Source organism: Chryseobacterium salviniae (assembly GCF_035819015.1).
In the GTDB taxonomy this organism is placed as follows: Bacteria; Bacteroidota; Bacteroidia; order Flavobacteriales; family Weeksellaceae; genus Chryseobacterium; species Chryseobacterium salviniae.
The window spans coordinates 1-57,671 of record NZ_JAYLAA010000068.1 but is presented as its reverse complement, the minus strand read 5'-3'; the positions used below and the strand labels follow the sequence as shown (position 1 = coordinate 57,671).

General features: G+C 36.1%; 53 protein-coding genes and 1 tRNA gene (1 of these 54 running past the window's edge). 38 read left to right on the top strand and 16 right to left on the bottom strand.

Annotated elements, in window-relative coordinates:
- The 9 genes from SOP96_RS19195 to SOP96_RS19155 all read left to right on the top strand — a co-directional run.
- Positions 1-476, top strand: the 3' end of a protein-coding gene (locus SOP96_RS19195; protein ID WP_326322488.1) for a 3-hydroxyacyl-CoA dehydrogenase NAD-binding domain-containing protein. The gene continues 658 nt to the left of window position 1, outside the view; only the last 476 of its 1,134 coding nucleotides appear in the window; its start codon lies off the left edge, out of view; the stop codon is at positions 474-476.
- 2 nt (positions 477-478) lie between these two features.
- Complete coding sequence (locus SOP96_RS19190) at positions 479-895, top strand: hypothetical protein (protein WP_326322487.1); 417 nt, start codon at positions 479-481, stop codon at positions 893-895.
- A 9-nt stretch (positions 896-904) separates the two neighbouring features.
- A complete protein-coding gene (locus SOP96_RS19185; protein WP_326322486.1) occupies positions 905-1,201 on the top strand; it encodes a hypothetical protein in 297 nt (98 codons plus the stop codon).
- Between the two features lie 2 nt (positions 1,202-1,203).
- Positions 1,204-1,617 (top strand): PaaI family thioesterase, encoded by a 414-nt coding sequence (locus SOP96_RS19180; protein ID WP_326322485.1) that lies wholly within the window; start codon positions 1,204-1,206, stop codon positions 1,615-1,617.
- Between the two features lie 95 nt (positions 1,618-1,712).
- Positions 1,713-2,918 (top strand): 3-oxoadipyl-CoA thiolase, encoded by a 1,206-nt coding sequence (pcaF, locus tag SOP96_RS19175; protein WP_326322484.1) that lies wholly within the window; start codon positions 1,713-1,715, stop codon positions 2,916-2,918.
- A 199-nt stretch (positions 2,919-3,117) separates the two neighbouring features.
- Positions 3,118-3,711, top strand: coding sequence for an acyltransferase (locus SOP96_RS19170; RefSeq protein ID WP_326322483.1), 594 nt, complete (start codon positions 3,118-3,120; stop codon positions 3,709-3,711).
- An 88-nt stretch (positions 3,712-3,799) separates the two neighbouring features.
- Positions 3,800-4,378 carry a transposase gene (locus tag SOP96_RS19165; protein WP_326322482.1) on the top strand — a complete coding sequence of 193 codons (579 nt, stop codon included), beginning with the start codon at positions 3,800-3,802 and terminating at the stop codon, positions 4,376-4,378.
- A gap of 69 nt (positions 4,379-4,447) precedes the next feature.
- The gene (paaZ, locus tag SOP96_RS19160; protein ID WP_326322481.1) at positions 4,448-6,943 is read left to right on the top strand and encodes a phenylacetic acid degradation bifunctional protein PaaZ; all 2,496 of its coding nucleotides are present in this window, start codon (positions 4,448-4,450) and stop codon (positions 6,941-6,943) included.
- 70 nt (positions 6,944-7,013) lie between these two features.
- Entirely contained in the window at positions 7,014-7,694 is a 681-nt protein-coding gene (locus SOP96_RS19155; protein WP_326322480.1) for an SMUG2 DNA glycosylase family protein, read from the top strand.
- 110 nt (positions 7,695-7,804) lie between these two features.
- On the opposite strand, the gene SOP96_RS19150 is transcribed toward SOP96_RS19155, so the two are convergent.
- Positions 7,805-8,632 (bottom strand): T9SS type A sorting domain-containing protein, encoded by an 828-nt coding sequence (locus SOP96_RS19150; protein WP_326322479.1) that lies wholly within the window; start codon positions 8,630-8,632, stop codon positions 7,805-7,807.
- Between the two features lie 539 nt (positions 8,633-9,171).
- Here SOP96_RS19150 and SOP96_RS19145 point away from each other — a divergent pair.
- The 11 genes from SOP96_RS19145 (at position 9,172) to SOP96_RS19095 (ending at position 16,178) form a co-directional block, all read left to right on the top strand.
- A complete protein-coding gene (locus SOP96_RS19145; RefSeq protein WP_326322478.1) occupies positions 9,172-9,936 on the top strand; it encodes an enoyl-CoA hydratase/isomerase family protein in 765 nt (254 codons plus the stop codon).
- A gap of 134 nt (positions 9,937-10,070) precedes the next feature.
- Positions 10,071-10,688: a hypothetical protein gene (locus SOP96_RS19140; protein WP_326322477.1), complete on the top strand. Its 618-nt coding sequence runs from the start codon at positions 10,071-10,073 to the stop codon at positions 10,686-10,688.
- Between the two features lie 81 nt (positions 10,689-10,769).
- Positions 10,770-11,060 carry a winged helix-turn-helix domain-containing protein gene (locus SOP96_RS19135; protein ID WP_326322476.1) on the top strand — a complete coding sequence of 97 codons (291 nt, stop codon included), beginning with the start codon at positions 10,770-10,772 and terminating at the stop codon, positions 11,058-11,060.
- A gap of 65 nt (positions 11,061-11,125) precedes the next feature.
- Complete coding sequence (locus SOP96_RS19130; protein WP_326322475.1) at positions 11,126-11,416, top strand: hypothetical protein; 291 nt, start codon at positions 11,126-11,128, stop codon at positions 11,414-11,416.
- A 21-nt stretch (positions 11,417-11,437) separates the two neighbouring features.
- Positions 11,438-12,277 (top strand): metallophosphoesterase, encoded by an 840-nt coding sequence (locus SOP96_RS19125; RefSeq protein WP_326322474.1) that lies wholly within the window; start codon positions 11,438-11,440, stop codon positions 12,275-12,277.
- Positions 12,278-12,652: a hypothetical protein gene (locus SOP96_RS19120; RefSeq protein WP_326322473.1), complete on the top strand. Its 375-nt coding sequence runs from the start codon at positions 12,278-12,280 to the stop codon at positions 12,650-12,652.
- 12 nt (positions 12,653-12,664) lie between these two features.
- Positions 12,665-12,976, top strand: a complete 312-nt coding sequence (locus SOP96_RS19115; RefSeq protein ID WP_326322472.1) for a hypothetical protein — start codon at positions 12,665-12,667, stop codon at positions 12,974-12,976.
- 3 nt (positions 12,977-12,979) lie between these two features.
- Positions 12,980-13,465 (top strand): Coq4 family protein, encoded by a 486-nt coding sequence (locus SOP96_RS19110; protein WP_326322471.1) that lies wholly within the window; start codon positions 12,980-12,982, stop codon positions 13,463-13,465.
- Positions 13,466-13,474: 9 nt separating this feature from the next.
- Positions 13,475-14,851, top strand: coding sequence for a DUF4153 domain-containing protein (locus SOP96_RS19105; RefSeq protein ID WP_326322470.1), 1,377 nt, complete (start codon positions 13,475-13,477; stop codon positions 14,849-14,851).
- A 221-nt stretch (positions 14,852-15,072) separates the two neighbouring features.
- Positions 15,073-15,615, top strand: coding sequence for a hypothetical protein (locus tag SOP96_RS19100; protein WP_326322469.1), 543 nt, complete (start codon positions 15,073-15,075; stop codon positions 15,613-15,615).
- Positions 15,616-15,665: 50 nt separating this feature from the next.
- Positions 15,666-16,178, top strand: a complete 513-nt coding sequence (locus SOP96_RS19095) for a hypothetical protein (RefSeq protein ID WP_326322468.1) — start codon at positions 15,666-15,668, stop codon at positions 16,176-16,178.
- A 34-nt stretch (positions 16,179-16,212) separates the two neighbouring features.
- Here SOP96_RS19095 and SOP96_RS19090 read toward each other — a convergent pair whose 3' ends face one another.
- From SOP96_RS19090 to SOP96_RS19080, 3 genes are read right to left on the bottom strand one after another with little or no spacing between them, the layout of a single operon-like run.
- Complete coding sequence (locus SOP96_RS19090) at positions 16,213-16,935, bottom strand: FKBP-type peptidyl-prolyl cis-trans isomerase (protein WP_326322467.1); 723 nt, start codon at positions 16,933-16,935, stop codon at positions 16,213-16,215.
- A 25-nt stretch (positions 16,936-16,960) separates the two neighbouring features.
- Entirely contained in the window at positions 16,961-17,410 is a 450-nt protein-coding gene (gene dtd / locus SOP96_RS19085) for a D-aminoacyl-tRNA deacylase (RefSeq protein ID WP_326322466.1), read from the bottom strand.
- Entirely contained in the window at positions 17,410-17,862 is a 453-nt protein-coding gene (locus SOP96_RS19080; RefSeq protein ID WP_326322465.1) for a hypothetical protein, read from the bottom strand. Before SOP96_RS19080 ends, dtd begins: the two co-directional genes overlap by 1 nt.
- Positions 17,863-17,971: 109 nt before the next feature.
- On the opposite strand from SOP96_RS19080, the gene greA reads away from it, so the two are divergent.
- The 7 genes from greA (at position 17,972) to SOP96_RS19045 (ending at position 23,825) form a co-directional block, all read left to right on the top strand.
- Positions 17,972-18,442 (top strand): transcription elongation factor GreA, encoded by a 471-nt coding sequence (greA, locus tag SOP96_RS19075; RefSeq protein ID WP_326322464.1) that lies wholly within the window; start codon positions 17,972-17,974, stop codon positions 18,440-18,442.
- 35 nt (positions 18,443-18,477) lie between these two features.
- A complete protein-coding gene (locus SOP96_RS19070) occupies positions 18,478-18,867 on the top strand; it encodes an HIT family protein (RefSeq protein ID WP_326322463.1) in 390 nt (129 codons plus the stop codon).
- A gap of 62 nt (positions 18,868-18,929) precedes the next feature.
- Positions 18,930-20,117, top strand: a complete 1,188-nt coding sequence (clpX, locus tag SOP96_RS19065) for an ATP-dependent Clp protease ATP-binding subunit ClpX (protein WP_326322462.1) — start codon at positions 18,930-18,932, stop codon at positions 20,115-20,117.
- 69 nt (positions 20,118-20,186) lie between these two features.
- Positions 20,187-22,145, top strand: a complete 1,959-nt coding sequence (locus tag SOP96_RS19060; RefSeq protein WP_326322461.1) for a T9SS type A sorting domain-containing protein — start codon at positions 20,187-20,189, stop codon at positions 22,143-22,145.
- A gap of 5 nt (positions 22,146-22,150) precedes the next feature.
- Positions 22,151-22,360 (top strand): Asp23/Gls24 family envelope stress response protein, encoded by a 210-nt coding sequence (locus SOP96_RS19055; protein WP_326322460.1) that lies wholly within the window; start codon positions 22,151-22,153, stop codon positions 22,358-22,360.
- Positions 22,361-22,420: 60 nt separating this feature from the next.
- On the top strand, positions 22,421-23,707 hold the full coding sequence (locus SOP96_RS19050) for a TlpA family protein disulfide reductase (protein ID WP_326322459.1): 1,287 nt from the start codon (positions 22,421-22,423) through the stop codon (positions 23,705-23,707).
- A 44-nt stretch (positions 23,708-23,751) separates the two neighbouring features.
- Positions 23,752-23,825 (top strand) — tRNA-Met (locus SOP96_RS19045).
- Positions 23,826-24,262: 437 nt separating this feature from the next.
- Here SOP96_RS19045 and SOP96_RS19040 read toward each other — a convergent pair.
- From SOP96_RS19040 to SOP96_RS19005, 8 genes are all read right to left on the bottom strand, one after another.
- Entirely contained in the window at positions 24,263-25,567 is a 1,305-nt protein-coding gene (locus SOP96_RS19040; RefSeq protein WP_326322458.1) for an HlyD family secretion protein, read from the bottom strand.
- Positions 25,568-25,620: 53 nt separating this feature from the next.
- The gene (locus tag SOP96_RS19035; protein WP_326322457.1) at positions 25,621-27,813 is read right to left on the bottom strand and encodes a peptidase domain-containing ABC transporter; all 2,193 of its coding nucleotides are present in this window, start codon (positions 27,811-27,813) and stop codon (positions 25,621-25,623) included.
- Between the two features lie 83 nt (positions 27,814-27,896).
- The gene (locus SOP96_RS19030) at positions 27,897-29,405 is read right to left on the bottom strand and encodes a thioredoxin domain-containing protein (protein WP_326322456.1); all 1,509 of its coding nucleotides are present in this window, start codon (positions 29,403-29,405) and stop codon (positions 27,897-27,899) included.
- Positions 29,406-29,564: 159 nt separating this feature from the next.
- Complete coding sequence (gene gwsS / locus SOP96_RS19025; protein ID WP_326322455.1) at positions 29,565-30,650, bottom strand: grasp-with-spasm system SPASM domain peptide maturase; 1,086 nt, start codon at positions 30,648-30,650, stop codon at positions 29,565-29,567.
- Between the two features lie 222 nt (positions 30,651-30,872).
- Positions 30,873-31,775 (bottom strand): grasp-with-spasm system ATP-grasp peptide maturase, encoded by a 903-nt coding sequence (gene gwsG / locus SOP96_RS19020; RefSeq protein WP_326322454.1) that lies wholly within the window; start codon positions 31,773-31,775, stop codon positions 30,873-30,875.
- A complete protein-coding gene (locus tag SOP96_RS19015) occupies positions 31,772-32,680 on the bottom strand; it encodes a hypothetical protein (protein ID WP_326322453.1) in 909 nt (302 codons plus the stop codon). Before SOP96_RS19015 ends, gwsG begins: the two co-directional genes overlap by 4 nt.
- Before the next feature lie 52 nt (positions 32,681-32,732).
- Complete coding sequence (locus SOP96_RS19010; RefSeq protein WP_326322452.1) at positions 32,733-32,924, bottom strand: TIGR04139 family peptide modification target; 192 nt, start codon at positions 32,922-32,924, stop codon at positions 32,733-32,735.
- A gap of 222 nt (positions 32,925-33,146) precedes the next feature.
- Positions 33,147-34,916, bottom strand: coding sequence for a helix-turn-helix domain-containing protein (locus tag SOP96_RS19005; RefSeq protein ID WP_326322451.1), 1,770 nt, complete (start codon positions 34,914-34,916; stop codon positions 33,147-33,149).
- Positions 34,917-35,135: 219 nt separating this feature from the next.
- Here SOP96_RS19005 and SOP96_RS19000 point away from each other — a divergent pair, with 219 nt between their 5' ends.
- The 4 genes from SOP96_RS19000 to SOP96_RS18985 all read left to right on the top strand — a co-directional run bounded on the left by SOP96_RS19000 (position 35,136) and on the right by SOP96_RS18985 (position 40,671).
- Positions 35,136-35,321 (top strand): hypothetical protein, encoded by a 186-nt coding sequence (locus tag SOP96_RS19000; protein WP_326322450.1) that lies wholly within the window; start codon positions 35,136-35,138, stop codon positions 35,319-35,321.
- Between the two features lie 70 nt (positions 35,322-35,391).
- On the top strand, positions 35,392-37,590 hold the full coding sequence (locus SOP96_RS18995; protein ID WP_326322449.1) for a prolyl oligopeptidase family serine peptidase: 2,199 nt from the start codon (positions 35,392-35,394) through the stop codon (positions 37,588-37,590).
- Between the two features lie 3 nt (positions 37,591-37,593).
- On the top strand, positions 37,594-39,792 hold the full coding sequence (locus SOP96_RS18990; RefSeq protein WP_326322448.1) for a lantibiotic dehydratase family protein: 2,199 nt from the start codon (positions 37,594-37,596) through the stop codon (positions 39,790-39,792).
- An 18-nt stretch (positions 39,793-39,810) separates the two neighbouring features.
- The gene (locus tag SOP96_RS18985) at positions 39,811-40,671 is read left to right on the top strand and encodes a thiopeptide-type bacteriocin biosynthesis protein (RefSeq protein ID WP_326322447.1); all 861 of its coding nucleotides are present in this window, start codon (positions 39,811-39,813) and stop codon (positions 40,669-40,671) included.
- 419 nt (positions 40,672-41,090) lie between these two features.
- Here the strand turns inward: SOP96_RS18985 and SOP96_RS18980 are convergent, their stop codons facing one another.
- Genes SOP96_RS18980 through SOP96_RS18965 form a run of 4 tightly spaced genes read right to left on the bottom strand, consistent with a single transcriptional unit; the run spans position 41,091 to position 44,821 of the window.
- Positions 41,091-42,152, bottom strand: a complete 1,062-nt coding sequence (locus SOP96_RS18980; RefSeq protein ID WP_326322446.1) for a DUF3810 domain-containing protein — start codon at positions 42,150-42,152, stop codon at positions 41,091-41,093.
- Positions 42,142-43,587 carry an MFS transporter gene (locus SOP96_RS18975; RefSeq protein ID WP_326322445.1) on the bottom strand — a complete coding sequence of 482 codons (1,446 nt, stop codon included), beginning with the start codon at positions 43,585-43,587 and terminating at the stop codon, positions 42,142-42,144. Before SOP96_RS18975 ends, SOP96_RS18980 begins: the two co-directional genes overlap by 11 nt.
- A 41-nt stretch (positions 43,588-43,628) precedes the next feature.
- Complete coding sequence (locus SOP96_RS18970; protein ID WP_326322444.1) at positions 43,629-44,360, bottom strand: lysophospholipid acyltransferase family protein; 732 nt, start codon at positions 44,358-44,360, stop codon at positions 43,629-43,631.
- Between the two features lie 2 nt (positions 44,361-44,362).
- Entirely contained in the window at positions 44,363-44,821 is a 459-nt protein-coding gene (locus tag SOP96_RS18965) for a GtrA family protein (protein ID WP_326322443.1), read from the bottom strand.
- 231 nt (positions 44,822-45,052) lie between these two features.
- Between SOP96_RS18965 and SOP96_RS18960 the strand changes: the two genes are divergently transcribed.
- From SOP96_RS18960 to SOP96_RS18930, 7 genes are all read left to right on the top strand, one after another.
- Positions 45,053-45,313, top strand: a complete 261-nt coding sequence (locus tag SOP96_RS18960; RefSeq protein ID WP_283423849.1) for a hypothetical protein — start codon at positions 45,053-45,055, stop codon at positions 45,311-45,313.
- Between the two features lie 180 nt (positions 45,314-45,493).
- Positions 45,494-46,345: a BadF/BadG/BcrA/BcrD ATPase family protein gene (locus SOP96_RS18955; protein WP_326322442.1), complete on the top strand. Its 852-nt coding sequence runs from the start codon at positions 45,494-45,496 to the stop codon at positions 46,343-46,345.
- A gap of 20 nt (positions 46,346-46,365) precedes the next feature.
- On the top strand, positions 46,366-48,660 hold the full coding sequence (locus tag SOP96_RS18950) for an NADP-dependent malic enzyme (protein ID WP_326322441.1): 2,295 nt from the start codon (positions 46,366-46,368) through the stop codon (positions 48,658-48,660).
- 292 nt (positions 48,661-48,952) lie between these two features.
- On the top strand, positions 48,953-49,537 hold the full coding sequence (ruvA, locus tag SOP96_RS18945) for a Holliday junction branch migration protein RuvA (protein WP_326322440.1): 585 nt from the start codon (positions 48,953-48,955) through the stop codon (positions 49,535-49,537).
- A gap of 6 nt (positions 49,538-49,543) precedes the next feature.
- Positions 49,544-56,671 carry a T9SS outer membrane translocon Sov/SprA gene (sov, locus tag SOP96_RS18940; protein WP_459349266.1) on the top strand — a complete coding sequence of 2,376 codons (7,128 nt, stop codon included), beginning with the start codon at positions 49,544-49,546 and terminating at the stop codon, positions 56,669-56,671.
- A gap of 111 nt (positions 56,672-56,782) precedes the next feature.
- On the top strand, positions 56,783-57,160 hold the full coding sequence (gene gcvH / locus SOP96_RS18935; RefSeq protein WP_066433736.1) for a glycine cleavage system protein GcvH: 378 nt from the start codon (positions 56,783-56,785) through the stop codon (positions 57,158-57,160).
- A 55-nt stretch (positions 57,161-57,215) separates the two neighbouring features.
- The gene (locus SOP96_RS18930) at positions 57,216-57,512 is read left to right on the top strand and encodes a VanZ family protein (RefSeq protein ID WP_411911996.1); all 297 of its coding nucleotides are present in this window, start codon (positions 57,216-57,218) and stop codon (positions 57,510-57,512) included.
- Positions 57,513-57,671: the final 159 nt, after the last annotated feature.

The following is a 57,671-nucleotide window of genomic DNA, read 5'->3' as shown; positions in this document are numbered from 1 at the left end:
ACTTTAAAATGGGACCTTTTGAATTAATGGATCTGATAGGAGTTGACGTGAATTTCTCGGTAACCAAAACCGTGTACAACGAATATTTCTACGATCCGAAATACAAACCGTCTCTTCTTCAGCAAAGAATGTCGGAGGCAAAGCTTCACGGCAGAAAAACAGGAAAAGGGTTTTACGATTATTCGGAAGGAGCTGTTAAAGCAGAGCCTGTGAAGGATGATGCGCTTTATCAGAAAATATTCATGAGAATTATTTCTATGCTGATTAACGAAGCCGTAGAAGCAAAAAGATTAGGCGTGGCGAATGACGAAGATATCGAACTGGCAATGCAAAAAGGAGTAAATTATCCCAAAGGTTTATTAGCATTGGGAAAAGAAATAGGATATGCTAAAATCTCCGAAACGTTGCAGGATCTTTACGAAGAATATCAGGAAGAAAGATATAGACAAAGCCCGTTGTTGAGAAAGTTCATTTAAATATGAAACATAAAACTCTTAGAATAGATTTATTATCTGATTGGCAAAAGCATTTTGCTTTTGGATTAGGAGAGGTCATACTAAGCGAAAAAGATAGTGATGAAAATATTATTACTGAATTAGTTTTAGCTACAAATGCTTTTGATTTAATAATGAACTTAGATAATGACTTTTTGCATCATTCTTCGGAAAGTACGGTTTATAGATACAACTATTCAAGAGTGTATGATATGATTGGCTGGGCTTCTGAAAAAGAAGAACAAATTATCGATATCATAGAATTTTATGATTATCTCATTAATAATGAGAACCAAGTTGATATTAAATTGTTTGGAAAAGAATATTATGAGATAATAAATATTTGCAAATCAGTAATGGAAAATGAAAATAAACTTTACCTTACTGCTGACAATTATTAAATAAATTTTATGAATATTGATGACTTCAGAGCTGAACTGGAAACAAGGCTTATCATTGAAAAGGAATACATCAGTCAGGAACTTTCCTCGATTGATAATTATCAGGAAAGACTTGAATTATTAGGGAAATTCAATGAAAAATATAAAGAGCTGATTAGAAGAATTGCCAATGAAGAAGGAGTAGATTTAAATGCTTCTTATCCGGCGGAAAATCTTTCATACAATCAGATTATTCTTGGCAAAACCATGAGTATTTATGACCGCCTGGCTGATGAATTATATGAAAAAATAACAACCCTACATTAAAAATGAATCCGAGACAGGTTGCAGAATATATGTTCGATCAGGATTATTTTTCCCAATGGATGAATATCAAACTGATTGAAGTTAAAGAAAATTATTGTTTAATCGAAATGCCCATTAAAAAAGAAATGATTAACGGGCTGAAAACGGTTCATGGAGGAATTACGTTTGCTTTTGCAGATTCGGCGCTGGCGTTTTCGTCGAACAACTCCGGAGATGCTGCCGTTGCATTGAACTGTATCATCAATTTTACCAAAGCAGGAAAAGAAGGCGATGTTTTCAGGGCAGAAAGCATTTTGGTAAATGACACAAGAAAAACGGCTGTTTACGATATAAAAATTACCAATCAAAATGATGATTTGATTGCAAAATTTGTCGGAACAGTTTATAAAATAGGAAAAAAAGTAACAGAATTATAAATTTGGAAATTTGAGAATGAAGCAATTTGAAAATTATTTTTTACTGCTTTTTTTCATTTTCAAATTTTCAAATTAACACATTTTCAAATTAAATCATGAACAACGTATACATCATAGATTACATAAGAACCCCAATTTCGAAATTGAGCGGAGGTCTTTCAGAAGTAAGAGCCGACGATTTGGCTGCCATCGTCATTAAAGAAATCGTGTCAAGAAACCCTGGAATTCCTGTTGAGGAAATTGAGGACGTTATTTTCGGATGCGCCAATCAGGCGGGTGAAGACAACAGAAACGTAGCCAGAATGGGACTTTTACTAGCTGGACTTCCCTATAAAATCGGAGGAGAAACGGTGAATAGATTGTGTGCTTCCGGAATGTCGGCGGTGGCCAATGCTTTCCGTTCCATTGCCTCAGGAGAAGGAGAAATTTACATTGCCGGTGGAGTAGAGCATATGACACGTTCGCCTTATGTAATGTCGAAGCCAAGCACAGCTTTCGGGAGAGACAGCCAAATGTTTGATACCACTTTCGGGTGGAGATTTATCAATCCTAAAATGAAAGAAATGTATGGTGTTGACGGAATGGGTGAAACTGCTGAAAATTTAGCGGATATGCATAACATCAGCCGTGAAGATCAGGACAGATTTGCGCTTTGGTCACAGCAGAAAGCCACCAAAGCTCAGGAAAGCGGAAGACTGGCGGAAGAAATCGTAAAAGTTGAAATTCCTCAGAAAAAAGGCGAACCGAAAATTTTTGATACAGACGAATTCATTAAGCCGACTTCCTCCATGGAAGGATTGGGAAAACTTCGTCCGGCTTTCAGAAAAGAAGGAACGGTAACCGCAGGAAATGCTTCCGGAATGAATGACGGTGCAGCAGCATTAATTTTAGCAAGCGAAGAAGCGGTACAAAAATACGGGCTTCAGCCGATCGCTAAAATATTAGGTTCTGCAGTAGCTGGCGTGGAACCGAGAATCATGGGAATCGGACCTGTAGAAGCAAGTCAGAAAGTATTAAAAAGACTCAATCTTTCATTAGATGATATGGATATTATCGAATTGAATGAGGCGTTCGCTGCCCAGGCTTTAGCTGTAACAAGAACCTTAGGTTTAAAAGATGACGATTCAAGAGTAAATCCAAACGGAGGAGCTATTGCCATCGGTCATCCACTCGGAGTTTCCGGAGCCAGAATCGTGGGTTCTGCGGCAATGGAACTTCAAAAACAAAATAAAAAGTACGCCTTGTGTACGCTTTGTATCGGTGTCGGACAAGGGTATGCGATGGTGATTGAAAAAGTATAATCAATTTGAAAATGCGTTAATTTGAGAATTTGAAAATGTTTAAAGACTTCAATTTTTAAAATTAGCTTGTTAAATTAGCATTTAGCTTTTGCTGAGTAAAACGTCTTTGCGAACAAAAAAATCTGCATAAAAATTTTGTGGATTTTGCGTTAAAAATAACTTTCAGATTAACTCATTCTCAAATTCTCAAATTAAAATTATGAATATCTACTCATATCACGGGATTCGTCCTATTATCAAACCTTCCGCATACATTCACCCACAAGCGGTGATCATAGGCAATGTAGAAATAGGCGAAGAAGTGTATGTTGGTCCCAATGCGGTGATTCGTGGCGACTGGGGTAAAATCATCGTCAAAGACGGGGCAAATGTTCAGGAAAATTGTACCCTGCATGTATTCCCGGGAATTGAAACTGTTTTGGAAGAATCTGCACACATCGGTCATGGCGCAATTATTCATTCCGGACATATAGGAAAAAACTGTCTGGTCGGAATGAATGCTGTTGTTATGGATAAAGCTGTTATCGGTGATGAATGTATCATCGGAGCATTAGCTTTTGTTCCGGCAAACTTCAGATGTGATGCAAGAAAATTAATTGTCGGAAGTCCCGCAAAAATCATTCGTGATGTTTCCGATGAAATGATCAAATGGAAAACAGAAGGAACAAAACTGTATCAGGAATTGGCAAGAGAAGGTAAAGACGCAATTTTACCTTGTGAACCTTTCACCGAATATGTTCAGCAGACTCCTACGAAAGTGGTGGATTACGGCATTTGGGATGATATAAAATAACTTATTGAAAAAGATCTATAAAGCCAAACCTAACGGGTTTTCAAAACCCGTTAGGTTTCCATAGAGATTAACTTTTAACATAGGTAAAATGATTAATACAGAAAATTTTGAATTTGATTCTGTCTATCATATTTTTTCTCATGTAAACGGGAAAGAATTAATTTTCCGTGAAGAAACAAACTATCATTTTTTTCTGAAGCAATTAGACAAATATATTCTCCCGGTTGCAGACATTTATTCATACTCCCTATTGCCTAATCATTTTCACTTGTTATTAAGATTTAAAAATATTGATGATGTAGATATAGAATCCGAACACCAATATTTGATGAAGAACTTTGGTAATTTTCTAAATTCTTACGCCAAAGCATTTAATAAAAAATATAATCGAAAAGGCGCACTATTTTTTAATGCTATCAAAAGAAAGAAAATAACAGATGAAAAATATTTGTTGAAAATTTTGCATTACATTCATAATAATGCCGTGAATCATGGATTTGTAAATGAAATTAATGAATGGAAGCATTCTTCATATAAATCATATTTAAATCCTGAAAAAGAAAGTAAATTGAATAGAACAGAAATCATGCAGTATTTTGATTCATTGGAAATTTTTAAAAATTATCATTACTCTAATATTGAATATGACTTTTTAAACCTCAAGTAATTTGTAAATCAAACCTAACGGGTTTTCAAAACCCGTTAGGTTTTGCTATAAATAAAAAATTAAAACTATATGGAAAAACTAAAAAATTATATCTACGGCGAATGGATCGAAGGAAACGGAAACGGAATTCCTTTATATAACGCTGTTAATGGAGAGCAGGTTGCTGTTTCCGACACAGAAGGCCTGGATTTTGAGCAGGCGCTGGATTACGGAAGAACAGTAGGCTACAAGAACCTTTCATCCATGACGTTCTACGATCGTGGTGAAATGTTGAAAAAAGTAGCGCTTTACCTTTTGGAAAGAAAGAAAAAATATTACGAATTATCATATAAGACAGGAGCAACCCATGTAGATTCCTGGGTAGATATTGAAGGAGGTTTCGGTACATTCTTCACCTATTCCGGATTGGCGAAGAGGATGCTTCCGAATACACCGTTTTGGGTAGATGGCGATACGCAGAAAATTTCGGCCAACGGAACTTTTTTAGGAACTCACATTTTAACGCCAAGTGAAGGTGTTTCTATTCAGATTAATGCCTACAACTTTCCGGTTTGGGGAATGTTGGAGAAATTATCCACCTCTTTATTGGCAGGTGTTTCGTCAATCGTGAAACCGTCTCCGTTTGGTTCATATTTAACGAATGCCGTTTTTCAGGATATGATTGAAAGCGGTTTGCTTCCTGAAGGAGCGGTCCAGTTAGTTTGTGGCGAGCCGGGAAATATTCTGGATTACGTTCAGGATGGAGATTCTGTACTGTTCACTGGTTCTTCAACGACAGGAAGAAAATTAAAATCTTTACCTTCAATTGCAGGGAATGCCGTTCGTTTTAACATGGAAGCTGATTCTTTGAACTGCTCCATTCTTGGGTTGGATGCAAAGCCCGGAACACCAGAGTTCGATCTGTTCATCAAGGAAGTACGTAATGAAATGACTACGAAAGCCGGGCAAAAATGTACGGCAATCCGTAGAATCATCGTTCCAGAAAACTTAATTGGAGACGTTCAGAATGCTTTGTCTAAAGCTTTAGACCAGACAAAAATTGGAAATCCGTTAAGCAGGGAAACAAGAATGGGTTCTCTGGTAGGAAAGCAGCAGTATGAAGAAGTTGTAAGAAAAATCAACTTATTAAAAGCAGAAACTGAGTTGATTTATGACGGAAAACACGAGCTGGTAGATGCCGATTATGAAAACGGAGCTTTTATGAGCCCGAAATTATTCTTAAATGATAAGCCTTTTGAAAAAAATATCTCTCACGATGTCGAAGCTTTCGGTCCGGTTTCTACCTTAATGCCTTACAAAGAAGCCGAAGAAGCGGCTGCGTTGGCAAAAAGAGGAAAAGGAAGTCTGGTGGGTTCCATTGTTTCTTACGATAATAATTTCGTAGCTGAAACTTCGTGGAAAATGGCTTCACAGCACGGAAGGATCTTTGTTTTGAACAGAGACAGCGCGAAAGAAAGCACAGGTCACGGTTCTCCGCTTCCTACTTTAATGCACGGAGGTCCCGGAAGAGCGGGAGGAGGAGAGGAGATGGGCGGACTGAACGGTCTTCATTTCTTCCTTCAGAAAACGGCAATTCAGGGTTCACCGGATATTTTAACGGCCATTACGAAAATTTATCAGCAGGGCGCTGAGAAAAAATATTCAGACAAGCATCCATTCCAGAAATATTTTGAAGAAGTTGAGGTGGGAGATGCTCTGGAAACAGCAGGAAGAACGGTTACCGATGCAGATATTGTGAATTTCTCCAATGTTTCGTGGGATCATTTCTACGCACACACCGATGCCACGAGCTTAACAGGAACTATATTTGATAAAACCGTTGCTCACGGATATTTTATTCTTTCTGCAGCGGCTGGATTATTCGTTTCCGGGAAAAAAGGACCGGTTATTGCGAATTACGGACTGGAAAATTGTTCATTTTTCAAGCCGGTTTACGCAGGAGATACCATTACAGTGTATTTAACGGCGAAAGAAAAAATCAATCGTGGCGTAAAAGGAAGAAACATTCCTTCCGGAGTGGTGAAATGGCTGGTTGAGGTCGTGAATCAAAGAGACGAAATTGTTTGTGTAGCAACAATTTTAACATTGGTAGCGAAACAGTCTCCTTTCATTGATTTAAATCTTAAAAATATTCATAAAGCTTTAAATAGTTTAATGGAATCTACTCAGCCAGGTTGGGGAAAAATGTCACCACAGCAAATGATCGAGCATCTGGAGCACGCTGTCTTGGTAAGTCTTGGCGAACCGGAAGCGGATAAATGCTTCACTCCGGAAGAACAATTGGAAAAATGGCAGGATTCTCTGTACAACCACAGAAAGATGCCGAAAGATTTCCCGGCACCGTTTTTAGCAGAAGATGAAAAGCTTTTAGAGTTAAGACATAAAAACCTGGAAGCAGCCAAACAGTCTTTTATGGATAATCTGAAAAGATTCATCATTTATTATAAAGAAAATCCACAGGCAGAACATATGAATTTCGTGTTCGGAAAGCTGAATAAGGAAATGTGGGAGCTGATGCACAGAAAGCATTTTACTCACCATTTTGAGCAGTTTAATTTAATTTAGCAATATATCAGTTTAGCAGTGTAGCAATTATTTGCTGCACTGTTATATTTTAAATTGTTATTGTTTTACTATGAATACCTTCGCCGAACAAGTTGTTAGCTTTAATCTGAATCTGAGATATGAAGGAAACCTTCCCGATGATTTCCAGGTGCTGAATCCCTATCTTGATAATCCTGAAACACTTTTGGTAATGCAGCAGTTTTATCGCAAATTTTATAATGATTCAAACCAAAGAAAATTTTTAATCGGAATCAATCCAAGTCGTCACGGAGCCGGAGTTACGGGCGTTCCTTTTACAGACACCAAACGTCTGGAAAGCGTTTGCGGCATAAAAATGATTTCTGCTTACACGCATGAAGTTTCGTCTGTATTTGTTTATGATATGATTTCAGAATATGGCGGAGCGGAAGAATTTTACAGGGATATTTACATTAATTCACCTTTTCCGCTGGCGATTGTAAGGAAATCAAAAGGAAGCTGGGTGAATGCCAATTATTATGATGATAAAGCTTTATTTAATGACGTGAAAGATTTTATGATTGATTCTCTAAGAAAACATATCAGCCTTAATCTTGATACTTCTGAAGTCTTTATCATGGGTAAGAAAAATGCCGATTTCATTTCTAAGCTCAATCAGGAAGCTCACCTTTTTGAAAGAATGACGGTGTTAGAGCATCCAAGGTACATCCAGCAGTACAAATCAAAAGAAAAGCAGCTGTATATTGATAAATATATTGTAGCCTTAAAATAACAAATCCCCCGAAAATTCAGAGGATTAATCACACTTATGCATTAGAACCGTCACACACAATGAGTTACTTATCAATAGTTGATTGGTTATTAGTTTTGATGATAAATATCTTATTGTTTGATAATTTTATAAGCTTCTGAAGAAGATTTTACCATATAAACGCCTCTTGGAAGTTCTGTAATGTCTGCCTGGTTTTCCCCTTTTTTAGCTTCAATTGTTTTTACGAGTTGTCCAGCCTCGCTATAGATATCAAATTTTGTATTCTCTGTAGCTTTAATAGTAAGTGGGCCGATTGTTGGGTTTGGGTAAACATTGTTTTCCTTTTTAGAAGTTTTCACATCGTTTGCCGCTAAAACAATTCCCGCATCTTTTACCCATGTAAAGGCATCAAATTTAAGATACTGGAAGTTTCCTCCGGCTGTAATCTGCAATTGGTCGATTACAAGATTGCTGTAATTTTGTCCGTTAAGGTTAGTCATGTCAATTAATGTATAACCGTTAGTAACAGCTGTTGTTCCGTTAAAACCTGTGGTTTTAGTCTGTGTAAACTTCGTTACTCCGGACAATTTTCCTGTAATGGTAATGGTACCTGCAACGCCCAATGTACCGTTTGCCGCAGCTGGAGATACCCAGAATCTGTTTACCTTGAACAGGTTAGAAGTTGTTTTAATACTGAATGATGTTCCTGCAGACTGGTTTCCCGTCCCGGAATTGTCAATGAACCTGTTGTCGATAGAAGTTCCGTTCCATCCTGCAGTAGGATTAGCTCCAGATACCTTATAGCTGTTTACAGCAGACAGGATGTTAAAAATCACTCCGTTATCTGTGAAGCTTGAGCTTCCGTTAGATTCTGTTTCAAAGTGTTCGCTGCTGGTTTGCCCGAATGTAAGCATTGAAACAAATAGACCGCAAAGGGTAGAAAGTAAAGTACTTTTCATAATTTTAAATTAAGGTTGATAATGTATTTTAATTGATAAATATTATTATGATATGATGAGCTGAAAATAAAAGTAAATTATTATATATCACGATGTTGGGAAATTGTAGACGTATAACTCCACTATTTTCATGAATTGTTTATTGATGATTATTAATTTTTATTAAATTTCCTACTCTGTTCAGGCTTTTCGGATTTCGCCATTATATTTAAATATTGTACTTATTCAGAGTTCAAAGTAACAACAATTGCATATTCTTATATAGAGTAAAAATACCAAATTATGTATTACGTAATTCTACGGATAATATGTATATGATAAATATTTGGCAAAAATAAATAAATTATTCATTAGTTTATGTAATGTGGTATCTGTATAACCTCATTTTTATGTTAACGGACAAATCAATAGAATTATAAGTTATTGATAATTAAGAATGATTATTTTCGGTATTAAGATTTTCGTAGATATTTACACAAGTTTTTTCCTTAAAACACTTTGTATTTAGTATTTTTGCTTGTATTCAATTTAAATTAAACATGAACGAATTTGTAGCATCTGAACTTAAAAACAATATTGCCGAAATCACTTTTGGAACCCCGAAAAGCAATTCTCTTCCCGGAGCAATCCTTGAAAAACTGGCACAAACCATTCTTGAAGAAGGTGCAAAAGATGAGGTAAAAGCCATCCTTATTAAAAGTGAAGGCAGCAAAGCATTTTGCGCAGGTGCAAGCTTCGATGAGTTGCTTGAAATTGAAGAACTTGAAAAATCGGAAAAATTTTTCGGAGGTTTTGCCAAGGTTCTGAATGCCATGAGAAACTGCGGTAAAATTATAGTTGTAAGGGTACAGGGGAAAACTACCGGCGGCGGAGTAGGTATTGCCTGCGGAGCAGACTATTGTTTTGCCGTAAAAGATGCTGCTTTGGCTTTAACGGAAATCAATTTGGGAATCGGGCCTTTCGTGATTGGTCCTTATGTGGAAAGAAAAATCGGGAAATCTCAGTTTTCGGCAATGGCTATCGATGCAGATTTCAGATCGGCAGAATGGGCAGAACAGCACAATATTTACCACTCCGTTTCAGAAACCATTGAAGAAATGGATGCGAAACTGGAGAAATTCCTTGAAACATTAGCGTCAAGAAGCAGCGATGCTTTAGCTTTGATCAAAAAAGTTTCCTGGGAAGGAACCGATCATTTTAATGAATTGATGCCGGCAAGAATTCACATGAGCGCCAGCCTGATCCTGGAAGATTCTGCAAAGAAAAATATTGAAGCTATTAAGGAAAGATTGAGAGCGAAATAATTGCCCTTCATATAATAATATTTGCCGCTGGATTCTTCAGCGGTTTTTATATCTAAATCTTTGTACAAAATAATTATAAAAAATATTTTGCAGATTAAAAATAAATAATAACTTTGTAATTCAAAGTTCTTTTTATGGAATCTAAAAACTATCACGAAGACTTATCACACATTCGCTCCATGATGGAGCGTTCTTCCCGGTTTATTTCTTTGAGCGGTTTGTCCGGGGTCGTTGCGGGTTTGGCTGCAATTGCCGGTGCTGTTTATGTATATTTTGTTTTTCAGAGGGAAGGAATTGATTATTTTGACGGAAAGCGAAATGTTTTCGGGCCATCTCTTGTGAAAGAGCTGGTAATGGTTGGCGTGATAATTTTGGTAGTTGCTCTTCTCAGCGGGTATATTTTTACCGCCAATAAAAGTAGAAGGAAAGGGTTAAAAATCTGGGATGCTACTACAAGAAGACTTTTGGTTACTTTTGCAGTTCCTTTGGTAACGGGAGGTTTCTTTTGTCTGGCACTTCTTTATCATCATCTTTTTGTGTTTATTGCTCCGGCAACATTGCTGTTCTACGGACTGGCTCTGGTAAGTGCAGAACGATACACATTAACGGATATAAAATATTTAGGATATTGCCAGATCGTTTTAGGATTGATTTCTTTGTTCTTTTTAGGATGGGGACTGCTGTTCTGGACGATTGGCTTCGGTGCTTTGCATATTGTGTACGGATTGATTATGCATAAGAAGTATAAATGATATACTGATTTTGTCTTTTCAGCTTTGATAACAGAAAAAGTAACATATTTTAAAAAAGCAGTATCATAATTATAAATTAAAATGATAAAAATAAATCAACTCAATAAAGAATTTGAAAGTCGGGTAAGATTAGGCATCATGTCTGTTCTTATGGTAAACGATTGGGTTGATTTCTCTGAAATGAAAAGTCTGCTTGAAATAACGGACGGTAACATGGCAAGCCACAGCAATGCCCTTGAAAAATCCGGCTACATTGAAGTGAAAAAAGAATTCGTCGGGAAGAAACCGAAGACTTCGTACCGTGTTACACAAAGCGGAAGAGAAGCTTTTACCGAGCATATTAATGCATTGGAAAAATTATTGGGGAAATAACAATAAATTTTTTTGAATTTAAGCTTTGAAAAACAAAGTACTTTTAATAATTAAAAATAAAAATCATGACTTTAGAAAAACAAAAAACAACAATTATTTTCGCTGTGCCTACTTTACTGATGGTCACCGCCTTTTTAGGAAATCTTTTTGTAGAAGGCTGGAACTGGTCGCCTTTCGATTTTGCAATTGCCGCAGTTTTACTGTTCGGGACCGCTTTCTTTATTAATCTTGTGATCAGATCAAAAAAGCCATTGCTTTCCAAATTAATCATCTGCTTCATCATTTTATTGCTGTTGGCATTGGTGTGGATCGAGCTGGCTGTAGGAATTTTCGGAACTCCGTTCGCGGGAAGTTAATTTGTTAAACCTGAATTACAGATGAACCGGAAAATCTTTTTGAAAAAACTTTTTCAGCTTTCTCTTGCCGGAGCCGTCCCTTTTCTTTATTCATGGCAGGTTGAACCATTTTGGCTGGAATTTGTAGAACGGAAACTTCCGATTAAAAATTTACCTAAAAATCTTGAAGGAAAAGTCCTGATGCAGATTTCCGATCTTCATGTTGGAACCCGCTTCGACTGGAATTTCATTATCGATTCTTTTCAGAAAGCTAAAAAATATAATCCGGATTTTGTGGTCTACACAGGAGATTTTGTAAACCATGGAGGAGCTGCAGAAACGGAAGACCTTAAAAAAGTAATGAAGCATGCTGTGCTGGGAAATCTCGCAACATTCGGGATACTGGGAAACCACGATTACGGAAAAGACTGGCAGGATCTTCAGTCGTCTGTCAACATCTGCAGTATTCTGGAAGGTTTCGGAATCATAATGCTAAATAATACGCAACAGGAAAGCAACGGCTTGAATTTCATCGGCTTTGAAGATCTGTGGTCGCCCAATTTTGCCCCTCAGAAAGTAATGAAAGATTATGATCCATCAAAGGCAAATATTATTCTCTGCCATAATCCCGATGCCTGTGATCAAAATATCTGGAATGGTTATCAGGGTTGGATTCTGAGCGGACATACACATGGCGGACAATGCAGGATTCCCGGAGTCATTACGCCTCTGCTTCCTGTGAAAAACAGAAAATATATTTCCGGAGAAATTGATCTTGAAGACGGAAGAATGCTTTACATCAACCGTGCTTTGGGACATTCTTTTCAGGTTCGCTTTATGGTGCGTCCGGAAATTACGGTTTTTACTTTAACACAAGGATAAATGATGAAACTGGGACTAAAAATTTTTGCATTGGGAATATTGGTGATCATAATTTTCACCATAGATTTTCCTTTAAGAGAGAAAACACTGTATGGTAAATATGTCAATACAAATTACGAAAATCCAATTTGCTGCGTTGAAGCTCCTCATGAACCGGATACTTTGATCTTATTCCGTGACGGACATTTTGAAAGTGAATTTTATGGGAAAGGACGTTTTGAGGTAAGTAACGGGCTTGCTTCCAGAATTATATTGCATTATATAAGTGATGGAGAACCAGCATTAGGTAATACTTATTTTTCGAATAAACTTTTTGAAAAACCAAAAATAATTCTGAACGCAGATATGAATCATGTCTATACTAAAATTGATTAATATTATAAAACAATGGATGAAAAAACGATAATAAAAATCGGAAAAACTCTGTTTTCGGCTTCATTTTTATCAGGAAATATTTGCTTATTTGGCTATATTTTTACCCAACACAAATTCTTTGTAAATGGTGGATTCCTGGTTCTTCAATGGGGATTTTTAATCAATCTTGCAGCAATATTTATTCTCATCACGTATGGCATTATTTATAACAGCAAACTTGATGCCTGTCTGAATTCTTCTGCAATTATGCTAATTAATGTTCCGATAGCCATTATCTATATTTTTATTGGAATTGAACTGGTTTCAACAAACTTTTTAAAATAAACTATGAAAAAAATACGCATACAATTTCTTCTGTTCGTTTACAACAAAACCCAGAAGCTCTACAGGAAATATTTTAAGAAAAAGAAAAGACAGTGGCAATTTACCGAAAAACAATTGCTGGAGTTTCAGGAAGATTCTTTGGGCAGAAAACTCGGTGAGTTTTATAAAAAGCACGGATTCACAATGATCCCTAAAATGGAAAACCACGATGTTCATCATCTCATTACAGGATGCGGAACCAATTTCGAGGATGAAATTGCCATGCAGTTCCTGTTGTTGGGAAACGGAAAACTGAATGCGCATCTCTTAGCAGCAATTGTTTTGGGAAGCATCATTTTACCGGAATATTATAAGATATATATCAAAGCCTACAAAAAAGGACAAAACATGCGGCCTTTTCACGAGTGGGATTTTGAAGAATTACTCTGGCAGAATTTTGAACACCTGAAGGATTTTATTCAGCAAAAAAACACAACTGTAATACACTAAAACTAACCTATGAAAACACATCACTATATATTTCTTACGACACTGCTTTTTGTCATTGTATTTTATGACCAGAATGTAGGCCTTAACCTCGGAATTATCGGAATTATTTATGCCGTGCTTACACTTTTCAGGACACCAAAAAGAAACAGGACTAAAACGTTTATTTTCCTTTTTATAGCAAGCATTCTTTCAGGCATTGCTTTCGCCTGGTACGGAGATTTTCCTTCGTTTTTAGCGGTGGCAGCTTCGCTTTTATTATTAGGGTACCGCTCAAGAAACCGAAGGATGAAGATGCTTTTGCTCATTCCTGTGTTTGTGACCAACTGCTTTACATCATTTTTCAGGATTTTAAATTTTGATGCATGGCTCCCGAAAAGAAATGTTTCCGGATTGTGGCAGAAAACGCTGGCTTTTGTAATAATTCCTTTAATCCTGATCTCTGTTTTCTTCGGAATTTACTCTGCCGGAAGCGATCATTTTGCCAGCCTGTTCACGAATATTGAGCTTGATCTAAATTTCTGGCAGCTTTTGGCAATGATTGTTTTAGGATTTTTCATCGCATTCAATTACTGGAATTTTGCGGTAGAACGGTTTATCTATAAAAGCAACCTATTACTGGATAACAATTTCGGAGAAAAAGATAAAATTCAGAAGGCGACCTATTCTTTCCTTGCTCTGGATGCCGAAAGGATGAGCGGTGTTATTTCCTTATTTGCATTGAATATTTTGCTGGTATTTTTTATCATTACCTACAATTATGAGCAGTTTTACGAATCGGTAAAAAGTCCGGTAAAGCTTTCCGAAGAAACACATGAACGGGTGAATGCCGTTATCATGTCGATTATTATGTCGATTGTGGTCATCATGTTTTACTTTAAATCAAGCTTCAATTTTGATCCGAAAGCCGCGCTTATGAAATTGTTGGCCAAAATCTGGATTTTCCTGAATGCTGTTCTCGTTATTTCTGCCATGATAAAAAATTCTGAATACATTATCAATTATGGGTTTACCTATAAAAGACTCGGCGTGTATGCATTTTTAATCTTAGCGCTGGTCGGATTAATTACTGCATTTATCAAAATTCAGAAACAAAAAAGAAATACTTTCCTTTTCAACACGATGGCCTGGTACATCTACGGCGTTATTCTCGTTTGCAGTTACATCAACTGGGGCGGAATCATTACTTCCGAAAATATGAAACGTAAAGATTTTGCTTTAAATTACCATAAAACTCAAATTAATTTCAGCGAAAAGCAATTGTTAAAATATGCGGAAGAAAAACATAATCATGCATTGAAATCTGAAATTTTAAATTTAGAAAGGGTGAAATTCCAGCAGAATGAAAAGGTTCTTTCTAAAGTTCTGTACTACCAGAATTTAAAATAGAGCCATCCCCGGTTAAACCTCACACGTTTCTAAAAACTGTGAGGTTTTTCATATTTTGAGATAATTTTAAAAATTAGATTTAGTTTAACATTAAATCAGCGTAATCTGTAAAATCAGCGGGAAAACTCATTATCAATAAAATTTACCAATGGAACAATTTTCGCATGAGATTACATTTTAAAAAGCCTAAAAGCTTATTATAATTCAAAAAAATAGTTATTATGAAAAAATTATTTTTGCTGATTCCTCTTGTTGTATTTTCATGTAAAAAAGAATCATCCGTTTCACAAACACAGAATACAGATTCATTGGCTGCCGTTCAGGAGTCTGTTGCAACTGAAAAAACAGATTCTGTAGCAGCATTAAGAATGAAAGATTCCATCATCAATAATGCCCCGAAAACAAAAGAAGTTCTGCGTACCGGTGTTATGAGAGATGTGAAGGACGGACAGATTATAAGAACTGTTGATGCGGTACAGTTTCCGCTTACGTTAGGAGAAGAATTCACCAAAGACGGACAGGGATTTATTCTTAAAATCATCAATTTCGATCAACCCAAAATCAACGCAAAAATTTCTACCAAAGAAAAAGATTTTAATATACGGTTCAACCAGATAAAGCTGCCGAATGGCGATTACGACGGGCCTTTCGGACGAGACCTTACGTACGACATCAAAGAAAAAGGTGAAGTCTGGCTCATCATCGGGAAAAGCAATATGGCTTCTGGAAACACAACAGGAAGCTTTACGGTGAGCTTGGAATGATTTAACAATTTGGTATAATTTCTGCTTCCAAAACCTTAAAATTTATCATTATGAAAAATATCATTTTGACAGCGGCAGCAGCTTCTATGGCTTTGGTAAGCTGCGGTACCGTGCAGTCGTTGGTTCAGAATACATTTCCTTATACAGCTAATGTTTTGGTTTCAACCGGCGTTCCTGCAGATAAAGAAGTTTCTTCCACCGCTACGGCCTCCAATGTGCAAACGTGGTTTGGCGGAAACAATAACGCTAAAATTAAAGACGTACGAATTTCAGATGCTAAAGTTTCTGTTGTTACGCCTTCCGGAGGAAATTTAAGCGCTTTTAAAACCATTAAAGTTTATATTTCGTCCAGCGGTACCGGGGAAAGACTGGTTGCTTCAAGAACAAATATTTCAACTGACGCTTCTAGCCTTACGCTGGATCTTGAAAATTCAGGCTTTTTGGATGAAGTCGTAAAAAGCACAGGAGTAACGGTAAGAACAGTATATGAGCTGAAAAATCAGACAAGTTCAGATATGAATCTCAGGATAGCCCTTAACTTCAGCAGTATTCCTGCGAATTAGTTTTTTTATAAAAGTTATTTGAAAAAAACGTCTTTCAGTGATGAAAGACGTTTTTATATTGATATGTATAAAGACTTTTTAAATCTACAAGCTCCACATCAAAAATAAGTGTTGCTCCCGGAGGAATTACACCACCAGCTCCGTTGTCTCCGTAAGCAAGATCAGAAGGAATATAAAATCTGTATTTTGCACCTTTCGACATTAGCTGGATACCTTCCGTCCATCCTTTAATTACTCCCGAAAGGTTCAGTTCGATAGGCTGTCCGCCGTTTTTATCCGTAGAATCGAATACGGTTCCGTCCATTAGTTTTCCGGTGTAGGCAACATTCGCTGTACTTGTAGCTGTTGGTTTCGTTTTTCCGTCGCCTTCTTTCAGAACTTCATACTGCAAGCCGCTTGCCGTGATTTTAATATTCTTGTTCAGCTTGTTTTTAGCTAAAAAATCGGCGCCTTTCTTTTTGTTTTCCTCTGCTTTTATTTTTGCTTCAGCCTGTTTTTTTTCATTCTGCTTCTGCATGAAACTTTGCATGAAAGTAGCCATTTCTTCTTTAGGAAATAAGCTCGCCTTGTCTCCGAAAGCATCTTTGAACCCCTGAGCCAATAACTCAGGATCTGCCGGAAATCCTTGTTTTTTCATGTTTTCGGCAATGTCTTGCCCGATGTAATAAGAAGCTTTTTGCTCATCGGTGTAAGATTTCTGGGCGAATGCAATTTGTGTTCCTGCTAAAAGAACTAACGTAAATAATGTTTTTTTCATTGATTGAATATATTTTTCTGCGAATTTAAGATTTTAAAATGGAATCCATCACAATTGTAACGGGTCCGTCGTTAATTAACGAAACTTTCATATCGGCACCGAAGATTCCGCTATCGGTTTTCAGTCCGGATTTTGAAATTTCCTGCTTAAAATAATCAAACAGCGGAATCGCTTTATCAGGCTTAGCCGCTTTAATGAAAGACGGGCGATTTCCCTTTTTATAATCGGCTATCAGGGTGAACTGACTGATACACAAAATTTCTCCTTTAATATCCTGAACTGAAAGATTGAGCTTTCCCTCCCCATCCCCGAAAATCCTTAAATTAAGAATCTTCTGAACGAGCCAGTCGGCATCGGCTTCCGTATCATTTTCATCAATGCCGACAAGAAGCATAAGTCCTTTCCCGATCTCTCCTACAATATTTCCGTCCACTTTTACATGGGATTCTGATACTCTTTGAATGACGATTTTCATTAATACGTAACATTTAAAATTTTCCCCGAAGGATCATAATTGTAAAGATAGGTTTTAGGCTGTACATTGGCGACGGCAGTAGGCTGGCCTGTTAATAAAATCCATTGCGCATTGTCTTTCGGACAAACGATTCTGATATTATCCTGAACTTCAAGGGTTGTATTGCTGTCAGGACAGATGTGCGGAGCATTACGGTCATATACTTTAAAGGTTGTATCAGAAGCTCTTACCACGATAAGCCCTCTTGTTCCGGATTGTTGTTCGTTGATATATACCCATCCGCCAACCTGGTTAAGCGGGTAATAGGCAGGAAGATTAAGATTAAGCGTAACGTTGATGGGATTATTAGGGAAGCAACTTACGGTATCTTCCGTGCTGCCGCATGATTTTATGGCTAAATTACTGAAAATCAATAATGTGATTAAAGATAATATTGAAAAAGTTTTTTTCATTTCAATTTAAATTTTTATATATTTGTACAAATTAAACGATTACAACTCGAAAACATTGTCCGGCAAATGTCGGATTATTTTTTTATACTAAAACTAAATTTTCAAAATTATGGCAAGCTATGTTACAAAGGAGGGATTAGACAAAATGAAAGCTGAGCTGGAACAGTTGGAAACTGTGGAAAGACCAAAAATCACCCAACAGATTGCAGAAGCAAGAGATAAGGGAGATTTATCTGAAAACGCAGAATATGATGCCGCAAAAGAAGCCCAGGGAATGCTTGAAATGAGAATTTCCAAGCTGAAAGATGCTATTGCTACTTCAAAGATCATAGACGAAAGTCAGCTGGATACTTCAAAAGTTTCTATTCTTACTACCATAAGATTAATGAATAATGCCACTAAAAAAGAACAGGTATTTACTTTAGTTCCTGACAATGAAAGTGATCTTAAAGCAGGGAAAATTTCTGTGAATACCCCGATTGCAAAAGGCCTTTTAGGGAAAGCTGTTGGCGAAACGGCAGATATTACACTTCCTAATGGAAATAAGCTTTCTTTTGAAGTATTAGAAATTACCCTTTAATTCGGTTAAGAAAAATCAATCTTAAACACTAAAAAATGAGTACAATATTCACAAGGATTATCAATGGCGAAATTCCCTCATACAAAATAGCTGAGGATGATAATTTTATTGCTTTTCTGGATGCAATGCCGTTGGTGAAGGGACATACTTTAGTGGTTCCCAAAAAAGAAACAGATCTGATTTTTGATCTGGAAAGTGAAGAATATAAAAACCTTTGGGGGTTTACTCAGGAAATTGCCAAAAAAATAAAAACGGCAATACCATGTGTGCGGGTTGGAGTAGCTGTGGTAGGGCTTGAAGTTCCCCATGCACATATCCATTTGATTCCCCTTAACAGCGTGGAAGATATGAATTTCAAAAATGAAAGGCTTAAATTGTCAGCGGAAGAGTATACTGAAATTCAGAACTCTATTATCAATTCCTAAAAAGCAATAAACTCGTAATTTTACGGGTTTATTTAATGTATACTTATATTTAATATATAATAATGAATTCAAACCAGTGTTCTTTCTGCGGAAGAAAGAGAAATGAAGTGCAGATGCTGATTTCCGGTCAAAATGGTTTTATTTGTGAAAACTGTATTGAGCAGGCACATGCTATTGTAAAGGACAGCTCGGCAAAAACAGGGTTTTCCCCTGCTGAAAATATAGAAGAATTAAAAAAACCGAAAGAAATCAAAGAATTTCTGGATCAGTATGTGATTGGGCAGGATCAGGCAAAGAAACAACTGTCGATTGCCGTTTACAATCATTATAAAAGATTGCTTCATGCTCAGGACGAAAACCGTGAAGTTGAGCTTGAAAAATCCAACATCATCATGATTGGTGAAACCGGAACCGGAAAAACGCTACTGGCTAAAACCATTGCGAGAGAACTGAATGTTCCTTTCTGCATCGTAGACGCTACCATCTTAACGGAAGCCGGATATGTGGGAGAAGATGTTGAAAGTATTCTTTCCAGATTACTTATGGTTGCAGATTATGATGTGGAGAAAGCAGAGCGGGGAATCGTTTTTATTGATGAAATTGATAAAATTGCAAGAAAGTCCGATAACCCGAGTATTACAAGAGATGTTTCGGGAGAAGGTGTTCAGCAGGGATTGCTTAAGCTTTTGGAAGGGAGCATTGTAAATGTTCCGCCACAGGGAGGAAGAAAACATCCTGACCAGAAATACATCCAGGTAAATACACAAAATATTTTATTTATCGCTGGGGGTGCTTTTGACGGTATAAAGGAAATTATTGAGCGCAGAATGAACAAGCAGGCTATTGGTTTCAGTGCGGAAAAGCTCAACAATACCAATGAAGACGAATATATTTTAACAAACATCAATGCTATTGATCTCAGATCTTTCGGATTAATTCCTGAGCTTCTCGGAAGATTCCCTATCATTACCTATCTTGATAAACTTACAAAGGAAACCATGATAAGGATTATGAAAGAACCTAAAAATTCAATCGTTAACCAGTTTATAGAACTTTTCAAAATGGACGGTACCAATCTTGTCTTCACAGACGGTGCTATTGAAAAGATTGTAGAAGAAACTATTGAGAAAGGTTTAGGGGCAAGAGGACTAAGAGGAACTACCGAAAAAGTCCTTGAAGACTATATGTTTTCCATTGGGGAAGAAAAAGAAATAATACTTACGGAAGATTACATTTTTGTTAAAAATTAAAATATTTTTGTTTTTTATTAAAAAAAACATAACTTTGCAGTTGTATTAACACACAAATAACTACATACAGTGAGAAAAAATTTATTTGCTATTGGTCTATTAGCAGCTATATATTCTGTTCAGGCGCAGAATATTCTAGTACACATAGATGATGCTGCTACTACATACGTGAGTGAAAATGCTCTGTTGTACTCCGGAGGAGGATTTCAGACTAGAGGCTCTGGTATAGCTGATGTTCATGGGAACGTAATGGTTGAAGCAGCATCTACGGATGCGTTCAGAACAATCACTACCGGAGGATCTCCTAAAACCGACGGCGGAAATTTCGTACTACGACTTAATGATCCTACTAATTTTGCAGCTTCCACATACGGGCAGTTGTATATCAACGGAATTTTATCATCAAACCTTACAGGTATCGTAAGTAAAGAATTCCGCACAGTTAGACATGGAAACAGTAACAGTTATTTTCAGCAAATTGCTATGCCGTTTTCCGGTAAGGCTTTAACGAGTTTGTCATCTGAAATGTTAAAAACATTTAACACCAGCAGATATGACAACCCGATTTTGAAACATGATAATACCAATGCTGTATCGGTACATTATACAAACTTGGCATCCACGACAAGCGACCCTACAGGATATTATATGCTGAAATCTAAAAATAATGACCTTGATACCAGCACACCACCTGTTTCGCTTCCCACTATTGCGCCCACTCTTACAGGATCTGTATTTACAATTCATGGACAACCTTATCCCGAACTTTCTGCTCCGCTAACATTGCAAAACGGGGGGAATGTAAGTTTCGGTACCAACGGAACGAATAAAAACATGTACAATGAAAAGTATAACAGTTATCTTGCTGATTCTTTTGAGGGTACTGCAACTCCGTGGTCCGGAACATTTGGGAAGAACTTTTATCAGTTTGGTAACCCATTTCTTACCAATATAGACTTATCCAGAATAGGATACGTTGAAAACGGGAGCATCACAGATGGAAATAACGTTTCTAATATCTGGGGAATTGAGTATGACCCAGGTACAATTGTAACGCTTTCCTCCGGTTCTACCTATTCTACGGGGTTTCTTGTGCAAACCTTTCATCCTACGGGAATTCCGGTAGGAGATATTGGGCTTATCATTAAGCCAATGCAGACTTTCAAAATGAAACTCAGGGATAATTCATTACAAACACTCAACTTTAATACATTAAGAAGATTTAGCGGAAGTGTAAGAGCTGCATCAACCGATTATAGTGTAGTGGCAGCAAAAACAAATTCCAGCGGAACTGTGAAGCAGCTTGGTATTATCGGTCTCGACGCTAATGGAAAAGAAATAGCACGAACATATTATGTAGTATCTTCGTCATCCATTACAGGACATCAATCATCAATAGCAACAACAGTTCAGGCTTCTGCCGGTAAAAATATGATCGGCACCTTTGAAGAAGCTATCAATGGTGGATACGATAATAATTACCTGAATTACTGGTTATACATTAATGAGGCAAATGAAAACAATTTCAAAGGCAAAAATGTAAAACTTGTTAATTATTACACGAATAATGTAAAATTTTATAAGTTTGAGATTAAGGAAAATGCTGAGCCGATAGCAAATGGTGCCCACGCACTGTCTTCGGGTATCGGTTTTTACTACAAGACACCAAACGGAAATGTTGAACAGGCAAAACAAGGCGATGTTATTCCGGTAACAGGTTCTGAATATGATCTGTATTATGGTGAACCTACTAATATTGTTTTAGCAGCAAATGAAACGGCAACATCTCCAAAAACACTGGTAATCTATGATCCTGCAATAGCAAATTATTTTGTAAGATTTGATCCCAACTGGAAAAAAGCGAATATCGAAGTTTATGATATGAGTGGAAAATTAGTTATCTCTAAAAAAGACGTAGACACATCACGTGATTTTGTTATCGAATTAGATGATAAGATAAAAAATTCATACATCGTGAAAGTGGTGTCTGAAAAAGGAGAGATTGTTAACACAAAAATATTAAAATAGAAAATATGAAAACTATAAATAAACTGGTCTTAGCTTTTTTACTTTTACCTGTATTCCTAGTGAATGCGCAACCCCCCAGTCCTGACTCGGGTAATGGATCCAACGGAACTGGTGCCCCTGCTTCACCGGTTGATATGTATCTGTTTTTGCTGGCTGTTATTGCAATTATATTGATATTATTTTTCAGCAAAAAATATACGCCTAAGGATGTATAATTTTTATTAAAATACTATTAAACTCTCTGATTAGTCGGAGAGTTTTTTTATTTTTACCCTATGAAAAAGATTTTTATATTATCGGCTTTTATAACTGCATTTTCATTGCAGGCTCAGTTTACGATAACCATTCAGGCTCCTGCCGATTTCAAAGATCAGGATGCTGTTTTGTATACATTAAACGGTTCTAAAGATATCATTGTTTCAAAAGAAAAAGGCAAAAATAATTTGTGGAACTTCAAATATCCCAAAAACTATATGGGAATGATGAAGGTGTATTTTCCGGATTCAAACAATACATTTAGTTTTATATCTGAAAATAAAAATGTAAATATAAAGCTTGAAACACAAACCAATAAAATTAAGGATGTCATTTATCTTGATGAGGCAAATAAACTTATGAGCAATCTGCAGGAAGGTTCTCAAAAAAAAGAACTGATACTTCCGGCGCTATCACAGATTAAAGAATATTACAAGGAGAATACGGATTTCGGAAAAGCACTTAAAGCTGAAATAAACAGACTTAGCGGTGGTTCCGAAGGTATAGATCCTGCTCAGCATCCATTTATTTATTACTATAATACCAATTACAGCAAATTTCTTTCTAATGATGCTTCTAAAAATGTAAGTCAGGATGATATTATTAATTTTATTGATAAATCGAATGATATGCTTGAAACATCGTCTTTATTGAGGCCGGTTTTAGTCTCATATCTTAACACGGGAGGAAATACCAATGTAAGTACATCCGTAGATAAGCTCCTTGACAGGTTAAAAGTAGAAACGCCCAGAGGACAGACTGTTCTTTCGGAATTAATTGACATTTTTGATGTATATGACATGCAGGATTTTAAAGACAAATATCTTGGGCTGGCTAAAAATCTTAAATGTACAATTACAGACCGATTGGCAACTACTTTAAAATCTAATGCGAATGTTGAAATAGGAGCTGTTTTTCCTAATTACACTTTTCATGCACCGGCTAACACAAATGCCAAAACGCTTCATGATATAAAAGCGGATAAGAAAATAGTGATATTCTGGTCATCGACATGTTCGCACTGTGAAAACGAGCTGCCGCAATTATTAGCGAAATACAATGATTTAAAAGCAGGAAATATTCAGATTGTTGGTTTGTCCCTGGATACTGATAAAGATTCTTACGCTAAAAAAATCGGTGCATTCCCATGGGTAAATGATTCAGAATTGAGAGGATGGAACAGCAGTTATTCAGACACCTATAATGTTCATGCTACGCCTACATATTTTATTTTAGATGCTAACAATAAGATAATCAATAAGCCAGATCATGTGGGTGATGTTTTGGAATATTTTAAGCTAAAATAATTTTGGTTAGTAGTAAATATTTTCTATATTTGCACCACCAAAACGGCGAGGTAGCTCAGTTGGTTAGAGCGCAGGATTCATAACCCTGAGGTCACGGGTTCAATTCCCGTCTTCGCTACGATAAAAGTCTGTAAGAATACTTGCAGACTTTTTTATTTTTATTATTATATTTTTAATAGGAATCAGTTAAAATTTGTGGATCAGGTTCAACGCTTTTTAAATCTTCTATAATTGATTCATTCTAATAATACACAAACCCATTGTGGATTAAATAATACGAACTTTTAGTTATTGATATTTCGATTGAAATATTCTTTGCTGATTGTACGACCGTTAAAGCTGTTATTTTAATTAATAACCTAGTTTTAACTCTTCTGTTAAATTTTACATTCTGCTTGTGTAATATTCATATCAATATTTTACCCAGTAATAAAAGTATTTAATAATTGAAATTCAGAAGATTTATATAGAAAGCTTTATAAATAAAACAAAGCAGTTTCTCATAAAATTATAAGGGTAACGTTCGGCTTTTATTATTCTGTACTTTTTCAAATTTTACGATTGATAGCCCAGCAATTTTCTCATTTGATAGAAGAATCTTTCAATCAAACGCAGATCCTGTGTAACAATTTCGGCATTCCCTTTCAGTTCTTTGTCGAATGTAAGCGTTTTATTGTAGGACGTTTTCAGGCCTTTTGGGAGAGCCACATCCACGTAGTAATTGCCATCTTTATCTGGTGATAGAGAGATGTTCTGCACTTTTCCCTCTACAATGCCGTATTCCTGGTATCGGTAATTATCGAGTTTAATGAGCACTTTTTCCCCGGCAACAATTTTGCCTGAATTGGCGGCTGGAACCGACATCCGTCCCACCAGTTTTTCTCTGTTGTCCGGGAGGATTGATAAAATGGCATCTCCTGCTTTTACAAACTGGTTTTCCCCGAAAAACTGCTGGAAGCTGGCCTCACCATCGGTATTAGATATAATCAGGTAATTTTGTTCCCATTGTTTGAGTGATTTCCTGAGCTGCTCGAAAAGCTGTAACGTTTGCGAGGAATAGGTAATTTTATCTTTTTCGGTATTAATTACCGTTCCGCTTTTTGTTTTATTAACATTGGAAATTCCTTCTTCGATCTGGGATAAAGAGATGTTGATATTTTCTAAATTCTGCTGTGCCTGAAGAAATTTTATCTTTTCATTTTCCAATTCTACGGCAGCAATTACCCCTTGGTTAAACAATTCCTGCGAACGCTGATAATTTTTCCTGGTGATTTCATATTTCGCCTGTTCAAGGCTTTTCTGTTGTTTCAGGGTCGCAATTCTTACCCTGTATTCCGAAAGACTCTGGTTAGCGGCAATATTTTCAGGAGCGTAGGGCTGAAGTCTTGTAAATAAAGCCTCATCCTGAAATGCCTTTGCAAAACTATTGTAATCTCCCTGCAGTTCCCCAAGCTTAAGATGCGAGGTTTCACTGATCGGAAATTGAGACAGCTGATCCGGAGTAATAGAATCTACCAGTTTTTTCAGCTGGAGTACATCTTTATAATTGGCTGTTGACTGCATCACCATCAATACTTCGTTTTTTTTAACATGCTGATGATCTTTAATGAAGATTTTTTCGATTTTTGAATTGCTGCGTGCTTCGAGTTTCTCGGGCGGATTTTGTGAGGTCACTACAATTGTAGCCGGAATAAATTCAGGATAACGTATAATGTAGCTCATGATGAGGATCATTACCAGGATTAAAAAAATAATGGTATTTCCCCAACGGATCATCCAATGAGGAGGTTGAGTAAGAATATCCTGAACGCTTTCTGAGCGTAACTCTATATTGTCTAAAATATCTTTATTCGTTTCCAAAATATATTGTATTGTAAAACTTTGTCAAAGATTCTGAACCTTGATAAAGTACATTAATTTCCCAATTCAAGCTGGTTTTTTACCAACCGGTAATATTCACCTTTTAACGCCACAAGTTCGGTGTGGGTTCCTTCTTCCACCACTTTTCCTTTGTCTAAAACAATAATTTTATCGGCATGCTTTACCGTAGACAGCCTGTGGGCAATTACCACGGCAGTTTTACCCTTAAAAAACTGTTCAAGATTTTCCATAATTACTTTTTCATTATTGGCGTCGAGAGCAGAAGTGGCTTCATCAAAGAAAATATATTCCGGAGATTTGTACACGGCTCTTGCAATAAATAATCTTTGTTTTTGTCCGCCGCTTACGCCCAGTCCTTCATTTCCGATCTTGGTATTGTAGCTTAAAGGCAGCTCTTCTATAAAGTCTTTGATATGAGCTATTTCTACTGCTTTTCGGAGTTTTTTCTTATCCGGGTAATCTTCGCCCACTGCAATATTATTGGCAATGGTATCGTTAAAAATATAGCCTTCCTGCATCACCACCCCGCAATGATCTCTCCAGAACCGGGGAGAAATGTTCTTAAGCTTGGTGTTGCCCAGCCTTATTTCGCCTTGATTCGGTTCATAAAACTTCATCAAAAGCTTCAGCAGGGTTGTTTTCCCGCTTCCGCTGGCTCCCACAATAGCGGTGGTTTTTTGGTAGGGAATGTTTAAATTTAAATTCTCAAAAACATGCGCCTCTGAACCGATATAGCGGAATGACAAATTCTCAATTTCGATGTCTTTTTGTGGAAGGTCGTGGGTGTATTGTTCGTCTGCGTTTTCCTCATCATCTTTATCATGAATTTCGCCCAGCCTTTCGAGAGAAATTTTGGCATCCTGAGATTGTTTGATAAAATCGATAAGCTGCAGCAACGGGCTGTTGAGCTGCCCGATGATATATTGTACGGAAAGCATCATCCCTAACGTTAAGTTTCCGCTTAACACTAATTTGGCAGATAGGAAGCTTACCAGAATATCTTTCATCTGGTTGATGAAATTCCCGCCCACGGACTGCCATTGCTCCAGGGATAATGATTTGATCCGGATTTTAAAAAGTTTTACCTGGAGAAATTCCCAGTCCCACCGTTTTTGTTTTTCGGCGTTATGCATTTTAATTTCCTGCATGCCGTTGATAAGTTCAATCACCTTGCTCTGTTCTTCCGAAACCTGGGAAAATCTTTTGTAATCGAGTTCTTTTCTTCTTTTCAGGAAAAAACTGATCCACCCGATATACGCTGCAGCTCCCACCAGATAAACAACAAACAGCCTGTAATCATAAAATAAAAGGACAATGCTGAATATAATAAGGTTGACGAGTGAAAATAAGGTATTTAAAGAAGAGCTTGTTAACAGCTGCTCAATCCTGTGATGGTCATTGATTCTTTGCATGATATCTCCCGTCATCCGTGTGTCAAAAAAGCTGATGGGGAGTTTCATGAGTTTAATAAAAAAATCGGAGATGATGGAAATGTTGATTCTTGCGGAAAGATGGAGCAAAATCCAGCTTCGGATCACCTCAATTCCCATTCTGCCAATAAAAAGCATGATCTGGGCTAAAAGTACGAGGTAAATGAAATTCAGATCCTGATTCTGAATGCCGACGTCTACGATGCTCTGGGTAAGGAAAGGGAAAATCAGGGACAATAAGCTTCCCGCCAGAAGGCCTATCGCCAGCTGGATAACAAGAGATTTGTATTTTAAAAGATATTTTGAAAGAAAAGAAAAGCTGGCTTTGCTTTCCTGATCATCAAATTCAGTTTGAAAAAATGCAGGGGTTGTTTCAAGGATTAAAACAATTCCTTCTTCGGTGCTTTCAGTAGCGTTTTCTCCGATCCAAAGCTTGATAAATTCTTCTTTGCTGTAGGTAATGAGCCCGTAGCTGGGATCTGATATGTAGACTTTATTTTTTTTGTCGATTTTATAAACAACCACAAAATGGTTTTTGTTCCAGTGTACAATGCATGGGAGAGGAACTTCTTCGACCAGGGTTTTGAAATCGATCTGCACACCCAGTGAGCGGAATCCCAGGTCTTCGGCAGCATCACTCAATCCCAGAAGGCTGCTTCCTTCGCGGGTGGTTTCCGAGAGGTTACGGATCTGCTGCAGGGAAATGGTTTTGCCATAATATTTGCTGACAATACGAAGGCACGTAGGACCGCAGTCTTTGGAATCGGGCTGGCGGTAGAATGGAAAGGATTTCAATGATTTATTTTTTGTGTTTAGGTTTCCCCGGTTCTGTTTTTATTTTTCCCAATTTAATAAATTTTATAATACTGAAATTATTTTTATACAATATCATCATCTTCCGTTAATTCATCTATAAAATAATAAATATCTTCACGGTCGTATTTATCAGGAAACTGGTAGCCGTTAATCAAAATGATCGGTGTAAAATTAAGCCCCGCATTTTTGTTTTCGGCGGACAAACTGATAAGAGGGGAAAGGTCTTCTTGGGTAGAAGTAATTCCGGCTTTCAATCTTGTTTTATCTTCGTCTTTTGTTTCAAACCAATATTCAACGAGGTTTAAAAAGTCTTCGGAAGTTTTATTTTTATAGGTGTACATGAAATCTGAAATAAGGTGGGTGAATTTTTCATTCTGCTTATCCGGGGTATAATTGAACCTTAGCTGAACTGAAATGTCATCCGGATATTTCCGAAGGAGATTTTCCATAATTTTGTGCGCATCTTTACAAAAACCGCAATAAGGATTTGAAATAATCGACAGATGGATTTTTGCGTTTTTATTCCCCACTAAAAATGTTTCATTGTCTGTAAATTGTACTTTTTCGTTTTCAAGAAGCTCTCTTTTAAATACATCATAGTTTCTTTTGAATCTTAAATTTTTTGCATTAGACTTCTGGAGATTTTCCTTTTCTTCAAGGGTGGTATTAAGATATATAACTGAAAAGATAAGAATAGCCCATAAAGTAATGCTCAATAAAGCGGTCTTCACATCAAAATACATATTTTCAAAAAGAAAAATGCTGATGATAAGCTGAACTGTTAAAACAGAGATAATCAAAAGGCAAACCCGACAAAATGTTTTTTCTATAAATCCCTGAATATATAATGAATAACCGATAGCCAGCAATGATGCGACGGTAAAACCTTTCAATACAAATGAAGTGGCAGGTAAGAATAATCCTAAAACGGCAATTCCTATGAAATAAATCAATGAAAAATCTGAGAACTTCAACCCCCAAATGCTTGTTTTATCCTGAGTTATAATTTTATTGCATGCATTAACGGCTTGGTTTCCTGCTGTATCACCACAAATGCTGCCTATCACTGCAGAGGTATTTCCGAATTTCTGACTGAAAATCTCAAGTGAAATATAAACTCCGGAAAGCGAAAGGAGATTAAATAAAGCTTCGTACCAGGATAGTGTTAAAACTGAATACAGCGCAATAACAGCAAAAATGGCGTACAGAAATGGCTTATAACTGGTAACGGATTTATTTATAGCCGGGTCTTTTTCAAAAAGCAGCACAAAATCGGTAGATTGTTGGTGAAGCTCATCTTTGTTTACAGTTTTCGCTTTATCCGAATAGATGGAATATTGATTTCCCGATTTCTTAACTAATGAAAAATTACTGTCTACAATAGCAATAAATTCTTCCGGCAGCTCGTCCCAATATTCTTTATCAAGCTCATAGGCATCGTTTCTTACCCCCATAAAGTTAAGGGTGTCGCTGAATGCTAATGCAGAAGGATAATTGGGGTGGGAATTAAACTGAAACATAAACTCCTGTTTATCAAGCTTGAGGTAGTTAATAAGTTTATCCAATGGCATATTAATATTTTTCACTAAAATAAGCAGATGTTTGAAAAAAAACAAAGTTTTTTCAATTTTGTGAGAAATAATAATACTGTAACTACTTATTAAATTAATTTTTTGCACCTGAAAATGTTGAGTTTTAATATGTATTCACCTGCAATCCTGACTGTAATACTAACTGTGAAAAGTATTTACCGAAGCGTAAAATCGTATTGCTTTTTGTTTTAAAGGATTTGTACTCCATTCTTCCCACTCACCGGTATAAGGATTGTAGCCGCATTTTAAAGGTTTTGAAATGTCTAACCCTTCATTGTTGGTATGGCTGCGTTCGGTGTACGCTCTACAATCGGTGCAGATGTAGCGGAACTCGCAATCTTTACAGGCTTCAATCTGGTCTTTGGTAAGGTTCCAGTATTTTTTGAAATCTTTGTGCTGTAACGCTTCTTCCAACGTCAAATCTTTTATGTTGCCGAAACTTTGAGGCATGGAAGGGCAGTTTCTGATATTTCCTTCTGCGTCAATTGCTATTTTTTTGTGGAGACAGGAATTGTGATTAACAGCTTCCAAGACTTTTGGCAGGTTGGTATTAAAATATTCTAAGTTTACCTTTCCGCAGGATGATATTTTTAGGTTTTGCTTGGTGAAGTTTACTGCAAATCTAAAAATATCTTTGAGTTTAAACGGCACTTTTGGACAATTATAAAAGACCAGATTGTAAATTCTTGTGGTCTTTTTATCAAGGCTGCTTATAAAAGCTTCATCAATTATATTATGAAACGGAGAAAAAATCTCAATTCCCTGCAAAGTGGAGTTCTCGAAAATCTGATCAATTTCCACTATTTCATCTTGGGAAAGATCTCTGCTGCAATATAATACAAGATGCTGTATCTCCATATTTTCGATAGATGATTTTATTTTATGAAGTACATTAATATCATTAAGTTCCATAAAAAGATTAGACAAAATACTATAATCCTGGTAATTATATGAAAGTGGCGGAAAATTTCTATCCCAGTCATTTTGAGTAATAAAACCGTATTCTTTTTCCAATAGAAAATCTAAATATTCCTGAAGGATACTTCCGGATTCTGCATCATATTTATTAAAAACATTTTCAATAGAATCCAGTTTTAATTCTTCAATTAAATCATTTAATTCTAAAGGAAGTAATTCTGAAACATTTCTTTGCAGATCAGAAATAAGAATTCTTCCTGCGCCCTTAGTTACCATTATATTGCTAAAGAGATTGAAGTATTTCATAGCATTCTTACTAGAGATTTAGTAGGTTTTTCTCGAACATAATAATCAGTCTGGTGTTTCTTACATTCAGTAAAATAAATTATGTCTTTTATGTTTTGCTTAGACTTTTTGGTATTAAAAGTTTCTATATACTTGAACGTAAGAGGTAATTTGTGCTTTTCTTTAATCTTTTTCATTATTATAGAATAATTAATTTTAAATAACAAAAGAAACCCAGATCATTTATAGATAATCTGCTATTTCTTTTTCTAAATTATAATTACATGTAAGAGACAGACCAAGGAATTGACCTATCGTATTGACTTCTAAAAAATAATATTTGTTGCCACTTTTTATAAAATCCAATGAACCGCAGTTCAGGTCCAAAGCTTTCATCAAAAGCTGTATTTTATGTTCAATTTCTACAGGAAGATTGTAACGAACGTTTCTATTAGGCTTTTTAAGATTGTATTTGCGAAAATCTGTTTTAGTTTGTTCGTCATTTTGCGAAAAAATTGCCATAGACCAAATCTTGCCATTCAGATAGAAACTTCTAATCTCAAAATCCTTTTCAATTTTTTCCTGAAAAAATGTGATAAAGAAATTATTTTTTTCCTTTTTATTAATAACTGTGGTATACATGATACCGTCTGATTGTTGATCTATATTATCTAATATTGGATTTCCGGCAATCGTTTTTATAATTGTATTATGTAGATGAACGTCTTTTGTATTTTCTGCAAGAAAATATATAGGAACTTCTAAACCAAATTTTTGTGCCTGTTCTAAAACAAGAAGTTTATTGACATCACTATTACTTTCTTTATTAATATGTTTTTTAGATTCTAATGTTTTTATAACATAATCATAGAGCCAATGCTGTACTTCATTCATATGCTCATTAATAGAAATATTTTCATATTTTAGATGAATAAAACGTAATCCACCTCTTCTGTACCAAACACTTGTGATTTCATCCAAAAAGAATTTATTCCTGCTACTTTCTATAAAAATTTTTTTATTATCTACTTTAATTTCAAAAACCTCGTCTTCATGTACACGAATAAATTTTTTATCCATTATTGAAAGCCACTTTGTTATTTCAGTAGTAGTTCTTTCATTATTGTTAGAAATAATAAGTATCATTTTTTCTTAAAAAAATCTTTTGCAATTTTGGCACTATGCTTCATACTTGGAAGACCTATAGTTTTACGATTATGATTAATTTTTACTGTATCAGATATTGTTTTATTACCAGTATAATATCCATAAAGTATGTCTTCTTTGCTAACTTGTAAGTTATACCTATCAACCATTGTCGCATAATCTCTGGGAAGACAATCACCAGATTTTACGTATTCTAATAATTTAGTTTTGAAATAGGGATAATATTTTGATCCCGACATATGACTGAAAAATGTTAACATAGGCATGAATACGTCATTATTTCCTATAATTCCAATCCTCTGTAATGATGGATAACCATAATTTTCAAAAGTCCATTTCATAAGCTCGGCATTTTTTTGATCATTCTTTTGCATTATTAGAATATTTGACCGACCTTCTTCCTGATCTCTTATAAAAGCAACCGTAAAAGAATCTACTAATCTTTTATTTAAGCTTCTTTTCCATCGTGCAATTTCATTTTTCACTTCCAAGCTGTCTATGCCATGTTTTTTGTAAAGCCATAATAATTCTTTGTATTCATTATCATAGGGTGCAACTAGAGATATTAACTTATATAAGCTCTTTTTCCCTCCAAAATTTTTATGATACTTATCTGAAAGTCTAATAAATGTATCAAACTCTTGAATGCGTTCTTGGTTTTTAGGGGGATATTTTCTGAATAGTTTTTTATATTTTTTGATAACAGTAAGAGTATCTTTTTGAAATCTATAAATACTGTCAATTTCATTTACTTTATTGTAATAAGTAATATAATTGAGTTCTTTGCTTTTACATGAAGAAAAAAGAATAAAAATGAATATAAATATAATAGAAATGGGACTAATTGCTTTTATATTTTGTTTTGTAATCAATATTTGTTTCATAAACCTTCAATTAGATTTTATAAACAGGGGAGGGATTTTCCTCCCCTATTAGTTAGCAATCACCAACTACCAAAGTATTTACAAGTTTATGATCTTTCCATGTTTCTTTGTCTGGACAATCACCTTTGTTAGTATTTACATAGTTTATAGCAGTACCACCTCCACCTTGAACTACTTGTAAATTTTCTAATTTTTTGTTTTCCAAAGAAGAGAAATTACTCTTCATTCCTGTTAACTTTTTCATTTTTGTTAATTTTTAAATTAAAGATTTTTGTTTGCCGTACAAACCCCGGCATGGGCTTTTGCTGATCAGCGGTTTTTCATTTATACTTTGCAGTGCGCACCTACAAAAAATAAACATTTGTGTTTTTTGTTGAAGCAAAGGTGAGAGAAAGTAATTTGTATTGCAAGTAAATAGTTTATAAATTCATGAATCTATATGTATAAATTCATAAAATTATAACTATTAATTATCTGATATACTGCGTTTTATTTGCTTGTTTTCTGCTTTTTCAATTTCTTTTAAGTAGGTTGTAAGCGGTGTCCCTGTTTTCTTTTTAAAGGCTAGAGTAAATGCCTGCTCGTTATTATATCCTAACTCTTCGGCAATAAATGGGATTTTGTAAGAACGAAATTTTTTATCTCTTGCAAGTCTGTTAATAGCATAATCTATTCGTAATTCATTCAGATAAGCTGCAAAGTTTTTTCCTTTATGCTTGTTGATAATTTCAGACAAATATTTGGAATTGGTTTTAATTTTTTTAGCAAGGTTTGATAACGTGACTCCTTTTTTTAGATAATTTTCCTTATCTTCAAAAATGGCTAATTCCTTAAGAATGTTCTGAACAACATAATCAGGTATAATGTTGCTGGTTTTACCCGTTATATCTTCTTGTTGTACTGTAATACTGCCCGGACTATCGTCTTCCTGTGAATTATCTTTATTTAATACTGCCTTATCATTTACTGACCGTATAAGCTCCTGCGCAATTTTTCTATTTCGTTTTTCTGCTTTTTTGGAACGAAAATATAATGGTATTAATATACTCATACCAAGTAACAAAATTCCGGCAATTACATAGGAAGTTGTTCTTTTGCGTTCTATTTCATTAATAATATTTTCTTTTTCCTGAAGAAGCTTGGGAGCATCATACCTTCTTGGTAACTCCCTTGAGATGTATCTGAACTTAGAATCCAAGTCTTTGTATATTGTTAAAAACCGTTCGATATAATAAAGTTGTTTTTCCTTATCATTTTTGCTTTTATAATATTCAATAACATATGGATATACTTCTTTAAGTTCTGGAAAAGTAGTATGTGTTTTTTGAACTATGGAATCAATTTTTAGAAAATATTCAACTGCTTTCTCTCTTTCCTGTAATTGAGCATGAGATTGCCCCAAATATAATAATGCATAACTTGAGTTTAAATTATCAGATTTTTTTAAAAAGTATGCTTTGCATTTATTTAAATTATTAATAGCGAGTTTGCAATGTTTTGACTTTAAGTTATATAAGCCCAGAAATAATAAATATTTATTATATCTTTCAATATCTTTTTTTTCAGAAGTATTCTTTAATCCTTCATGTATTAATTTTACTGCAGGTTCAAGGTTATTAATATCCAATAGAGTACTTGCCAAGTTGAGCCTGACATGTTCATGTTCACTATCGCTTAAGAAATCTCCATTATAATAGTAGTATTGCAGTACTTTAGCTGCTTCTGCATGTTTTCCTATATAGTTATTAAGATATGCAATATAAATCTCCGCGATAGCAATATGTCGCTTGTTATCTTTTTCTTTTGCGTATTTTAAAGCGGTGATAAAGTTATTTAATGCCAGCTTTTCTTTATCATAATCATAATATATCCGCCCCTTTAATAAATAAATCCTGGTAGGATAGTCTTTTTTTGGTAAATATTTTTCAAAAAGAACTAAGCTGTCGATATATTGTAATGAACGTTTAAAAGGCTGGTTATAATGAAGCATTACATATCCTTCTGCGATATGATTATTATTTTTTTCTTCTTTAGCCTTTATTAGATAATATTGAGCAACCGATATAGATTTTTCAATTTTATTACTTTCTTTTAAATTATAAAATTTTTCTTCAAGTGCAGAATAACTATAAGTTGATAAACTATCATTGTTGATTTTGCTTTTTTGTGCATTTAGCAACGTATAGTAAATAGGACATAATAGAAAGAATAATATAAAGATTTTAGATTTCATCATTTTTATAAGTAGTAAGAACTTTGCAAAAGTATTATTTTTCTTACTTTAATTTTTATTTTAACAAAAATTATGTTTAACTCTCTGATTTTATTTTTAATCATTTGATTTTAAGTTATATAAATTGTATATAATGATCTATAAATTCATGAATTTATAGATCGATTCTTTTAGATTTCAAAAAAATATAACTTTATTTGCATCACAATCTTTAATTTTTTTATGATGAGAAAACAAGAACAAACAAAAAGACTAACGCTTAAAAAGTTACAACTTACTAAAATTAGTAATCCCCAGAAAGTTTTAGGTGGTACTCAACTTAATCAAAACTTAGAATTAGCAAATGCTGATGGGTGTACATATCCAGAAAATGCCAGTAAACAGAAAGACGACTCTTTACACATTTAAATGCAGAATCATTATCTGAATACAAATAATTAAATTCTTAAATTGCATATTTATCATATTTAAATTAAACATGAAAATTAAAATCTTTTTCATCACTTTATTTTCGATAGTATTTGTAAAAGGGCAGAAAAATAATCTGGCTCCATCTCAATCAATTACAGATGAATATTTTGGAATTAAAGTAATTGATACTTATAGAAATTTGGAGAATTTGCAAGACCATCAGACAATATCTTGGATGAAGTCTCAAACAGATTACACCAATTCTTTGCTGAATAAAATCCCTAATCGGAATTATTATTTAGATAAAAGACTAGAATTTGATAAAAGACAAGGTTATTTTGTATCTGATTTAAGAATAACAGGTAATGATAAATATTTTTATTTAAAGAGAAACGCAGGAGAAAAAACAGCAAAAGTATACTATAGGGAGTATTTTTCAGGAGAAGAAAAATTATTATACGATCCTTCTTCATTTACCTCTTCTTTTGATAATACACCTGATGTTAGCCATGAATTTATAATTAATCTTATAAGTCCTAGTTGGGACGGAAGTGTAATTGCTATTTCATTGTCGGAAAAGGGAAAAGAATTATCGGAGATTATAGTAATAGATGTAAAAACCAAACATATTTATCCTGAAGTTATTAATCAGACTAATCCCTCCAATATTGGAGGGATTAGATGGTTAGAAGATAACTCTGGTTTCTTTTATGTTTATTATCCAGTCACAGACACAAAGTCTCATTTGTTTAATAAAAATACTCAATCAGTATTATATAAAATTGGAGAGAATCCAAATAACAGAAATGTTGTTTTTTCAAATATAAATAATCCCAACCTTAAAATTGATCAAGATACTTTTCCTTCAATACTAGCCTTTAATGCTGATGATGCTTACTATATTGGAATACTGGTTGATTCGGAAGATTTTAGAAAAACATTTATTATTAGTAAAAAAGATCTGTTAGCGGGAAAAAAGAACTGGAAGCCACTATATGATAAGGATAGTAAAGTTCATAATATTAGACTTGTAGGGGAAGAAATTATTTTTTTTTCAGGGTATAACTCATCCAATTATAAATTATGCAAAACAAATGTTCAAAATCCGAACTTCAAAAATCCAAAAGTAATTGTAGCTGAAAAGAAAGATGAAGTTTTAGATAATTATACAGTTACAAAAGATGGAATTTATTTTACTACTACTAAAAATGGTGTTGAAGCAAAACTATACTTATATAAGGATGGTAAAGAAATTCCTATAAAACTTCCTTATGTATCAGGAGATATTATTTTGTCATCAAAAGGAAAAAACTTTTCTGATATATGGGTAAGTTGTTCAGGTTGGGCAAATGATGAACAGCGGTTCAGATATAACTTAAAAACGAATGATTTCACTTTAGAAAATCTTGCTCCAGTTATTGAATATCCTGAATTTAAAGATATTGTTGTAGAAGAAACTACCGTGAGATCATACGATGGCGTAGAAGTTCCTTTATCTCTAATATATAATAAAAATATAAAAAGAGACGGTACAGTTCCAGTATTGATGAATGGTTACGGGGCATTTGCAGAATCTTATTCTCCGTATTTTTCCATTAGTTATTTGCTTTGGGCAAATCAGGGAGGTATTGTAGCGGTTCCTCATGTTCGAGGTGGAGGAGAGAAAGGAGATCAATGGCATGTTGATGGGCAAAAACTGAAAAAACCAAATTCTTGGAAAGATTTGATTGCTTGTGCCGAATATTTAATAAAAGAAAAATATACTTCATCAAAAAAAATAGCATTATTAGGTGCAAGTGCAGGAGGTATTCTAATGGGAAGAGCTGTAATTGAAAGACCAGATTTGTTTAGTGCGGTTATTATTGAATCAGGAGTATTAAATACAGTAAGAGTAGAACAAAATGGCACAGGAGGAACCACTGTAAAAGAATATGGTGATCCGAAAGATTCTGTGGAATTTAGAGGTTTATTAGAAATGGACGCTTATCACCATGTTAAAAAAGGGCGGAAATATCCTGCCATGCTTATTACAGCAGGAATAAACGATCCAAGAGTTAAACCCTGGATGTCCACAAAATTTGTGGCTAAACTTTTAGCAGATGATATTTCATCTAATCCTAAACTATTAAAAATAGATTATGAGGGAGGACATGGAAAAGACATTTCTATTGTAAAGAGATATGCAAGTATAGCAGACATTTTCGCTTTCGCTTTTTGGCAATTAGGACACCCCGATTACCAACCCAAAGAAAACACAAAAAAATAAACAATGCCCCGTTTCCCGTATCAGTTTTTTGATGAGTTCGTGGTTCGTACTCCTTTATTTTCGCGGAAAGACTTTCAGGACCAACTGAGCAGAAATGAAATTCCTGATTCGGAGTTACAAGAAATTTGCAGAAATCCTGTTTTTCTGGAGGCGCTTTATCTCGCGTCACCCAACCTTCACGATGAAGCCTGTAAATGGATCCAGTCAGAAAAAGACTTTTCTTCTAAAGAATTTCAGAAACTAAAACAAACCCTGTTAAAATATTATAGCAGAATAAGCTGCCGGTGTACACCTTTCGGATTATTTTCGGGAGTAGGGTTGGGATCCTTCGACAAAGTCAGGATGACAATTCCGGTTTCAGAAAAAGTCAGGGATACGAAATTGGATATGCATTTCCTGGTCGCTCTTGCTCAGCATTTTATGCAGCTGGAAGAGATCAGAACCCAGCTGTTGTTTTTTCCTAACAACAGTATTTATAAGGTGGGCCGTAAAATTCGTTATGTTGAATACCAGTACACCGAAGGAAAAAGGGAATATATTATTTCTTCGGCGCCACTTTCAGAAGAGCTGCAGCATGTATTGCACTTTTCAAAGCAGGGCAGAACCTTACAGGAAATTGCCGGAATTTTGGTGAATGAACAAATCTCAGACATGGAAGCGGAAGAATTTGTGGAAGAGCTCATCAGCAATCAGGTATTGGTGAGCGAGCTCGAACCGAATGTATCGGGAAAAGATTTTTTAGATGTCATCATTACTGTTTTAAGCAAGATAAAAGCAAATGATGAAGCTAAAATTTTAATCGACATAAAAAAGAAGCTAAACGAACTGGATCAGAATATCGGGAATCCTGTTTCAAAATATACCGAAATTGAAGGACTGATTAAAACATTCAATACCAAATACGATCAAAAATACCTTTTCCAGACTGATCTCTATTACAACGGCCAATTCATATTGTCCGGCGAATGGAAAAAAGAGCTCAAAAAAGCAATCAGCTTTCTTAATAAGATCACATTATCACAGAAGCAATCTCATGTAGAGAAATTTAAAAAAGCTTTTTATGAAAGGTTTGAAACACAGGAAATGCCGTTGGCTTATGTGCTTGATACCGAAATAGGAATCGGTTACAAACAGCACATCACAGCAAAAGGGATTCATCCTTATCTGGAAGATTTATCAATTTCCGATGTTCCCCAAAAGCAGGCTTTGAACCTCATTCTGAATCCCGTTCAGAAAATTCTCAATGAAAAGTTACAGGAAGCGTTAACAGAAAACCGACAGGTAATCAGCCTGGCTGATAAAGATTTTGAAGGATTTATTGAAAACTGGAATGATCTTCCGGATACCATTTCTTTTATGGCAGAAATAATTTCAGAAAACGGAATTGAAAAATTATCTGTAGGAAACGGTGGCGGAAGCAGTGCGGCCAATCTCCTGGGAAGGTTCTGCTCGGAAAAAGCAAACGTACAGAATTTAACAAAAACTATTACCCAAAAAGAAGAAATGCTTTGGAGGGCAGAGCATGGCAGTGATGAAATGGTAGCAGAAATTATTCATCTTCCTGAAGCGAGAATAGGAAATGTCATTCGAAGGCCTACCATACGATCATACGAAATACCGTATCTGGCGCAATCAGTATTACCTGAAGAAAACCAAATATCTGTTGATGATCTTTATATTTCTTTTCAGGATAACAGAATTGTTTTACGGTCGAAAAAATTAAATAAAAAAGTGAGGCCTTATCTCACCAATGCCCACAACTACTTCACAAACACGCTTCCTGTTTATCATTTTCTCTCCGAACTCAATTCAGAAAATATGCGAACCGGATTATGTTTCGATTGGGGAAGTTTAAGCCAGATTTACCATTTTTTGCCGAGAGTAGAATATAAAAACATCATTCTCTCAAAGGCACAGTGGAAGATCAATGAAAAAGATATTGCCGCAATGGAAATGTCAGCAGATAAAAACCAGGCTTTAGCGGCCTTTAAAAACTGGAGAGAAAAAAGAAAAATTCCGCAATGGATTCAATGGGTGAAATCGGATAATACCTTAACCTTTAATCTTGAAAATTGCGATGCAGTAAAGCTTTTTTTTCAGATCCTGAAATCGGAAAAGACAATTATCATTGAAGAATTTCTATATAACGAAAATGATGATTTTAAACGTGAGTTCATCTTTCCGATGTACAAAATACAATAAAAAAACATAACATATACGATGAAAAGAAAATTCCCTCCCGGAAGCGAGTGGCTTTACCTGAAAATCTACACAGGGATAAAAACAGCCGATCTTGTTTTGGAAGACATTATTCAGCCTTTTGTAGATTATTTTCAGCAAAAAGAATATATTTCAAAATGGTTTTTCATCCGTTACAATGACCCGAAACCGCATTTGAGAATAAGATTGCTATTGAATAGTTTTACTTTTTATAATGAAATTCTAGAGAAAATAAACCAGTCATTTGAACAATTTGTCAACAGCGGAGAAATTGAAACCATTCAGATTGACACGTATAACAGGGAAATAGAACGATACGGAAACACTGTCATGGAAGAAGCAGAATCATTATTCCATAAAAACAGTGAATTCACGCTGCAATGCCTTCACTTCGAAGATGAAGAAAAAATTATGGTAAGTCTTTTCTATATTGATAAAATCCTAAACAAGCTCGGACTTTCCATCCTGGAAAAGCATTTATGGATTAAACGCTTCAATGATGCTTTTAAAACGGAATTCAATGCTGATAAAAAACTAAATTCCGGCCTGGATAAAAAATACCGAGCGTTTAAACCGAAATACACGGCATTTCTTCAATCTGATGAATTTTCAGAAACCAGGGATTTTATATTTTCTCATATCGAAGAAAAGGATCCTGTACTTAAGGAAATTATTTTGCGCAGCAACAATTTATCCTCAGCAATACCTCTGCACGAATTCTTTCAAAGTATATTTCATATGAATATTAACAGATTATTTGTTTCTCAACAAAGGGTATTTGAAATGGTAATCTATGACTATCTGATGAGGTATTATAAATCAGTGAGCAATAATCAGGGAATTGTTATAATGAAAACTTAAATATCCTGTTTTTCTTTTAGAAAATTCAGGAATGAACCCGCAAAAAAAAATGACCGGAAGAATTTTGAAAAATAATAAAAGAGCGTCTTTCGGATCACATTTTGTTTTAGATTTCTGCCGATCCTAAATTTTGTTGATTCCGATAAATAAGTCCTAAAAAAAAGGTTGGATATAATCACCTGTTAATGAGTAGTAAAGGAGGGTTTGAAACTGTAACTAAAATTATAAGAAATGTTAACAAAAATTATAATTTTTAAATTATCCTAAATTTGTGAAAAAAAATATGAAAATATTTTTTTATTTATAAAATATATTGTACTTTTACATCGCCTTGAATGAGGGAACAAGTCAAGGTAATAAATTTTTTTTCATCATTTGTGTTTTTAGAATCGTATCGCCTGATACGATTCTTTTGTTTTTTACACCTTTTCGTAATTAAGAAGAAGATTGATGAAATAAGAATAAGTGACCGATCCTTCCTGCTGATTGGATTTCAGAAATAAATTATTGGTAAATCCGAAGAATTCATCCAGTAATCCCTGGTGTTTTAAGATGAACATTTTTTCATATGCCCTGTCTCTTTTCATTTCCTGGGAATAATTTTTCACTACAGTCTTTACAAAATCAGGATCTTTATCCAGGATATAATTCAGTAAGCTTTTTAATGTAAAATATTCGGTACTGTAGCGGAGTTCTATATTATTAGAATTAATTCCGATCAGATATCCCACAAAATTAGCCTCCTGTTCTCTTGCAAAACCCAGCTGATGCGAGCTTTCATGCGCCGATGTAAAAGGTATAAATGTATTGGGCAGCTGTGAATTGAATTGTGCTTCAGCTGTAAAAGGATTGTAATATCCTAATATTCCGGTAAAGCTCATGGCATTTTTAAAAATACTTGGCTTAAAAGAGTTGATTTCAGGAGCTGTTTTGCCTGAAATATTTTCAGGAAGCATCGTCTGACGCTTAAGGATTTCTTTTTGAACCGCATTCAGGTCTTTAATGATGAAAATCCCGTTGGCATCTTCATGAGCCAGCTTTCTTGTTGCTTTACATTTCTGAAGGTATTGTAAGGCTAAGATTTTTGCTTTTTCAACTGTTGGCTCTTGCTGTGAAGACAGCTTTTTTAGGATCGGAGTCTGGAAGTACAGCATTCCCCAAAAGACCTGATAAAGAAAATAGAAGATATTAAGGCAGATAAGAATCTGTATCAAAGCATTATTTCTTCTGGTTTTTTTTAAACATCCCACAATTTGGCAAATGAGAAATACGCCCAGTAAAATATAAAGCACATCTCCAAACGAAAAAGGAATCCATGAAAAAAGAAGCTGATGAAATCTTTTCTGAATTTCAAAAAAACATTCAAAGAAAGAAACGATTCCTGAAGATCTTGAGAATAAAAAAAACAAAACAAATTGGGCAAGTAATAAACCTGCCCAAAATCTTTTCTTATATCGTATTTTTAATGTATTAGTGACCACTGCCTTTTGTGATTTTGTCAAGATCAATTCCCTGGGATTTCAGGATTCCGCTTACTCTTATTGCATAGAAAGCAAGATACGCAAAACAGATTACCCCAACAATATAACTGAAATGGATATTGGTAATATCTGCCACATATCCCTGGATAAGGCTTACAATACCACCTCCCATAATCATCATGATCAGAAGCCCGGAACCTTCATTGGTATGTTTTCCAAGACCATTGATTGCCAAAGCAAAAATACAAGGCCAAAGCGTAGAACAGAATAAGCCTACACTTGTGAAAGCATATACGGAAACCATCCCTTTGGTAAACATTCCTATCAATAAGGCTGCAATACCTGCAACGGAGAAAATCAGAAGCATTCTTGCCGGGTTACCTTTACTCATAATGTCACAGATGATCATTGCGATGATAATTAATCCATACACATAGAAATGGGACAGGTCATGCTTTGCAATCGCGTTTACCAATAAGAAAACCCCGAATGCAAGATAAGGTGCTAAAAATCGTAAAATCTTTTTAGCGCCTGCGCTTACGTCAAATGCCTCCACCGCACCGGTCCAACGCCCGATCATCAAAGATGCCCAATATAAAGAAATATAAGGTGCTACATCTTTAGTTTCAAAACCTAAACTTTTTTCCATATAAGCAGGGAGATTACTCGCTGTAGAAACTTCTACCCCAACATATACAAATATGGCAATCATCCCCATGAAAAGCTGCGGATACTGGAAAGCTGACTTTCTGTGCTCTCCGGGAACAACATCATCTGTATCTTCAATTATCGTTGGAGTAATTGCCGGAAGAGAAGAAAATTTAAGCATTATTGCTACCAGTACAAAGGCAGCTCCTAAAATAAGATAAGGAACTTTAACACTTTCAACGCTTATGTCCTGAGTTGCTGCTGCTGCCGAACCAAAAATTGCGAAAGATACAATAAGCGGGCCTATTGTTGTTCCGAGATTATTGATTCCTCCTGCCATCGTAAGCCTTTGCGAACCGGTTTCTGCGGGGCCAACTTCAATAGCTAAAGGGTTTGCCACAATTTGCTGAAGCGAAAAGCCAAGCCCTACAATGAAAAGCCCTGAAATCATCAGTGGGAAAGAATGCAGATTGGCTGCAGGATAAAACAAAAGAGTTCCCGCTGCTGAAATCAGAAGACCTGTTATAAGGCCATTTTTATAACCGATTCTGTTAACCAAATCCTGTTTTATACCTTTGGAAACAGCCATATAAATTAATGAGCCTACGGTGTATGCCACATAGAAGCATATTTGCACCAGCATGCTTTCAGTTTGTGATAATTTGAAAGCTTTTTGGAAAACAGGGATCAAAATGTCATTACTTGCCGCCACAAATCCCCAGAAAAAAAACACAGTAACCAACGGGATAAATTGTCCCCAATTGGTTTGTTTAGAATAATTTGACATATTTGTTGAAAATTTCTGAAAACAAATATATATTATTTCTTTTAATTATAGTGTTTTAGCAATACTTTTTTTATTGTCTCAAAAGAAGACAATTTAAGCTCTTTCGGAGGAGCGGAAGGGTATAAAATTCCGTTGAAATACACCTTTGCTTTACCGGGATAGCCTTTAGCGTTGTCAAACGGAAAAATTTCCTTCAATCCTACAAATGTATAGATGACAATAGGCGAATTATGTTTGGAAGAAAGTGTGAAAGCTCCGTCTTTAAATTCATCTAAAATGATGGTAGTATCATCCGGAACACCACCTTCTGGGAATATCACAATGCTGTTTCCTTCCTCCATCTTTTCGGCACACCTTCTGTACACATCGGCACGGCTTCTTGCGCTTTTTCGGTCTACCATCACACATATTCTTTTATAGATGGTTCCGAAGATTGGGATTTTCACCAGCTCTTTTTTGCCTACAAAGCAGATAGGATGGTCGGGACATAAAATGCACATCAGCATAATGTCCATAATAGAAGTATGGTTGGAGATAAAAACATACTGCTGGTTTTTGTCCAGCGTATCTCCGGAAAGCTTGGTGAGTTCGTAACGCAGTCCCATTCCGTAAAAGATGCAGTAGCTCCAGTATCTTACGAACCGGTATGCAAATTTATAATGCTTTTTGTTGAACGACAGCAAATATACCGGAAGCCCAAAAATTAACGTAAAAACAAACGCCAGTATCAAAAGCCAGACTCTCCAGAGGTAATTTAAAAATTTTCCAGCCATCTTTATCCGTTAAAAATTATTTTTTTCTTAATGGAATAATTCAGCACGGAAACCAGGAGAATTGCAGCAATCTTACTGATAATTTCAGGACTTAAGGAATAAATAATGAGATCAAACGTATCTTTAAAAACAAAGCTGTAAAAAATTTGGAAAAAGCCGAGACTCAGAAAAGTTGAGATGAAAGATACTGCCATAAAATAAGCAAATTCTTTTCTTTTGGAATGTTTTCCCCTTTCAAAAACAAACCAGATGCTCAGGAAATAATTGGTAATGATCCCGCAGCTTGTGGAGAAAATATTGCTCAGAGGATAATGTATCCCATGGAAATCGGCTTCGCTGGGAAAGAAATGAGGTATTGCCGTACTGAAGAGTTTGAAGCTCCCGATTTCAACAACGGCGCTCAGCCCTCCTGCGATTATGAAGAATAAAACCTGTTTCTGCCGTAATAGTAGATCTCTCATCCAGATGATATAATGTGCAAATTTATAACTATATGTTAAACACTGAAAAAAGATGTTAAAAATTTTTTTAGATTCAAAATAATTTCTAATTTTAGTTTCCCGGAACGATATAGGCTTCACCTGATAATAAATTCATTTTCAACTATTTGTGTTGATGGTTTTTTCTATCTTGTAATATGATTCAATCATACTATCAAAACCAATTTTACGATCACTTTAAATAATATTTGTATGAAAAGTCAAAACAAATACAGGAAATTCCAGCTTCAGCAGAAAAATATTGAAGCGCTGGAACGAGAAAACTCACGATTCAAACGGGTATATTCTGAGTATGAGAATATGTCTGAAGAACTCTGGAATCTGGAAAATTCCAACAATGAGCCGGTTCCCGATGATTTTATCAACGCCATGATTCTTCAGACTTCGTATCTCGAAGATGAAATCGAAGACTGGCTGGTTCAGTTTAACGATAAAAAAACGGAAATACATTAACAATGATGCAATACACAAGACTTTGAAGAGAGCTGAACAGAATGGGTTTGGCTCTCTTTATTATTTCACTTCGAGTAATGGCTCCTTAGGTTTTCCAAATAAAGCAGATGTCATGTTCATTATCCGTAATCTTACAAGATAAATTCATAATTTAGCATCCTTAAACTAAAATGGAAAAATATGGTTGCTATTGTTGATAGTGGTTCTACAAAATCAGACTGGATCATTCTGGACGAATTTAAAAACATCTTCCTGAAAGCAGAAACCATTGGCTTCAACCCGAATTTTATCAGCAAAGAACTTATCGTTCCCGAGATTGAAAAAAATACAAGCTTAAATTTCGTTAAAAATTCCATTACCAAAATCTATTTTTACGGTTCAGGATGTGGTGTTCAAAAAAATTGTGATATCATTATCGAAGAAGCAGGCAGGGTTTTTACCAATGCTGAAATCATCGTGAAGGAAGATCTCACGGCAGCCGCCTACGCAGCATACAGAGGAAAACCAGCTATTGTTTGTATTCTTGGTACCGGTTCCAATTCATGTTACTTTGACGGCCAAAATATAAAAATACAGTTGCCTTCGTTAGGATTTCTGGTAGGCGACGAAGGCAGCGGAAGCGCTATCGGGAAACAGCTTGTCAGAAGATTCTTTATGCAGAAGCTTCCTGAAGATCTTTCCCGCGAATTTGAACAAACGTATAAGCTGACAGTAGATGAAGCGCTGAAGAACATGTATCATACCACAAGGCCCAATGCTTACCTCGCCGATTTCAATAAATTTGTGGTAGAAAGAAAAGAACATCCGTACCTGAGACAAATGGTACATGAGGAAATGCTCAATTTCTTCGATTATCAGGTACTTCCCTATAAAGAATCAAAAGATGCAGAGATTAATTTTATAGGTTCTATTGCCTATTACTACGAAGATATTTTGCGGGAAGCTGCCGCAGAACTCAACTTAAATGTAGGCCAGATCGTACAGAAACCCATCGATAGTTTAGTCGATTACCACATTCAATATATATTATAATTAAAAACAAAATTCATCATATGTCAAATAAAACCCACCGCGACGAAAAGAACTTTAATCAGGCCGCGTTAGATTACCATAAAGCCGAACCTAAAGGAAAAATCGAAGTGATTCCTTCAAAACCGCACTCTTCCCAGAGAGATCTCTCATTGGCCTATTCGCCGGGCGTTGCAGTTCCGTGTATGGAAATCCACGATAAGCCGGAAACCGTTTACGACTACACGGGAAAAGGAAACCTCGTAGCCGTTATTTCAAACGGAACAGCTGTTCTGGGATTGGGAGATATCGGAGCCGAAGCTTCTAAGCCGGTAATGGAAGGAAAAGGCCTTTTGTTCAAAATTTTTGCAGATATCAATGTCTTTGATATAGAAATCAACGAAAAAGATCCCGACAAATTTATCGAAATCGTGAAAGGGATTGCACCTACTTTCGGAGGAATCAACCTTGAAGATATTAAAGCTCCGGAAGCATTTTATATCGAACAGCGATTAAAAGAAGAGCTTGATATTCCTTTAATGCATGACGACCAGCACGGTACAGCCATTATCTCTGCTGCCGCTTTAATTAATTCCCTGAAAATAGCCCATAAAAAAATCGAAGACATCAAAATGGTCGTAAACGGAGCCGGAGCAGCTGCGATTGCCTGTACCAACCTCTACCTTTCTTTAGGGTTAAGAAAAGAAAATATACTGATGTGCGACAGCAAAGGAGTAATCAACCATAAAAGAGAAAATCTTACGCCTGAGAAATTAGATTTTGTTGCGCAAACCGATATTGATACGCTGGAAGATGCGGTAAAAGGTTCTGATGTTTTCGTGGGATTATCAAAAGGTAACGTAATGACGCCGGAAATGCTCTTAAGCATGAATGAAAATCCCATTGTTTTTGCTCTTGCCAATCCGGATCCTGAAATTGCCTATGACCTTGCTATTAAAACCCGCAAAGATGTTATCATGGCAACAGGAAGAAGCGATTTTCCTAATCAGGTAAACAATGTTCTCGGTTTCCCGTATATTTTCCGTGGCGCGCTGGACGTTCAGGCTAAAACAATCAATGAAGAAATGAAATTGGCAGCCGTTCATGCCATTGCCGATCTGGCCAAAGAACCGGTTCCTGAAGCGGTAATTCTTGCATACAATTTACAGAATCTTCATTTCGGAAGAGAATATTTTATCCCGAAACCATTTGATAACCGTTTGATTACAAAAGTTTCGAGCGCAGTAGCAAAAGCAGCTGTGGAAAGTGGAGTAGCCCGAAAAACAATTACCGATTTTGATGAGTATGAAAACAGCCTTCTCGACAGAATGGGAAGGGATGAAAAGCTGGTAAGAATGATGCAGAACAGGGCAAAAGCAAACCCTAAGAGAATTACTTTGGGAAATGCCGAAGAGTATAATGTACTGAAAGCTGCACAGATTTTATATGAAGAAGGGATTGCCTATCCTATTCTTTTAGGAAGCAAAAAATACATCAAAGAACAAATGGAACGTTTCGGAATTGACCTTGATGTACCGATTATCGATCCCAGCGACGACGACCAGAAGGAAAACAGGAAAAAATACAGAGAAACACTCTGGAAGCTTCGCCAGAGAAAGGGAATGAATGAATATAAAGCCAAAAGATTCGTTCGCCAAAGAGATTATTTCGGACCTTTGATGCTGAAGCACGGAGATACCGACGGACTGATCGTAGGTTTCTCGAAAAACTATGTTTCAACCCTGAGACCGGTTCTGGAAGTTATTGAAAAAGATAAAGGCGTAGATAAAGTAGCAGCCATGATGATGATCCTGTCCGAGAAAAAACCGATTTTCTTTGCAGATACCTCCATCAACCAGAATCCTACCGCTGAAGATCTTGTAAATATTGCGAAAATGGCAGAATTTACCGTAAAATCTTTTGCGATTGAACCAAGAATCGCCATGCTTGGATTTGAAAACTTCGCTGCGATTTCCGAAACTTCCAAGAAAGTCGCAAAAGCCGTAAGCATTCTTCACGAAAAATATCCGAAGATGATTGTAGATGGAGAAATTCAGCCGGATTTTGCCATGAACTCCGATCATTTAAGTGATTATCCTTTCTCAAAATTAGGAACAACACCCGCCAATACATTCATTTTCCCAAATCTTGAAAGTGCCAATCTTTCGTATAAGATTATCAGGGGAATGAAAGTTGCGCAGGTAATAGGTCCAATTCTGATGGGACTAAAACAGCCGGTGCATGTACTTCAGATGCGCTCCAGTGTAGACGAAATCGTAAATCTTGCCACTATCGCAGTTCTGGATGCGCAGAGAAGGGAGAAGAAAGATAAGAAATAAACAATACATTTTAATAAACTATAAGGCTTCATTTTTTGGAGCCTTTTTTCAATGTCAAAATATTGATGTATATCAACTGTTCAGTATATTCTTTTAATATCTGATCTAAAATAATCTGAATGGTATCCCGATAAATTTAATGCATAGCAGACAAACGATGTTTCTCAAGTCTTTTATATTTGTTGATTTTCTTTAAAATTCAAATTAAAAAATAAGTTAAAAAGCATTCGCCTCTGAAATGAAAACATTAATTAGTTTAATTTGCTATATTTGGGAGTTTTAAAAATTAATAATGATATTTTCACTACAAGGCATGGTTCAGGAACTTACGCCTACCTACACAGTAGTCAACGTCCAGGGTGTTGGTTATTATGTAGGGATAAGTTTAATGACCTCACAAACCCTTACTATACATAAGGAAACCTTTCTTTATATCCAGCAGATTATCCGGGAAGATGCTCATTTGCTGTTCGGTTTCAAAACACGATCGGAAAAAGAGATGTTCAATCTGTTAATAAGCGTTAACGGAGTGGGTGCTGTATCGGCCCTTATTTTACTGTCGACATTAAGCCTTGATGAGATCGCTTCAGCCATCCTTTCAGGGAACAGTGTACTCATTCAGAAAGCAAAAGGAATCGGTGCTAAAACTGCCGAAAGAATTATTGTGGATCTTAAAGATAAAGTACAGAAATTCAGCAATCCGGAAGAAAATATTTCTATCCTCACAAATAATAAAGTGAAGGAAGAATCGTTATCTGCATTAGAAGTTTTGGGCATTCCCAAAAGGATGAGCGAAAAGCTTGCAGACAAAATCATAAAGCAAAATCCGGAGATTTCAATTGAAGAACTGGTAAAACAAATTTTAAAAAACATTTAACATTTGGTGGTAAATAGTAAGTATTTCAATATATTCCTTTTCCTGTCGTTCGTGTGCATGTCAGTAATGACGTTTGCGCAGCAAAGACCGGCAGTCGGGGATACAGCAATCATAAAAAAAGACTATCAGCTTGCAGATCCTACGCAATATGAAGCCTATTACGATATAAAAACCGGCATGTACTACGTATATCCGAAAATCGGGAATACCATTACAGGCCCTCCTACGGCAATGTCTCCTGAAGATTATAAAGAATTTATGATGGCGGAGCAGACAAGGGCTTATTACAAAGAAAAATCAGACCGTTACAGCCTTATGTTCCGAAAGGACAAAAGTGATGCTGCCAGAAAAGGACTTATTCCTTCTTTAACAATCAATAACCGTCTTTTTGAAACCCTTTTTGGAAGCAATAAAATTGAAATTATCCCTTCAGGATATGTTTCTTTCGACTTCGCAGGTCTTTACCAGAAAATTGATAACCCTTTGATCTTGCCTCAGAACAGAACCAGTTTTACCTTCGATATTGACCAGAGAATTCAGCTCGGGTTGTTGGGAAAAGTAGGAGAAAACCTTCAGTTGAAAGCCAATTATGATACACAGAGCGGTTTCGCTTTCGAAAACAGGATGAATCTCGTATGGCAGGCCAAAGGAAGCTGGAAAGACCTTCAGCAGAAAGGACTTAACGATGTTGATAAGCCAAGTGCAGGAGGAGAAGATAAAATCATTAAAAGAGTAGAATTCGGAAACGTAAACATGCCGCTGGCAACCAGTTTGATACGTGGCTCACAATCTTTGTTTGGGGTAAAAACAGAGTTTCAGTTCGGTAAAACATATGGAACCGTAGTGCTTTCCCAACAGCAGGGGGAAGCAAGAAATATTACCGTTCAGGGTGGAGGCGTTATGAATACATTTAAATTCAGCGCCCTTGATTATGAAGACAACCAACACTACTTTATCGGGCATTATTTCCTGGATAATTATGATAATGCGTTATTAAACTATCCTCAGATCAATTCAAAAATAAGCATTACCAGAATGGAAGTCTGGGTGCTGGATCAGGGAAACAGCAACCTGCAGTACCAGAAAAGTATTGTTGGGATCAGGGATCTTGGAGATGCCCCGGGTGTTTTGCCGAATAACGATCAGCCAGGTTTTAACCTTTATTCAACGGTAAATGCATTACCGGGATTAAGGGATGCAAGTACCACCTATAATGCTATTAAGGGAGCTAATCTTCCTGTTGCTACCGGGGGAACAGCGCCGTATCAGGATGGAGAAGAATTTATCTTCAATAGAAAAGCAAGAAGGCTAAATACCAACGAATATATACTGCAGCCGCAATTAGGATATATTTCATTAAACCAGCGATTAAATGACAATCAGCTTTTAGCAGTATCGTTTTCATATACGGTAAACGGAAGCAATCAGGTGTATAAAGTCGGGGAATTCTCCGAAGAAAGTCAGGTATTAATGGCAAAACTTTTGAAGCCGAACAGTACCGTAAAAACATCATCTCCTATGTGGAACCTGATGATGAAAAACATCTATTCTCTGGATGCAGGACAAGTAAACCAAGACGGGTTTATTCTGAACGTTTTATACAGGGATCCGCAATCAGGTGGTAAATTAAATTACCTTCCCATAGCCAATAATCCCCAGGTAAATAATGTTCCTTTAATCAAATTGCTCAACTGGGACAGGCTTAATGCCAACGGTGACCTTCAGATTAACGGAAACACAACCGGTGATGGGATTTTCGATTTTGTCAACGGAATTACCATCAGGCCGGAGACAGGAAGGGTGATCTTTACTAAAGTGCAGCCATTCGGAAGTTACATACAGTCAGTTATCGGAAGTAACGATCCGCAATATGTGTACAGCGACCTTTATACCTTACAAAAAACCGGATCAAACAGTGCCGAGGCAAGTAATTTATCGCAGCGATACACCATTGAAGGACGTTATAAAGGAACACAGGGACAGGGGATTTCACTCGGTGCTGTAAATGTTCCGCAGGGTTCTGTAAAAGTTTCTGCAAACGGTGTTCAGCTTACCGAAGGTATCGACTATACCGTAGATTATTTGCTCGGTACGGTAACTATCATTAACGAACAGGTGAAGCAGTCCGGTCAGGCAATTAATATCTCGTTGGAAAATCAGCTTACTTTTAACACGCAGAGAAAACGTTTTTTAGGACTAAATTTAGAAAGAAGATTCAATGAAAATTTTATCTTGGGAGGAACTGTTGTTAATTATTCCGAATCGCCGCTTACCCAAAAAGTAAATTACGGACAGGAAGCCGTAAACAATACAATGGCGGGAATCAACCTGATGTACAACAGCCAGCTTCCTTTTCTCACCAGATTAACGGATAAAATTCCGCTCGTAAATACAGAAGCTCCTTCTAATCTTAACTTTAAAATGGAGACTGCTTATTTACTTCCGGGTTTAAATAAAGGTATTAATGACCAGTCTTATATTGATGATTTTGAACAGACCACGTCAAAAATTACCTTAAAAGAGCCAACTGCATGGAACCTTGCTTCAAAACCGGAGAAAAACCAGTCTAATCCGCTTTTTACCGGTGCAGGTAAAAATAACGACATTACAGAAGGATATGGAAGAGGATTATTATCATGGTATAACATTGATCCACGATTCTGGGGAGTAGGAGGGAGAGCTCCGAACGGGATTACACCACAGTCGGTTTCCAATCACGCTTCAAGAAGGGTTCAGTTTTCCGAAATTTTCAATAACAGAGATTTTGTTGCCGGGGAACAAACGTATACCAATACGTTCGATATTTCCTATTATCCAACGGAAAAAGGGCCTTACAACTCCAATCCCAATACAGAAAGCACATCGCAACGATGGGCAGGTATCATGAGACCGATCTCAGTTTCAAACTTTGTAAGTTCAAATATTGAATATGTTGAATTCTGGATGATGGATCCGTATGCCGATGGAAATACATTGGGAGCAAATCCAAAACTTTTATTACAGTTAGGTAACGTTTCAGAAGATATCCTGAAAGATGGGCAAATGCAATACGAAAACGGTTTGCCGACTCCTTCAGTTCCATCCACAACAACAAGCTCAAATTGGGGGAACCAACCTAAGCAGCCGCCTATTTTGTATGCATTCTCAAGTGAAGGTGCAGATAGAACAGCTCAGGATTTAGGATACGACGGCTTAAGCTCAGATCAGGAAGCGGCGTTGTTCGGAAATACATTTGTTAATCCCGTTACCAATATATCAGATCCTGCTTTAGACGATTTCGTATTCTATATGTCAAACAGTTTTACAGGAAATCAGGCATCATCTGTGATACAGCGTTATAAATATTTCAGAGGACCGGAAGGGAATTCTCAGAGCAACTCCCTGGAAGTGGCAACGCAGACTCCGGATTCGGAAGACATTAATAAAGATTACAACCTGGATCAAAGTGAGAATTACAACGAATACATCGTTAATCTTGATCAGCCAAGTTTAGGCGTAGGAACAAACAATTATATTGTTGATCAGAAAATTGTTCAGGCAACTTTCCAAAACGGACAGACTGATGATGTGAAATGGTATCTATTCAGGATCCCTGTTTCAGATTTTAATAACTCTACGAGACCGAATCTGGGAGGTGATAAAGATCCTTCCATCCTCAATAATGTAAGATTCGCAAGATTATTATTAACAGGGTTTGATCAGACTTCAACATTAAGGTTCGGAACAATGGATCTTGTAAGATCAGACTGGAGAAAATATCCTAAAAATATTGCCGTTTTCGGAAGTAATACTGTGGCAGATCCCGCTACAAATGAAGGTTCGGCTAATGATATTACTATTGGAAATCTTGAAGTGGGAAGTGTAAATATTGAAGAAAATGCTTTAAATCAGCCTCCTTATGTACTTCCTCCGGGAATCGACAGGCAGATTCTTAGTGGAAATGCCGGGGCGCAGAGACAAAATGAAGCTTCCTTATATTTAAGAGTTAAAGATTTGCCGATTACCGAGGCTAAAGGGGTATTCAAAAATACAAGCCTTGATATGAGAAGATATAAAAAGCTGAAGCTTTTTGTTCATGCGCAGGATCCTACCAACCGTGTTCAGGGATTTGATAAAAATACAAAATTCTTCATCCGTTTTGGAAGTGATGCTACAGACAACTACTATGAGTATGAATCTGCATTAAAATTAACCCCATCTACGGCAACAGCACCAATGGAAATCTGGCCAATGGAAAACGACGTGGATCTCAATATCCAGGATTTTGTAGATGCGAAACTAAGAAGAGATAAAAATAAACCCGGTGATATCAATAAAAGAATTATGGACCCGTCATTTGATGCAGGAGAAACCTATAAGAAATTATATATTAAGGGGCGTCCAAGTTTAGGCAATGTTACGACTATAATGGTGGGTATAAGAAACGGTTATGAAAGGGGAGAATTGGGAGCTGGTTCCTTAGACAGAATTCTTTGGGTTAATGAAATTCGCCTTTCTGAAATCGAAAACGATGGCGGTTATGCCGGAAATGCAAGCCTTAATTTTAATCTGGGTGATTTTGCCACGGTGAATACAAGTGCTTCCTATACATCGGTAGGATTCGGGAATATTGATTCTAAACCTGCTGAAAGAACGCAGTCTACACAATCTGCTTTCAGTGTAAATACGGCTGTGAACGTAGATAAGTTCCTTCCTGAAAAATCGGGAGTTAAAATTCCGGTGAATTATTCTTACTCACAGACTATTGAAGATCCGAAATACAATCCGTTGGATACTGATGTTGAATTTAAAAAGGCGGCCAACCGGGAAGAACTCAAAAAAGTGGCAAGAACATATACCCAGCAAAGAAGCATCGGTGTTGTGAACATGCGTAAAGAAAGAGTGAATCAGAATAGAAAACCGAAATTCTATGATGTGGAAAACCTTTCCGTAACTGCCGTTTATAACGATGATTTTTACAGGGATATTTACACCAAGAGAAATTACAGGCAATATCTGAGAGGATATGTTGATTATAATTACACTTTCAAACCGTGGGTCATCCGTCCGTTCAACAAAATGATCAGCGACACTGCTAAATCTACGAAATACCTGAAATGGGTAAAGGAATTTAATTTCAATCCTGTGCCGACGAGATTTTCATTCAGAACGGAAGTAGACAGAAATTATAACGAACTGGAATTCCGTAATATCGATGCTATTTTAAGCGGAAATTACGGTGACGATTTCGGAGCTATCAAAAACAGGAATTTCTACTTCGGTTGGCAGTACGGCATAGGATTTAATTTTACAAAATCTTTAAAACTTGAAATTAATTCCGCTACAAGAACATTGAATGATAATATTGACGTAAACACAATGGACAATAAATCCATTTTCGGGAATGTATTCAGAGCAGGAAGGCCGGTGTTGTATAACCACAGAGTTCAGCTTACTTATAAGCTTCCATTCCAATACCTTCCATATCTTGATTTTATTGATGCAGAAATGCAATACGGATTTACCTACAACTGGAACGCAAGATCAACTGTTCTACTTTCCAGTCCGGATGGAAGTCTTGGGTCAATCGGCCAGAATACCAATATTATACAGGCTACCGCTTCCGCAGATTTCACGAAGTTCTTCGGGCAGTTTAGCTATTTTAAAAATATTTCTGCAAAACTTCAAAAACGCAAGCAGGAAATTGATTCCTTAAATAATGCTTACACTCAGGCTTGGGAGAAAAACAGATATGCATATAAAAAATATAAGTTTAAAAACAGACTGACTCCTTTCCAGAGTATGGCCTATTTATTAACATCAATCAAACAGCTGGATGTGAACTATTCTGAAAATAATGGCACCGTTTTGCCGGGATTGCTGTCTGCTCCCAACTGGTATGGCTACGGTCAGACTTTAGGAGGGCCGACTGTAGGATTCCTTTTCGGTTCACAGGCAGATATCCGGAGAACCGTTATGGAAAACGGGTGGGTAAGTGATTCTGAATTCATGACAGATCCTTACATCAGGATGTCTACAAGAGAGCTCCGTGCCAATTTGCAGGTAATGCCGATGAATGATCTGAGGATTGATATTAGTGCGTTGCACAATTACAACAGGAACTTTACGCATACCGGATTTAATTACAGAGATCCGAATACGGGAATTGCTAATCCGGATTATACATTTGCCAACGATATGGTGACCTATTCGAATTCTGTAATTTTATTAAAAACAGCTTTCAAAGATGGTACGGCAATTTATCAGGCAATCAGGGAAAATGCAAGAGCCTTGTCACAGCAAATGCCGGGAGCATTAGAACCAAATGGATTCAAAGACGGATATGGAATATCAAATGCTTACATTCTTATTCCTGCATTTAGGGCTGCAGTAGAAGGGAAAAGCCCGAAAATGATGATCAACCCCAAAAAAGCAGGGCTTCCGATTCCGAACTGGAAAATCACCTATTCAGGATTGAGAAATGTCCCGATCATCAACGGACAATTCTCAAAGTTTGATATTCTGCATGCTTATCAGGCAACCTATACAGCAACCGGAGTACAGTCGAGCATAGATTACTTCAATACGCTTAACAATCTTAGTGCTACACAAAGAGATATCAACGATGATTATATTAATCCATTTACATTCGCACAAGTTGGCTACGTAGAAAACTTCTCACCACTGATTGGAGTAGATGTAACGATGAGAAACAATATGCAGTTCGGTATTCAGTACAACAGATTAAGAACGCTATTGTTAGGATTGGTGAATCATACCTTAACCGAAGATTCAAATAGTGAATATGTAGTTAGAGTAGGGTATATCATCAGAAATTTCAGATTGGGAACAGCTAATACTGGTGGTAGAGGGAAAGCTAAGGGAAGCGATTTGAACATTCGTGGAGATTTCTCTCTGAGAGACAGCAGAACCAGTATTACCAATATCCTGTTGGACGACTCCCAGGTTACCGGTGGGCAAAGGCTAATGAATATTAAAGTTTCTGCAGACTACAACGTTTCAGAAAACCTTAATCTTAGAGTATTCTACGAGCAGATGACCTCGAAATACAAAATCTCAACAGCATTCCCGCTGTCTACCATAAGAGCCGGGATTTCTGCAACATTTACCTTCGGAGATTCAGGAGGATTTTAATTAGAAACAGAATAAATTTTAATGTCCTTCAATTTTGAAGGACATTTTTCATATCCGATATTTGAACCTTCTGGAATTTTGAATACATTTGTACAAAATAAAAAATTAAAAATGAACACACCATCAGAATTAAAGTACACTAAAGATCACGAATGGATTAAGATCGAAGGTAACGTGGCTACCATCGGTATTACAGACTTCGCTCAGGGAGAACTTGGCGATATCGTTTATGTAGATGTAGATACGGTAGATGATGATCTTAACGGAGGAGACGTTTTTGGAAGTGTGGAAGCTGTGAAAACAGTTTCAGACTTATTCCTGCCGATTTCAGGAAAAGTAATTGAATTTAATTCAGAACTTGAAGATCAACCGGAACTATTGAACTCAGACCCTTACGGAAACGGATGGATCATCAAATTGGAGGTTGCTGAAGGTGCAGATCATTCAGAATTGCTTTCCGCTGAAGAATATCAGGCGATCATTGGATAAAATTTCAAAAATATTTAGTAAGATACTGCCCATTTATTGGGCATTTCTTACTTATATGCTTCTCAAACCCGGACAGGAAAACCACGAATATTGGTTCATGTTCACAGGTATTGACAAGCTTTTGCATTTCAGTATATTCGCAGCGCTCGGCTTCTTTTTTATGGCCGCATTTCCCAAAATAAGATTTTATTACTTCATTCAGGTTATCCTTATATATGCTTTCCTTACGGAAATTCTTCAGGAAGAAATGGGTTTTGGCAGATCCATGGAAACACTGGATGTAATTGCAGATACGGTCGGCTGTCTCATCGGTTACTATATATATAAGCTTTTTATCAAAAGGTTTTTTTAATCTACTTATAGGATTTAGCTGATCCAAAACAAGTTTGAAATCACTTTTCCGATCTTCGAACTTTTTACTCTCCAGCCCTCCCGCTTTTATTTTATCTGGGGAGCTTCTTCCGGCTCTCGCTACTCGCTTTTTCCGGTATTGGGGTTTCGGGGGGGAAGC

Excerpts from the sequence above, each read along its gene's own strand:
- SOP96_RS19190 (WP_326322487.1), top strand. The coding sequence starts at position 479 with ATGAAACATAAAACTCTTAGAATAGATTTATTATCTGATTGGCAAAAG.
- SOP96_RS19185 (WP_326322486.1), top strand. The coding sequence starts at position 905 with ATGAATATTGATGACTTCAGAGCTGAACTGGAAACAAGGCTTATCATT.
- SOP96_RS19180 (WP_326322485.1), top strand. The coding sequence starts at position 1,204 with ATGAATCCGAGACAGGTTGCAGAATATATGTTCGATCAGGATTATTTT.
- pcaF (WP_326322484.1), top strand. The coding sequence starts at position 1,713 with ATGAACAACGTATACATCATAGATTACATAAGAACCCCAATTTCGAAA.
- SOP96_RS19170 (WP_326322483.1), top strand. The coding sequence starts at position 3,118 with ATGAATATCTACTCATATCACGGGATTCGTCCTATTATCAAACCTTCC.
- SOP96_RS19165 (WP_326322482.1), top strand. The coding sequence starts at position 3,800 with ATGATTAATACAGAAAATTTTGAATTTGATTCTGTCTATCATATTTTT.
- paaZ (WP_326322481.1), top strand. The coding sequence starts at position 4,448 with ATGGAAAAACTAAAAAATTATATCTACGGCGAATGGATCGAAGGAAAC.
- SOP96_RS19155 (WP_326322480.1), top strand. The coding sequence starts at position 7,014 with ATGAATACCTTCGCCGAACAAGTTGTTAGCTTTAATCTGAATCTGAGA.
- SOP96_RS19150 (WP_326322479.1), bottom strand. The coding sequence starts at position 8,632 with ATGAAAAGTACTTTACTTTCTACCCTTTGCGGTCTATTTGTTTCAATG.
- SOP96_RS19145 (WP_326322478.1), top strand. The coding sequence starts at position 9,172 with ATGAACGAATTTGTAGCATCTGAACTTAAAAACAATATTGCCGAAATC.
- SOP96_RS19140 (WP_326322477.1), top strand. The coding sequence starts at position 10,071 with ATGGAATCTAAAAACTATCACGAAGACTTATCACACATTCGCTCCATG.
- SOP96_RS19135 (WP_326322476.1), top strand. The coding sequence starts at position 10,770 with ATGATAAAAATAAATCAACTCAATAAAGAATTTGAAAGTCGGGTAAGA.
- SOP96_RS19130 (WP_326322475.1), top strand. The coding sequence starts at position 11,126 with ATGACTTTAGAAAAACAAAAAACAACAATTATTTTCGCTGTGCCTACT.
- SOP96_RS19125 (WP_326322474.1), top strand. The coding sequence starts at position 11,438 with ATGAACCGGAAAATCTTTTTGAAAAAACTTTTTCAGCTTTCTCTTGCC.
- SOP96_RS19120 (WP_326322473.1), top strand. The coding sequence starts at position 12,278 with ATGATGAAACTGGGACTAAAAATTTTTGCATTGGGAATATTGGTGATC.
- SOP96_RS19115 (WP_326322472.1), top strand. The coding sequence starts at position 12,665 with ATGGATGAAAAAACGATAATAAAAATCGGAAAAACTCTGTTTTCGGCT.
- SOP96_RS19110 (WP_326322471.1), top strand. The coding sequence starts at position 12,980 with ATGAAAAAAATACGCATACAATTTCTTCTGTTCGTTTACAACAAAACC.
- SOP96_RS19105 (WP_326322470.1), top strand. The coding sequence starts at position 13,475 with ATGAAAACACATCACTATATATTTCTTACGACACTGCTTTTTGTCATT.
- SOP96_RS19100 (WP_326322469.1), top strand. The coding sequence starts at position 15,073 with ATGAAAAAATTATTTTTGCTGATTCCTCTTGTTGTATTTTCATGTAAA.
- SOP96_RS19095 (WP_326322468.1), top strand. The coding sequence starts at position 15,666 with ATGAAAAATATCATTTTGACAGCGGCAGCAGCTTCTATGGCTTTGGTA.
- SOP96_RS19090 (WP_326322467.1), bottom strand. The coding sequence starts at position 16,935 with ATGAAAAAAACATTATTTACGTTAGTTCTTTTAGCAGGAACACAAATT.
- dtd (WP_326322466.1), bottom strand. The coding sequence starts at position 17,410 with ATGAAAATCGTCATTCAAAGAGTATCAGAATCCCATGTAAAAGTGGAC.
- SOP96_RS19080 (WP_326322465.1), bottom strand. The coding sequence starts at position 17,862 with ATGAAAAAAACTTTTTCAATATTATCTTTAATCACATTATTGATTTTC.
- greA (WP_326322464.1), top strand. The coding sequence starts at position 17,972 with ATGGCAAGCTATGTTACAAAGGAGGGATTAGACAAAATGAAAGCTGAG.
- SOP96_RS19070 (WP_326322463.1), top strand. The coding sequence starts at position 18,478 with ATGAGTACAATATTCACAAGGATTATCAATGGCGAAATTCCCTCATAC.
- clpX (WP_326322462.1), top strand. The coding sequence starts at position 18,930 with ATGAATTCAAACCAGTGTTCTTTCTGCGGAAGAAAGAGAAATGAAGTG.
- SOP96_RS19055 (WP_326322460.1), top strand. The coding sequence starts at position 22,151 with ATGAAAACTATAAATAAACTGGTCTTAGCTTTTTTACTTTTACCTGTA.
- SOP96_RS19050 (WP_326322459.1), top strand. The coding sequence starts at position 22,421 with ATGAAAAAGATTTTTATATTATCGGCTTTTATAACTGCATTTTCATTG.
- SOP96_RS19030 (WP_326322456.1), bottom strand. The coding sequence starts at position 29,405 with ATGCCATTGGATAAACTTATTAACTACCTCAAGCTTGATAAACAGGAG.
- gwsS (WP_326322455.1), bottom strand. The coding sequence starts at position 30,650 with ATGAAATACTTCAATCTCTTTAGCAATATAATGGTAACTAAGGGCGCA.
- gwsG (WP_326322454.1), bottom strand. The coding sequence starts at position 31,775 with ATGATACTTATTATTTCTAACAATAATGAAAGAACTACTACTGAAATA.
- SOP96_RS19015 (WP_326322453.1), bottom strand. The coding sequence starts at position 32,680 with ATGAAACAAATATTGATTACAAAACAAAATATAAAAGCAATTAGTCCC.
- SOP96_RS19010 (WP_326322452.1), bottom strand. The coding sequence starts at position 32,924 with ATGAAAAAGTTAACAGGAATGAAGAGTAATTTCTCTTCTTTGGAAAAC.
- SOP96_RS19005 (WP_326322451.1), bottom strand. The coding sequence starts at position 34,916 with ATGATGAAATCTAAAATCTTTATATTATTCTTTCTATTATGTCCTATT.
- SOP96_RS19000 (WP_326322450.1), top strand. The coding sequence starts at position 35,136 with ATGATGAGAAAACAAGAACAAACAAAAAGACTAACGCTTAAAAAGTTA.
- SOP96_RS18995 (WP_326322449.1), top strand. The coding sequence starts at position 35,392 with ATGAAAATTAAAATCTTTTTCATCACTTTATTTTCGATAGTATTTGTA.
- SOP96_RS18990 (WP_326322448.1), top strand. The coding sequence starts at position 37,594 with ATGCCCCGTTTCCCGTATCAGTTTTTTGATGAGTTCGTGGTTCGTACT.
- SOP96_RS18985 (WP_326322447.1), top strand. The coding sequence starts at position 39,811 with ATGAAAAGAAAATTCCCTCCCGGAAGCGAGTGGCTTTACCTGAAAATC.
- SOP96_RS18975 (WP_326322445.1), bottom strand. The coding sequence starts at position 43,587 with ATGTCAAATTATTCTAAACAAACCAATTGGGGACAATTTATCCCGTTG.
- SOP96_RS18970 (WP_326322444.1), bottom strand. The coding sequence starts at position 44,360 with ATGGCTGGAAAATTTTTAAATTACCTCTGGAGAGTCTGGCTTTTGATA.
- SOP96_RS18965 (WP_326322443.1), bottom strand. The coding sequence starts at position 44,821 with ATGAGAGATCTACTATTACGGCAGAAACAGGTTTTATTCTTCATAATC.
- SOP96_RS18960 (WP_283423849.1), top strand. The coding sequence starts at position 45,053 with ATGAAAAGTCAAAACAAATACAGGAAATTCCAGCTTCAGCAGAAAAAT.
- SOP96_RS18955 (WP_326322442.1), top strand. The coding sequence starts at position 45,494 with ATGGTTGCTATTGTTGATAGTGGTTCTACAAAATCAGACTGGATCATT.
- SOP96_RS18950 (WP_326322441.1), top strand. The coding sequence starts at position 46,366 with ATGTCAAATAAAACCCACCGCGACGAAAAGAACTTTAATCAGGCCGCG.
- ruvA (WP_326322440.1), top strand. The coding sequence starts at position 48,953 with ATGATATTTTCACTACAAGGCATGGTTCAGGAACTTACGCCTACCTAC.
- gcvH (WP_066433736.1), top strand. The coding sequence starts at position 56,783 with ATGAACACACCATCAGAATTAAAGTACACTAAAGATCACGAATGGATT.
- SOP96_RS18930 (WP_411911996.1), top strand. The coding sequence starts at position 57,216 with ATGCTTCTCAAACCCGGACAGGAAAACCACGAATATTGGTTCATGTTC.